Origin of the sequence: Agromyces sp. NPDC058484, from assembly GCF_042720415.1 — a bacterium.
Classification (GTDB): Bacteria; Actinomycetota; Actinomycetes; order Actinomycetales; family Microbacteriaceae; genus Agromyces.
Map to the genome: position 1 here is coordinate 1 of NZ_JBHXMP010000007.1, position 56007 is coordinate 56007.

The window sequence follows — 56007 nt, forward strand, 5'->3', positions numbered from 1 at the left end:
CCGCCGGAAGTCGCGGGAAGCGAGCGGCCGAGGCGTCGAGGCGTGGGGGGGCCCGGGGCGGCGGCCCCCCCCCCCGCCCAACCCGCCACCGAGGTGCGCGACGCGTCGACGGGTGAACTCGTCACCCGCGTCTCGACCGAGGGGCTCGACCTCGGCGCAGCGCTCGAGTACGCCCGCACGGTCGGGCAGGCGAGTCTCGGCGAGCTCACCTTCCACCAGCGCGCCGTGCTGCTCAAGCAGCTCGCGCTCGCGCTCACCGAGCGCAAGGCCGAGCTGTACGAGCTCTCGGCGCGCACCGGCGCGACGAAGCAGGACTCGTGGGTCGACATCGACGGCGGCATCGGCGTGCTCTTCACGTACTCGTCGAAGGGCCGCCGCGAGATGCCGAACGCGAAGGTGTTCGTCGACGGCGCGGTCGAGAACCTCTCGAAGGACGGTTCATTCCTCGGGCGGCATATCTACACCCGCCTGCCCGGCGTGGCCGTGCAGATCAACGCGTTCAACTTCCCGGTGTGGGGTTCGCTCGAGAAGTTCGCGCCGGCCTTCCTCGCGGGCGTGCCTACGCTTGTGAAGCCCGCGACGCCGACCGGCTACCTGGCCGAGGCGATGGTGCGCATCCTCGTCGAGTCGGGGCTGCTGCCCGAGGGGTCGCTGCAGCTCGTGTCGGGCAGCGTGCCGGACCTCTTCGACCACCTCCGCCTCGGCGACCTCGTCGCGTTCACCGGCTCGGCGTCCACCGCCGAGCGGCTGCGGCAGCACGAGTCGGTGCAGACGGGCGGCGTGCGGTTCACCGTCGAGACCGACTCGATCAACGCGTCGGTGCTCGGCACCGACGCGGTCGCCGGCACCCCCGAGTTCGACGCGTACGTGAAGCAGCTCGTGGTCGAGATGACGACGAAGGCGGGGCAGAAATGCACGGCGATCCGCCGGGCGATCGTGCCCGCGGCATCCGTCGACGCTGTCATCGACGCCGTTCGTGCCCGCATCGACGAGCGCGTGGTGCTCGGCGACCCGCGCGCCGAGGGCGTCACGATGGGTCCGCTCGCATCGATCGCGCAGCGCGACGAGGTGCTGCGCCAGGTGGGCAGGCTCGAGGCCGCGGGCGGCGAGCTCGTCATCGGATCGACGGATGCCCCGGACGTCGTCCACGCCGAGGGAGCGACCGGTGCGGCATCCGACGGCGCATTCGTCGCCCCGATGCTGCTGAAGTTCCCGGATGCCACAGCCGAAGCGGTGCACGACGTGGAGGCGTTCGGGCCGGTCGCGTCGATCCTCGGCTACGACTCGCTCGACGAGGCCGTGAAGCTCGTGGCACGCGGCGGCGGCTCGCTCGTGACGAGCGTGGCGACGCACGACCCGTCGGTCGCCGTGGCGCTCGCATCGGGGATCGCCGCCTACAACGGGCGGGTGCTGTTCCTCGACCGCGACGATGCACGCTCCTCGACGGGCCACGGCTCGCCGCTGCCGGGCCTCGTGCACGGCGGACCCGGTCGCGCCGGCGGCGGCGAGGAGCTGGGCGGCATCCGTGCGGTGCTGCACCACATGCAGCGCACCGCGGTGCAGGGCTCGCCCGAGATGCTCACGGCGCTCACGGGGGTGTGGCACGCGGGCGCGGCGTCGCAGCCGGGCGGCACGCACCCGTTCCGCAAGTCGCTGGCCGAGCTGAAGATCGGCGACCAGGTCGTGTCGGCGTCACGCACCGTGACGCTCGAGGACATCGAGACGTTCGCGGCGTTCACGGGCGACACGTTCTACGCGCACATGGACGAGGCCGCGGCATCCGCGAACCCGTTCTTCCCAGGTCGCGTGGCACACGGCTACCTGCTCGTGTCGTGGGCGGCCGGTCTCTTCGTGGATGCCGCGCCCGGGCCGGTGCTCGCGAACTCGGGTCTCGAGAACCTCAGGTTCGTGACCCCGGTGTCGCCGGGCGATTCGATCCGCGTGGAACTCACGGCGAAGCAGATCACGCCGCGCGAGACCGACGAGTACGGCGAGGTGCGCTGGGACGCGGTGCTCCGCAACCAGGACGACGAGCTCGTGGCGTCGTACGACGTACTGACGCTCGTGGCGAAGAAGCAGGCGACCCGAACCGGCTGATCGAGCCGCGATTCCGTCAGGCGGGCGAGACGGTGACGAGCCCGAGCCCATCGGCGGCGTCGAGCAGGCGCCGGTCGTACGCCCAGACCTCGTCGGCCTCGAGGAGGGTTGCGGTGGCGAGGTGGATCGCGTCGAGCGAGCGGAGCGTCGGCGGACCGATGCGTCGGGCCACCGCGGCCACGTCGGGCGTGATCGGCGCTTCCTGCACGCCCGAGAGGGCGCTGTCGCCGAGCCGTGCGATGAGTCGGGGGTCGGTGGTGTCGAGACGGCTCCGCAGGGCGCGCGAGACCTCGATCCAGGCGAGCGTCGACGAGGCGATCGTGGTGCCGGCCTGGACGGCGGCGTGAGTGGCAGCGTCGACGGCGGTCGACTCCGCCTCGGCCAGAACGCGCTTGAGCAGCGCGCTGCTGTCGACGTAGATCAGCATCAGAACCGATCGTCGCGGTCGAGGAGCGTGTCCGAGGTGACGCCGTCGGGCAGGACGAGGAGCTCCTCGCTGCGCTGGAACGGCCTGCGCGGCGGGATCAGGCTTGCCCGATAGGTGGATGCGGGCTTGGCCTCGTTTTCGAGGTACGCGTCGAGCGCACGGCGCAGGATCTCCTGCTGGCTCAGGCCTGTGCGGGCCGAGTACTCCTGCAATGCGATGGCGGCATCGTGACGGAGTCGTAGGTTCGTGGCCATGCACCATGGTACCAATCTGTACCGTAAGGGTCGAGGCGCTGTGCCATGGCTCTGGATCAGCCGCGGAGCGCCAGCACGAACGGCAGCACCTCGGCCGCGCCCGCGTCGCGGAGTGCGCGCGCGGCGACGGTGAGGGTCCAGCGGCTGTCGGCCTGGTCATCGACGAGGAGGATGCCGCCGGGCGGCACGTCGAGCCCGTCGGCGCTGAGCCTGTTCCAGAGGCCGGCCAGCCGGAACGCGCTGTTGCCGCCCGGCCGCCCCGTGGGGCCACCGTCGGCGTGGCCGAGCACGCCGAGGTACGGCAGTCGCCCCACCTCGGCGAGGCCGCGGGCGAGCGAGTCGATGAGGAGCGGACGCGAGCGGGAGGGCATCGACACGACGGCGACCGGTCGCTCGGTCCAGCCCCACTCGGCGAGCACGCGCACGCAGGCCGCGAGCACCTCCGGCGACACCGCAGCGTCCGGCGCGCCGGGTGCGAAGAGCTCGCGCAGCGTGCCGCCCCACCCGAGGTCGGTGAGCCGAGCAAGCGCCCGCCCCTCGCCCGCCCGCTCGCCGGGGGAAATGCGGCCCTTGACGGGAACTCCGAGGCGGTCGGCGCCGGTCGGCCACATGGCACGCGGTTCGACCGGCACGCCGACTCGATCAAGAGCTGCGCTCGCGGCATCCGCGGCGCCTTCGGCAAGGCCGCCCGGGTACCAGACGCCGGCACAGTTGTCGCACCGGCCGCACGGCGTCGCCGAGCCGTCGTCGAGCGATCGCTGCAGGAACTCCATGCGGCATCCGGAGGTCTCTTCGTAGTCGACCATGTGCTGCTGCTCGGCGGTGCGCTCGGCGGCGATGCGCTCGTAGCGCTCGGCGACGTAGACCCATGGCTCGCCCGTGGCGACCCACCCGCCCTGCACGCGGCGTACCGCACCGTCGACGTCGAGCACTTTCAGCAGCAGCTCGAGCTGAGTCCGACGGATGTCGACCATCGCCTCGAGTGCGGGTGTCGAGAGCGGCACGTCGGAGAGCGCAGCGAGGATGCGCTCGGCACGATCCTGGTCGGGCATCGAGGCCGTGGCGAAGTAGTGCCAGATGTCGGGGTCCTCCCGGCCGGGCAGGAGCAGCACCTCCGCACTGTCGGTCGCGCGCCCGGCGCGGCCGACCTGCTGGTAGTACGCGACCGGCGACGACGGCGCGCCGAGATGCAGCACGAAACCCAGGTCGGGCTTGTCGAAGCCCATGCCGAGCGCGCTGGTGGCCACGAGCGCCTTCACCTCATTGCGCTTCAGCATGCCCTCGGACTCGGCGCGCTCGTCGGGATCGGTCTGCCCGGTGTAGGCGCGCACGTCGTGGCCGCGCTCGCGAAGGAGCCGCGCCGTGTCGTTCGCCGCGGCGACGGTGAGCGTGTAGATGATGCCCGACCCGGCGAGGTCGTCGAGGTGGCTGAGCAGCCACGCCAGCCGGGTCGTCGAGTCGGGTAGGCGCAGCACGCCGAGCCGGAGCGACGTGCGGGCGAGCGGCCCGCGGATGGTGACGACGCCCGGCGCGGTGGCGGCACCGAGTGGTGCTTCCGGAGCCGCGGTGCCGAGCTGCTCGGCGATATCCGCCACCACTCGGCTGTTCGCCGTCGCCGTGGTGGCGAGCACGGGCACCTCGGCGGGCATCTGCGCGATGAGGTCGCGCAGCCGCCCGTAGTCGGGGCGGAAGTCGTGCCCCCAATCGCTGATGCAGTGCGCTTCGTCGACGACGAGCAGGCCGATGCGCCGCACGAGCGCGGGCAACTGCTGTTCCCTGAACGAGGGGTTGTTCAGTCGCTCGGGCGACACAAGCAGCACGTCGACCTCGTCGCGGTCGAGCCGTTGCAGCACCTCGCCCCACTCGTGGGGATTCGTCGAGTTGATCGCCACCGCCCGGACTCCCGCACGCTCGGCGGCGGCGATCTGATCGCGCATGAGGGCGAGGAGTGGCGACACGAGCACGGTCGGCCCAGCGCCCCGCCGGCGAAGCAGCGACGTCGCGACGAAGTAGACCGCCGACTTGCCCCAACCCGTGCGCTGCACGACGAGCGCGCGGCGGCGACCGTCGACGAGCGTCTCGATCGCCTCGAACTGGCCGTCGTGGAAGTCGGCATCGGGTCGTGCCACGAGCTCGCGGAGCGCGGCGAGCGCCGCGTCGCGCAGATCGGTGGACGGGGTGGCGAGCGTCATGCGACCACTCTTGCGGACGCCCCCGACAACCGGCTGAGCCGCCTGCGGCGGGTGCTACTCGACGACCGAGGCCGGCGTCGTGGGCGCCCACCCGATCGCGGGCGCGATGTGCTCGGCGATCGTCGCGAGCATCCGCGTGTTGTATTCGACGCCGAGCTGGTTCGGCACGGTCACGATGAGGGTGTCGGATGCCGCGACGGCCGCGTCCTCGGCCAGCTCGGCGGCGATCGCCTCGGGCTCGCCGATGTAGCTCTTGCCGAACCGGGCGAGGCCGCCGTCGAGGAAGCCGACCTGGTCGTGCGTGTCGCCCGCCATCCGCCCGCCGAAGAGCGCGCGGTCCTCGTCGGTCGTGATCGGCACGACGCTGCGCGACACGGAGACGCGCGGGGTGCGTTCCCACCCGGCATCCGCCCACGCATCGCGGAAGACCTGGATCTGCTCGGCCTGCAGCTCGTCGAAGGGCACGCCCGTGTCTTCGGTGAGCAGCGTCGAGCTCATGATGTTCATGCCCTGCTCGGCCGTCCACTTCGCGGTGGCGCGGGTGCCGCTGCCCCACCAGATGCGGTCGGCCAGGCCCGGCGATTGCGGCTGGATGGGCAGCAGCGCGCTCGAGCCCGTCATCTGCGGGTTCGCAGGGGCCACGCCGGCGCCCGAGATCGCCGCACGGAACAGCTCGGTCTTCGCCCGTGCGAGGTGGGCGTCGTCCTCGCCCTCGGACGGCACGTACCCGAAGGCATGGGCGCCGTTCAGCGCGGGCTCCGGCGACCCACGGCTGACGCCGAGCTGCAGGCGGCCCTCGCCGCCTGAGTGCGCGCTGATGAGGTCGGCCGCGGCCGCCTCCTCGGCCATGTAGAGCGGGTTCTCGTAGCGCATGTCGATGACGCCCGTGCCGATCTCGATGCGGCTCGTACGCGCGCCGATCGCGGCGAGCAACGGGAACGGGCTCGCCAGCTGCCGGGCGAAGTGGTGCACGCGGAAGAAGGCGCCGTCGATGCCGAGCTCCTCGGCCGCCACGGCGAGCTCGATCGACTGCACGAGGGCGTCGCCGCCGGTGTTCGTGCCCGATTGCGGTGACGGATGCCAGTGGCCGAACGAGAGGAACCCGATGCGCTTCTTCACACCCGTCTCAGCGCTCTGAGGCATCCGTGCATTCCCCTCTGCCGGCGGAACCGCACGAATACGGCATCCGTCGGATGCCGCGTGCCCGCCTCAGGGAGGAGCTTAGAGGAAGGGGAAGGCGAACGGATGCCGCCCCGACAGGCCGCGCGATCCGATGAGGTCGCCGCGAGCAACGTCCGGGGGCGGGCGAAAGGCGCGCGGCGTCGTTCACGAATCCGCCGTGTGAAGGATGCCTCACGTGAGGCGTACCTCACACGAGCATGAGCGAGACACCGTCAGCCGAGCAGCTCTTCGATGCGGTTCGACGCGGGCATCCGCAGGCCGTCGAGCACGACGGCGATCACGTCGTCGGCGAGCCGGCCGGCGTCTTCGCGACCGCCCGGGCGGTACCACTCGACGATCGAGTTGATCATGCCGAAGGCGAGCCGCGACACGACGCTCGCGTCGATGTCGCTGCGCAGCGACCCCTCGGCCTGCGCCTCCGAGACGAGCGCGGTGACCTTCTTGTCGAACGCGCGGCGCCTGGCGAGGGCACGGCGTTCGACCTCAGTGTTGCCGCGCACCCTGAGCAACAGCGTCACATAGGCGAGCTTGTCGACGAGCACGTGCACGGCGCCGCGGAGCACGTGGTCGAGCCGATCGGCCGCACGGCCGCGCGCGGCCCCTTCGACGGGCTCAGTGAGCGATGACTGCTCCAACACGCCCTCGAGTGCACCGAGCGCCTCGTCGAGGGCGCGCTCGAGAATCTCGTCCTTCGACGCGAAGTGGTGGTAGATCGCGGACTTCGACAGCCCGAGCCGATCGGCCAGCACGCCCATCGAGGTCGCGTCGTAACCGTACTGGTTGAAGGCGGCGACGGCGACATCGAGGATGCCGCGCTGGTCGTAGCCGGGGCGACCGCGCCGGGCAGATCCGTTCTCGCTCATCGCCCTCAGCCTCGCACCGGCGAACGGTCGGTTGAGAGCGAGCGGCCGCGGAACTCGGCCACGGCGTCGCCGTGCTCGTCGACGACCGACACGTCGTAGACCCCGGTGCGCCCGCTGCGGATGCGCCGCACCGCGGTCGCGGTGAGCGTCTGCCCGGCGACCGTCGACTTGAGGAAGGTGATGTCGGCACCGGCGGCCACGGTGACTCTCTCGTCTTCGTTGCAGGCGATCGCGAAGGCGGTGTCGGCGAGCGCGAACACGAGGCCTCCGTGCGTGATGTGGAAGCCGTTGGTCATGTCGTCGCGCACCCGCATGGAGACGACGGCGAGGCCGGGCTCGTCCTGCTCGACGACCATGCCGAGCGCAGCCGAGGCCCGGTCGCGGTCCATCATGGCGCGGTTCGACGCGGCCGTGTTCGGCGCGGCATCCGTCGTCGCGTCGGTCGCGGCATCCGTCGTCGCGTGGGGCGCGGCATCCGTCATCTGAAGCTCCTCGACGAGTTCATGCGCCGTTGCCGGGCGCCTGAGATGACTATATACTAACTGAACGATCGGTTAGTAATAACGGATGCCGCGAACAGACCAGGAGTCGACGATGACCGCACCCGCAGACCTCAGCGTGGCACGTGGCGAGGCGCATGACGAGGCCGCCCCCCTCGACGAGCTCGGGGAACGGCTGTTCGACGACCTCATCGCGAAGGACTCGCGCGTCGAGCCGCGCGACTGGATGCCCGACGCCTACCGCAAGACGCTCATCCGCCAGATCTCGCAGCACGCGCACTCCGAGATCATCGGCATGCAGCCCGAGTCCAACTGGATCACCCGGGCGCCGAGCCTGAAGCGCAAGGCCATTCTCATGGCCAAGGTGCAAGACGAGGCGGGCCACGGCCTCTACCTCTACTCGGCGGCGCAGACGCTCGGCATCACGCGGGAGGAGATGATGCAGCAGCTCATCGAGGGCCGCGCGCGCTACTCGTCGATCTTCAACTACCCGACGCCGACCTGGGCCGACATGGGCGCGATCGGATGGCTCGTCGACGGCGCCGCGATCTGCAACCAGGTGCCGCTCTGCCGCTGCTCGTACGGCCCGTACGGCCGCGCGATGGTGCGCATCTGCAAGGAGGAGTCGTTCCACCAGCGCCAGGGCTTCGAGATCCTGCTCGAGCTCATGCAGGGCACTCCCGCGCAGCAGACGATGGCGCAGGATGCCGTGAACCGCTGGTACTGGCCCTCGCTCATGATGTTCGGGCCGCCCGACGACGAGTCGCCGAACTCGGCGCAGTCGATGGCGTGGAACATCAAGCGATTCTCGAACGACGAGCTGCGCCAGCGCTTCGTCGGCATGCTCGTGCCGCAGGCGGAGGTGCTCGGCGTCACCCTGCCCGACCCCGAGCTGCGGTGGAACGAGGAACGCCAGGCCTACGACATGAGCGAGATCGACTGGGACGAGTTCCACGAGGTGCTCGCCGGCCGCGGTCCCGCCAACGCCGAGCGGCTGCGTCGCCGTCGCGATGCCCATGAGGAGGGGGCGTGGGTGCGCGAGGCTGCGGCCGAGTACGCCCGCAAGCGCTCCCTGAGCTCGTCGAAGGGAGCAGCGTGAGCACCCCGGGCGCTTCGACAGGCTCAGCGACCGAGGCCACCGAAGCCTGGCCCCTCTGGGAGGTCTTCGTACGGGCCAACCGCGGACTCTCGCACGTGCACGTCGGCTCGCTGCACGCGCCCGATCCCGAGATGGCCGTGCGCAACGCTCGCGACCTCTACACCCGTCGCAACGAGGGCGTGTCGATCTGGGTGGTGCCCGCCGACGCGATCACGACGAGCGACCCCGACGCGAAGGGCGCGTTCTTCGAGAGCCCGGCCGGCAAGAACTACCGCCACGCCGTCTACTACACGAAGAGCGAGGGGGTGAAGCACCTGTGAGCGACGATGTCCCGGTCCCTGAGCCTGCCGAAGGGCACGGCGACGTCTCGGTCGACCAGCACGGCGACGTCTCGGTCGACCAGCTCGCGCTCGCCGAGGAGCTCGCGGGTGCCGGTGCGGCGGCCGACGGCACGACGGCGATCGCATCGGCGGATGCCGCGGAGTACGCCCTGCGGCTCGGCGACGACGCCCTCGTGCTCGCCCAGCAGCTCGGCATGTGGATCGCGCGCGCGCCCGAGCTCGAGGAGGACGTCGCTCTCGGCAACATCGCGCTCGACCTGATCGGCCACGCCCGCTCGCTGCTGCACTACGCCGGCACCGCCTCCGGCCGTAGCGAAGACGACCTGGCCTACTGGCGCGACGAACCGGAGTGGCGCAATGCGTGGCTCTTCGAGCAGCCGAACGGCGACTTCGCACACACGATCGCACGGCAGCTCGTGGCATCCGCGTATCTCCACGAGCTGTACGGAGCGCTCATCGACTCGATCGACCCGACCCTCGCCGCGATCGCCGCGAAGTCGGTGAAGGAGGTCGACTACCACCGCGACCATGCCGTGCAGTGGACGCTGCGGCTCGCGGGCGGCACCGACGAGTCGCGCCGGCGCATGATCCTCGCGGTCGCCGACACGTGGCCGTACGTCGACGAGCTCTTCGAAGACGACGAGCTCGTCGAACGGCTCGCGGCCGACGGCGTCGCCGTGCTTCCGTCGTCGCTGCGGCCCGCGTTCGACGAGGTCGTCGACGCGGTGCTCGCCGAGGCCGAGCTCGAGCCGCCCACCGGGCGCACCGCGTTCATCGCGTCGGGCGGTGGCCGCCGGGGCTCGCACACCGAGCACCTGGGGCCGCTCCTGGCCGAGATGCAGGTGCTCGCCCGAGCGCACCCGGGGGCGTCATGGTGACCGCGACCTCCGCGGCGTCCGTCGCCCGTCCCGTGCCCGCCGACGCGGCGGCGCGACAGGCGTGGGAGGTCGTGGCGACGGTGACCGACCCCGAGATCCCGGTCCTCACCATCGAAGACCTCGGCGTGCTCCGCTCGGTCGAGGTCGCCGAAGACGGCGCCGTGCGAGTGCAGCTGACACCCACGTACAGCGGATGCCCCGCTCTCGACGCCATGCGCGACGACGTGCTGCTCGCGCTCACGCATGCCGGCTACGCCGACGCGCGGGTCGACCTCGTGCTCGCGCCCGCGTGGACCACCGACTGGATGAGCGAGGCGGGCAAGCAGAAGCTGCGCCGATACGGCATCCAGGCGCCGAGCGGGAAGGCGGCCGCCCGTCCGACCGGCCCGGTGCGCGTGCAGCTCGCGGTGAAGTGCCCGCGCTGCGACTCGCTGAACACGCGTGAGCTCGCCCGCTTCGGTTCGACGTCGTGCAAGGCGCTCTACGAGTGCCGCGACTGCCTCGAGCCGTTCGACTACTTCAAGGTGCTCTGATGGCGGCGCGCCCTTCGACAGGCTCAGGGACCGGGAGTTTCGAGACACGTGCTCCTCGACAGGCGGATGCCGCGATGGCCTCTGCGTTCCTCGCATCGACGGTCGGCGGCGAGCACCTCTCGAAGCGCCGACGCGCGCGGTTCCACGCGCTCGAGGTCGCCGAGGTGCGACCGCTCACAGCCGACGCGGTGGAGGTGACCTTCGCGGTCCCCGAGGAACTCGCCGACGAGTACACCTACCTGCCGGGCCAGTACGTGGCCCTGCGCGCCCGGCTCGAGGGCCACGAGCGCCGCCGCAGCTACTCCATCTGCCGGCCGCCCGAGCGGGGCAGCCTCTCGGTCGCGATCAAGCGCGATCTCGGCGGCATCTTCTCGACGTGGGCGAACGCGGAGCTGAAGGCGGGCGACACGCTCGACGTGATGAGCCCGCAGGGCACGTTCATCTCGGGACTCGAGGCGCTCGACGGAAAGCATGTCGTGGGCATCGCCGCCGGCAGTGGCATCACCCCGCTCATGGCGCTTGCGCACACGGTGCTCTCGCGTTCGGCGACCGCCGAGTTCGAACTCGTCTACACGAACCGCTCGACGCTCGACGTGATGTTCCTCGAGGAGCTCGCCGAGCTGAAAGACCGCTACCCGTCGCGGCTCGCAGTGCACCACGTGCTCTCGCGCGAGCAGCGCACCGCCCCGCTTCTCTCGGGTCGCATCGACGCCGAGAAGCTCGACACGATGCTCGACGTGCTGATCCGCCCCGCGACGGTCGACGAGTGGTTCCTCTGCGGACCGTTCGAGCTCGTGCAGCTCGCCCGGGACACCCTCGCCGCGAAGGGCGTGCCGGCCGACCGCGTCCGGTACGAGCTGTTCACGACCGACGCCGACCGCGTCGAGCCGCGGCACGGCCGCCCGGTCGTGGTGCAGCAGGGCGAGCAGACCGTCACGATCGAGTTCACGCTCGACGGGCAGTCGTCGATGGTCGAGAGCCCGGTGTCGGCGAACGAGTCGATCCTGAACGCGGCACTGCGCGTTCGGCCCGACGTGCCGTTCGCGTGCGCCGGAGGGGTGTGCGGCACATGCCGCGCACGGCTGCTCGAGGGCAGCGTCGCGATGACCGAGAACTACGCGCTCGAACCCGACGAGCTCGAGCGGGGCTACGTGCTCACCTGCCAGTCGCATCCGAAGACCGATCGCGTCGTGGTGGACTACGACGTGTAGTCGCGACCACCACGCTCCGTGTTCACGCACTCGGGGGGTGCTTTCCGGCCAGAATGATCGCGCGGGCTTCAGGCTGGTGGCCGGAAAGCTCCCCCGGAGAGCGGAGCAAACGGCAGAGAGCAGAAACGACAGGAGGATCGACGATGATCGAGATGAGCACCGCCGACGGCGTCGCCGAGATCGTGCTGAACGCGCCGGAGAAGCTCAACGCGCTCGATGCGGCGGCGATCGGCGAGTTGAACGCCGCCTACGCCGAAGCCGAGCGGATGTCGCAGGCCGGCGACGTGCGCGCGCTCGTGCTGCGCGGCGAGGGCCGCGCCTTCTGCGCCGGGCGCGACATCTCGGGCGTCGACCCCCGCGAGGACGACGTGCTCGGCTACCTCGGCGGCCTCGTGCAGCCGCTCCTCGAGCGCATGGCGGCGTTCCCGGCGCCCACGTTCGCGGTCGCGCACGGCGCCTGCCTCGGCGTCGGACTCGGGCTGCTCATCGCGACCGACATCGTCTACGTCGCCGACACCGCGAAGATCGGCTCGCCGTTCGCGAACCTCGGCGCCACCCTCGACTCGGGCGGGCACGCCCTCTTCGTCGAGCGACTCGGCGCGCACAAGACGATGGACCTCATCGTCACCGGCCGGCTCATGTCGGGTTCCGAGGCGGTCGCCTCGGGCCTGTTCTCGCAGGTGTTCCCGGCCGACGAGGTCACGGATGCCACCCGCCGGGCGGCTGGGGCCGCGGCATCCGGTGCCACCCAGGCGTTCGTCGCCTCGAAGGCGCTCGTGGCCGCGCTGCGCGACCAGCGCCTCGGCCTCTGGCAGTCGATGGACGAGGAGAACCGCGCCCAGGCCGCCCTCTGCGACACGGCCGACTACCGCGAGGGCTTCGCCGCATTCCAGGAGAAGCGCACGCCGGAGTTCACCGGCCGGGGTTGACGCCGCCCTGGTCGTGCTCGGCGATGTCACGGCCGAGTTCGTCCTCGATGAGGAGGTCCTGGCGCACGTGGTCGCTTCGGTACGCCGCCCGCCCGAGCATGTGCGCGGTCATGGGCTGCGTGAGCAGCTGGAACGTCATGATGAGCACGGCCGTCGTGAGCACCCCCCAGGTCGGCACCTGCAGCACGATCGCAACGAGCACGGTGGCGAGGCCCAGCACCTGCGGCTTCGTCGCCGCGTGCAGGCGGGTGAGCACGTCGGGGAAGCGCACGATGCCGATGCCTGCGGCCATGGAGAGGAATCCGCCCACGAGGATGAGCAGCCCCACGGCGATCTCGGCGGCGCTCACGAGGCATCCTGCTTCGACATGAAGCGGGCGATGGAGATCGAGCCGACGATCGCGAACATCGCGAGCACGAGCATCACGACGAGCGTGTCGGTGTGACGGTTGATCGCCATCTCGGCACCCAGCGCGCAGATCGCGATCGCGAGCAGCACGTCGGTCGCGAGCGCCCGGTCGAGGATCGTCGGTCCGCGGATGATGCGGGTGACCGCCGCGATCGCACCGATGCCGAACATGATGCCGGCGACGATGCCTGCGATGGCGAGGAAGGTCATCGCGGGTCCTCCTTCCGAGTGCGGATGTCGCGGTCCTGGTCTCGATACGCGGCTTCGCTGCTCCTCGACCGCCGGTCGCCCGCGCGACGTTCACGACGTGCTACGCGAACGGATGCCGCCTGCTCATGTGTGCCGATCGCCAGCACGATGCGCTCCTCCGTGCCGAGCACGTTCCGATGCGTGCGTGCGAGGTCTGCCTCGGTGCGGGTGCCCAGGGCATGCAGGTAGAGCAGCCCGCGCTCACGGTCGATGTCGACGACGACCGTGCCGGGCACCACCGAGATCGCCTCGGCCGTGAGCGTGGTCACGAGATCGGAACGGGTGAGCAGCTGCACCGCGATGATCGCGTTCATGGGCTTCCACCAGGGGTTCACCGCGAAGAAGGCGACCTGGAGCGAGGCGACGAGCACGTCGAACATCATCCGGAGCCCGAGCAGCAGCCCGCGCCACGGGTTGAACCTGCCGCTGAGGAGCACCGGTGGCAGGTACAGCAGCCGGGTCACGGCGACGGCGAGCAGCACGCCGGTGACGACGGTCAGCGCGTCGACGTGATCCCAGAGGAAGATCCACAGGGCGACGAGGGCGACGAGCAGCGGCAGCTGCCGCCACACCGACCGCCAGGGCGAGAGCTCGAGCGTCGCACGCGTCATCGGACACCTCCCGGGAACACGAGCGAGACGTACACGTCGGGATCCGTGAGCCCGTCGGCGGCCCGGCTCGCCAGCTCGAAGAGCGGACCGGCGAAGAGGGTGAGGCAGAGGGTCACCACCGCGAGCGCGGTCGTCGCGACGACCATGAGCACCGGAGTCGTGCGGGTCGCGGTGACCGTGTCGCCGCCGGGGGCTTCCAGCACGGAGCCGAGCAGCACCGACTCGTAGCCCTCGAGCTCCGAGCGCCTTCGCCAGAACGCCATGTTCCAGAATCGCGTGAGCGCGTAGAGCGTGATGAGCGAGGTGATCGCCCCCGCCGCGATGACGATCCAGATGAGCCACGCGTGGCCCGCGGCATCCGCGGCATCCGCGTTCCCGGCGCCGGCGAGGAACAGGCCGGTCTTGCCGAGGAACCCCGAGAACGGCGGGATGCCGCCGAGGTTCAGGGCGGGCACGAAGAACAGCACGGCGAGCAGCGGTGACGCCTTCAGCAGCCCCGCGAGCCGGGTGATCGAGGTCGAGCCGCCGAAGCGCTCGATGAGCCCGGTCGTGAGGAACAGGGTCGTCTGCACCGTGATGTGGTGGATCACGTAGTAGATCGTGGCCGCCATGCCGAGCTGGGTGCCGAGCGCGATGCCGAAGATCATGTAGCCGATGTGGCTGACGAGCGTGAACGACAGGAGCCGCTTGATGTCGGCCTGCGTGAGGGCGCCGAGGATGCCGATGAGCATCGTCAGGCCGCCGATCACCATGAGCAGCACCGTCACGTCGCTCTCGGCGAAGATCACCGTCTCGGTGCGGATGATCGCGTACACGCCGACCTTCGTGAGCAGGCCGGCGAACACCGCGGTGACCGGGGCGGGCGCCGTCGGGTACGAGTCGGGCAGCCAGAACGAGAGCGGGAACACCGCCGCCTTGATGCCGAAGCCGAGGAGCAGCAGCAGGTGGAGGATGAGTTGCACGCTGCCGGGCAGCTCGGGAAGGCGCACCGAGAGCTGTGCGATGTTGGCGGTTCCGGTCGCGCCGTAGATGAGCGCGATGGCGCTGAGGAAGAACAGCGACGAGACGAGGCTCACGATGATGTACGTGACGCCCGCACGGATGCGCTCGCCCGTGCCGCCGAGGGTGAGCAGCACGTAGCTCGCCGACAGCAGGATCTCGAAGCCGACGTAGAGGTTGAACAGGTCGCCGGCGATGAACGCGTTGAAGACGCCCGCCGACAGGATCAGGTAGCTCGGGTGGAAGATGGAGACCGGCGTCTCGCGGTGCCGGTCGGCGACGCCCTGCCCGACCGCGTACACGAGCACGACGAGCAGCACGATCGCCGAGATCAGGAGCATGATCGCCGAGAGCCGGTCGACGACGAGCACGATGCCGAACGGCGCCTCCCATCCGCCGACGCTGACGGCGACGGGCTCGCCCGCATCGACGACGCCGAGGAGGACCGCGGCGATCGCCGCGACCGCCGCGAGCACGCCGATGCCGATCGCGATCTGCGCGCGGCGATACCGGCCGAGGATCAGCGACGCCGCCGCCCCGACCAGGGGCAGCAGCACCACGAGGGGCACGAGCGCGGCGGTCATCGGACGTCGGCCTCCTCGTCGCTCGCGTCGATGAGCTCCTGGATGGCCGCATCGTCGGCGGCGGAGCTGCGGATGAGGTCGGCCGCCTCCTCGGCGTCTTCGGCCTCCTCGGCCTCGTCGTCGACGAGGTCGCCCTTCTCGCCCAGCTGCGCGAGCCACCACGAGCGGTAGATGAGGGCGAGCATGAACGCCGTGATCCCGAGGTTGATGACGATCGCGGTGAGCACGAACACCTGCGGCAGGGGGTCGGAGATCTCGTCGGCGTCGACGCCCTCGGCGAGGATCGGGGCGAGCCCGGGGGCGCCGCTCATGAGGTAGATCAGGAGGTTCACGGCGTTGCCGACGAGCAGGAACCCGATGAGCACCCGGGTGAGGCTGCGTTCGAGCATGATCGAGATGCCCGCGCCGAAGAGCACGGCCATGAGCACGACGAGCGTGAGCGAGGCGGTCACGCGCGCACCTCCTCGGGCACATCGGCACCCTCTTCGGACTCCTCTTGGTGCCGGTCGACCTCGCCGCCGAGGGCGCGCAGGATGTCGAGCACGAGGCCGACGACCACCAGGTAGACGCCGATGTCGAACAGCGTCGAGGTGCCGATCGAGATCGTGCCGAGCACGGGCACCTCGGCCTCGAACCACGCCGACTCGAGCGGGGCGCCGCCGAAGAGGAGGGATGCCGCGGCGGTGCCCGCGGCGAGCAGCAGCCCGGTGCCGAGCAGGCGCCCCGCGTCGATGGGCGCGGCCTCGCCGAGCTCGTACCGGCCGCCGGCGAGGTAGCGCGCGACGAGCGCGAGACCGGCGAGGAGGCCTCCCGCGAAGCCGCCGCCGGGCGCGTTGTGCCCGACGAAGAGCAGGTAGACCGAGACGACGATCGCGGGATGGAAGAGCAACCGCACCAATACCTCGATGAGGATCGAGCGGTTGCGCGGCGAGAGGGTGCGGCCGGCGAGGATCCACGTCTGGCGGGTCTCGGCGGCCTCGGCCGCGGCATCCGTCTCGCCCTCGGTGGCGGCGAGGCTCGTGCGCGGCGCGCGGATGCTCCACGCCGGCTCGGGCACCGGACGGAGCCGTTCACGCCGGTCGACGGGCGCGACATCGTCGCCGAGGTCTTCGAGCCGTGGCGCGCCGCCGGTGCGTCCCGACACGAAGATGAGGCTCGCGACGCCGGTCGCGACGGCCACCAGTACCGAGATCTCGCCGAGGGTGTCCCAGGCGCGGATGTCGACGAGCATGACGTTCACGATGTTCTCGCCGTGCGCCTCGATGGCGAGGGCCGGGAGCCCCTCGGCGATCGTCGGGTGGATGCGCGCGCCGAGCGCGACGAGTCCGATGACGCCCATGACGAGCCCAGCGAGGGCGCCGATGATGCCCCGGGCGAGCTTGTGCACGGGCGGGTTGCGCTGCGCGATCTGCTTCGGAAGCCGGCGCAGCACCAGCACGAACACCACGAGCACGATCGTCTCGACGAGCGCCTGGGTGAGCGCCAGGTCGGGTGCGCCCGACATGCCGAACAGCAGCACGAGCCCGTAGCCGGTGACGCTGACCAGCAGCACGGCGGTCACGCGCTGTCGCACGGTGGCCGCGGCGACCCCCGCGATGCCCATGACGAGCGCGAGGAACGGCTGGGCCGGATAGTCCCAGAGCCGGACGCCGTCGGGCCACGCGGTGTTCACGACGGATGCCGCGCCGAGCCCGCCGATGAACACCGCGACGATGATCGCGAGGTAGCCGGGCAGCCCGCGGTGCTGGATCGCGGTGGTGACGGATGCCGCGAGCCGATCGACCACGGACACGATGCCGAGGTACCCGCGAGCCGCGTCGAGCACCGGCGAGACCCCCGCCTGCAGCCGTGCGACCAACCGGCGGCGCCAGATCAGCAGCGCCCCGAGCGCGAACACCGCCGCCGACATGGCGAGCGCCGGTTCGAGGCCGTGCCACAGGGCGAGGTGGTAGTCGTGCGGCCCGGGCAGTTCGTCGGCATACGCGGCGAGCAGCGGCTCGATGAGGGGCACGGCGACCGCGAACGCCAGGCTCGCCGCTGCGAGGACGCCCGGCGTTGCTCCCATCGCCCGGCTTCCTGCGTGCAACGGGGTGGGCGCGGCATCCGCCTTCGTGAAGAATGCGCCCCAGATGAAGCGCACCGTGTAGGCGACCGTGAGCACCGAGCCGGCGAACGCGCCGATGAGCGCGATCCATGCCCACGGCTCGCCCGCGCCCGCGGCGTCGAGGAGGGCGGTGAACACGGCCTCCTTCGCGACGAAGCCGAGGAGCGGCGGCACACCCGCCATCGATGCCGCGGCGACGAACGCGATCGTCGCGATGACCGGCATCCGTCTGCCGAGCCCCGAGAGCCTGCGCCAGTCACGGGTGCCCGCGGCGTGGTCGACGATGCCGACCACGAGGAAGAGCGCCGCCTTGAACAGGGCGTGTGCGACGAGGAGCGCGACCCCCGCGAGCGCCGCATCCCGCGTGCCGAAGCCCGTGACCAGCACGAGGAAGCCGAGCTGGCTGACCGTGCCGTAGGCGAGCAGGAGCTTGAGGTCGTACTGGCGCAGCGCCCGCCACCCGCCCACGAGCATGGTGAGCACGCCGAGGACGACGACGATCGGATGCCACACCGCGAGCCCCTCGTAGCCGGGCGCGAGCCGGGCGACGAGGTACACGCCGGCCTTCACCATCGCGGCCGCGTGCAGGTAGGCCGACACGGGGGTGGGCGCCGCCATCGCGGCCGGGAGCCAGAAGTGGAACGGCACGAGCGCGCTCTTCGAGATCGCGCCGACGAGCACGAGCGCGATGCCCCACTCGCCCGCCGCGCCGGTCACCGGGTTCGCGATGAGCTCGGCGAGCGACGACGTGCCTCCTGCGGCGACGAGCACCACGAGGCCGACGAGCATCGCCAGCCCGCCGAACGTCGTCACGGTGAGCGCCTGCAGGGCCGCGCCGCGGCTCTCCTTCTTGCCGGTGTAGTGGCCGATGAGGAGGTACGAGAGCACGCTCGTGGCCTCCCAGAACGTGAACAGCAGAAAGACGTCGTCGGCGGTGACGAGGCCGAGCATGACGCCCGCAAAGGCGAGCAGGAGCGCGGCGAACCGGCCGAGCGCGGGCTCATCGTCGGCGAAGTAGTGCGTGCAGTACAGGAGCGCGAGCGCACCGATGCCGGTGACGATGAGGGCGAGGAGCAGTGCGAGGGCGTCGAGCCGGAAGCTCAGGGCGATGTCGAGCTGCGGGATCCACGGCACGACCTCGACCACGGCGTCGCCCGCGAGCACTCCCGGCAGCCAGGTGAGCAGCAGCACGAAGGCCGCGGCCGGAACGAGCGCGATGACCGGGAACACGCGACGGCCGAGCAGCCTCGTGAGCCAGGGCGTGAGGAGCGCGACGACGGCGAAGGCAGCGAGGCTGGCGATCAAGTTCACCCTCCTCGCGCTCGCACCGTCCGTCCATTGTATCCGGCGCCTGCGCAGCTTTAGTCAACTTTAGAACAGATGGATAAAACTGACTAAGACTCCTAAACTCACAACCATGGACAGCATCAGCAATCCGTACACCCCGAACGCGGGTGCGGCTCCTGAGGTCGTCGTCGGCAGGGACGATCATCTCGAGGCCTTCACGGTGCTGCTCCGGCGCCTCGAGCGACACCGCACCGAACAGTCCATGATCATCACCGGTCTGCGGGGCGTCGGGAAGACGGTGCTGCTCGGCCAGTTCGGCGAGATCGCGCGGAAGGCGGCGTGGGAGGTGGTCGAGGTCGAAGCCGGCAGGCTCGACGACCCACGATTCCGCCAGGCGATGTTCTCGCACCTGAAGTCCGCATTGCTGCGCCTCTCGCCCCGCGCCCGCTGGACGGAGCGCGGCAGGCGGGCGGCGGAGGTGCTGAGCGCGTTCGCGGTCTCCGTCGACAAGCAGGGCACCTTCAGTGTGTCGTGGGATGTCCCGCCCGCGGAAGGCGAGGGCGACAACGGTGACCTCGCGATGGATCTCACCGATGTCTTCGTCGCGCTGGGCGAGGCCGCGGAGGAGCAGGGCCGGGGGGTGGCACTGCTCATCGACGAGGTGCAGTTCCTCGGTCGATCCCAGCTCGAGGCGCTGATCCAGGCCGTGCACAAGACCGTCCAGCGCAAGCTGCCGATCACCTTCGTCGGAGCAGGTCTTCCGCAGATCGCCGAACTTGCGGGGGACGCCAAATCCTATGCGGAGCGGCTCTTCAGGTTCCCGGTCGTCGGTTCGCTCACCGGCGAGGATGCCAGGAGGGCGTTGACCGAGCCGGCCCTGGTCGAAGGCGTCTCCTACGATCCCGACGCGGTCGACCTCGCCATGGAGATCACGCAGGGCTATCCGTTCTTCATCCAGGAGCTCGGTTCCCAGGTCTGGAGCGTCGCGAACGGCGATCGGGTGCAACGCTCGGACGTGGAGATCGCGAAGGACGCGTACGAGGCGAAACTCGACGGCTCCTTCTTCCGCGTCCGGCTCGATCGAGCAACGCCTCTGCAGACGGCCTACCTGCGCGCGATGGCCGAGCTCGGCCCTGATCCGCAGAAGGCGGCAGACGTCGCGCGGGTGATGGGCCGTGAATCGACCCAGGTCGGCCCGACGCGTGCCGAACTCATCGACATGGGTCTGCTCTATACGCCGGAGCACGGGTATGCGGCATTCACCGTGCCCGACTTCGACACGTTCATGCTGCGCGCCGTTCCCGAACTGCATGTCCCCGAGGTCCAGAAACGCAAGCGCCGGGAGGACGATCGCGTCGTGCCGTAGGCGGGAGGATGGAGGCATGCCGATCCTGATCCAGCCCGACGTCCTCGCCGCGCGCATCACCGTGGGGGAGCGCACCGTGATCCTCGACGTGCGCTGGACCCTCGCCGATCCCGACGGCACCGATGCGTACCTCAGCGGGCATCTCCCGGGCGCGGTGTATGTCGATCTCGACGGCGAGCTCGCCGACCATTCCGTCGCCCGGGCGGGCCGCCACCCGTTGCCTGCAGAGGAGCGGTTCACGGCGGCGATGCGCCGTTGGGGCATCCGGTCGGGCGACACCGTCGTCGTGTACGACGACGTCGGCAACCAGTCCTCGGCGCGGGCATGGTGGCTGCTTCGGCACGCACGCGTGGCCGACGTGCGGATGCTCGACGGCGCGCTCGCCGGATGGCGCGCGGCGGGACATCCGCTCGAGACCGGCGATGTCCTCCCCGAGGCGGGCGACCGCCCGGTTCGGTGGCATGCCGACGCTCGACATCGATGCAGCAGCCGAGCTGCCCAAGTCGCGCGTGCTGCTCGACGCACGGGCGGCCGAGCGCTACCGCGGCGAGACCGAGCCGATCGACCCGCGCGCCGGGCACGTCCCGGGCGCGCGATCGGCGCCGAGCGCCGGCAACCTCGACGCAAACGGACGATTCCTCCCTGCCGCGGAGCTGCGGAGCCGATTCGTGGAACTCGGCGCCGTGCCGGGTGCCGCGGTGGGCGCCTACTGCGGATCCGGGGTGACGTCGGCGCACGAGGTCGCGGCGCTCGCGATCGCCGGCATCGAGGCGGCCCTGTACCCGGGATCGTGGAGCCAGTGGTCGAACGAACCCGGCCGGCCCATCGCGACGGGCGCGAGCCCGGGCTGACCGCCGGCGCCTCGGCCGCGCCGACTCCAGCGCGAAATCGGGTAGCGTCATCGAGTCACCCATCTGCCCCTTCTCGCCCTGACCGGGCGGAGATCGCATGCTCAGGCAATCACGAGGAGCGGCGGGCAGACTGAGATCCTGCGTTCCCGATCGAAACGAGACCTCCCCCCATGAACCGTGCCCTGCGCCGTGCCACGCCCGTTGCGCTCGCAACCGCCGCCGCCCTCCTCCTCGCCGGATGCGCCGCCGGCGGCGGGCCCGAGGGCGGAACTTCCGACGCGGACTGCCTCGACGTCTCCTCGGGCCCGCTCAGCGACGGCGTGAAGGTCGAGGGCGAATTCGGCGCCTCGCCCACCGCCACGTTCTCCGCCCCGCTCGAGGCCGACGAGCTCGAGCGCACCGTCGTCATCGAGGGCGACGGCGACGTGACCGAAGACGGCGACAAGGTGAACGTCATCGTGAGCGCGTACTCGGGCGCAACCGGCAAGGAGGCGTTCTCGCAACCGGCCACCATCCCCGTCGGCGAGGAAGAGGTATTCGAGGCCTTCCGTTCAGGGGTCGAGTGCCTTCCCGTCGGAACACGCTCGGTCACGGTGGCGCCCGCGTCGGCGCTCTATGACGGAGCAGGCAACGAAACAGTGGGAATAGCCCCGGGTGAGTCCGTGGTCATCGTCATCGATGTCGTCGAGGTGCAGGAGACCCCGAAGCCCGCCGAGTGGACGAAGGACGTGCCCGAGGTGAAGTTCGGCGCCGACGGCGCTGCGCCCACCGTGACCCTCCCTGCCACCCCGCCGCCTGCCGAGTTCCAGCTGAAGGTGCTCGAGGAGGGCGACGGCGACGAGGTGCAGGCGGGCGACAACGTCACCCTGCACTACCAGGGCACGAGCTGGGACACCGGCGAGGTCTTCGACCAGAGCTACGGCGGCGAGCCCGCGCAGTTCACGACCGACGCCGTGATCCAGGGCTTCGGCGCGGCGCTCGTCGGACAGAAGGTCGGCACGAAGCTGATCGTGACCATCCCGCCGCAGTACGCCTACGGCACGGAGAAGAGCGAGCAGAACCCGCTGGCCGGGCAGACGCTCGTCTTCCTCATCGAGATCGAGGACACCGCGCCCGCCGCGGGCTAACCGGCGACGGAGAGGCCCCACCAGAAGATCGCGGCGGACGCGACCCAGAACAGCACCACGAAGACGGTGTCGCGCGCCCGCCAGCGGCTGATGACGCGTTCGGTGCGCGTGGCGTGCGCGCCGAACGCGCGGGCGTCCATCGCGAGGGCGACCCGTTCGGCATGGCGGATCGCGCTCGCCAGCAGCGGCACGGCGTACGACACGATGCGCCGCGCGGCCGCGACCGGTCCTCGTCCGGCGTCGATGCCGCGCACACGGTGGGCGGCACGGATCACCTCGAGCTCGTGCCGGAACCTCGGCACGAACCGCAGCGCGGCCAGCGCGGTGTACCCGAGCCGATACGGCACGCGGAGGTTCTGCACGAGCGCCCGCACGAGCTCGGGCCCGGTGGTCGTGAGCCCCGCAATGAGCGACAGCATGATGATCGCCGCGATGCGCAGCGCCGTGGCGAAGCCCACCAGGTAGGCGCCGAGCGTAAACCGCCAGTCGCCGATCTCGATGAGCACGACGGATGCCGCGGCCCCCTGTGCGTCGATGCGCGTCGGGTCGACCCACACTCCGAAGCTGACGGCGAGGAGCGCGACGGCGACGGGCGTGCCGATGAGGAGGAGCGCGAGGGCGCGACCGGACAGCCGCGCCCCGACGAGGAGCAGCCCCATCGCGAGCACGCCGAACGCGAGCGGGATCGCGACGTCGCGCGTGAAAAGGAGTGCGATCATCACCGGCAGCGGTGCCAGCAGCTTCGCGAGGGGGTTCAGCGCGTGCAGGAACCGGGCGGGGTGCGCCGGTGCCTGCTCGGCGAAGGGGTTCCGAGCGACCGTCGCGGTGGCGGTCGAAGTGGTCGACGCCGTCGTGCTCATGCGGCTGCCCTCCCCGGGCGAGGGAGCTGCGACATCCGCGTCACCTGCTGCCATTCCGGATGCCGCGCGAGGCTCCGGGTGGCGCGCGCGAGCGGCGGGTGGCGGAGGCCCGCCGCTTCGATGAGGGGGCCGGCGAGCACGTCGGCGGTGGGGCCGACGCCGAGCACGCGGCCGCCCTGCATGACGGCGACGCGGTTCGCGTAGTCGGCGACGAGCTGCAGGTCGTGGGTGACGACGAGCACGGTCGTGCCCTCGGCGTTCAGGTCGCCGAGGATGCCGAGGAGCTCCGAGGCGCGTGCCCTGTCTTGCCCGAAGGTCGGTTCGTCGAGCGCGAGCACGGGCGCTCCGGCGACGAGGGCCGTGCCCACCGACAGCCGGCGCTTCTGCCCGCCCGACAGCAGGAACGGATGCCGGTCGCGGTGCGCGTCGAGGCCGAAGCGGCGAAGCATCCGCTCGATCTCGGCGCGCCGCTCGGACTCGGGAACCCCCTGCACGCGCAGGCCGAGTTCGAGCTCCTCGGCGACGGTGTGCGCGACGAACTGGTGCTCGGGGTTCTGGAAGACGAACCCGATCCGGCGGGCGCGTGCGCGGGCATCGGCGCGCGAGGGATCCATGCCGAGCACGTCGATCGTGCCGGGCGGCGCGGGAATGACGCCGGCGATCGCCTGCAGCAGGGTCGTCTTGCCGGCGCCGTTCGTGCCGACGATCGCGACGAAGTCGCCGGATGCCACGTCGAGGTCGACCCCGTCGACGACGACCGGTCCGCGCCGGCCGCCGCGCCGGATCGAACAGCCGCGCACCGTGATCGCGGCGGCGGGGGCGGGCGCCGCGGCATCCGTCGCCCGTGTCGTCGTCGCCGTGTACTCGGGTACTGGGGCGGGGAGCACCTCGATCGACTCGAGCGCCGCCGCGAGCTCCGACGGGGTGAGCGGGAGGGGCTCGATCGCGACGCCGGCGTCTTCGAGCCGCATCGCCGCGAGCGTCGAGACGGGGAGCCACACGCCGAGCTCGACGAGTTCGCGGGCGCGGCCGGCGAGCACGTCGCGCACGGGGCCGTCGACGACGAGCCGGCCGTTCGCATCGAGCACGACGACCCGATCGACGATGTCGACCGCCGCGTCGAGGTTGTGCTCGACGAGCACGATCGCGTGGTCGTGATCGTTCGCGAGCTCGCGGAGCACGGCGTAGACCTCGTCGATGCCCGCGGGGTCGAGGTTGGCCGTGGGTTCGTCGAGCACGAGCACCGGTGAGGCCATGGCGAGGGCGCAGGCGATCGCGAGACGCTGGCGGCCCCCGCCCGAGAGCACGTCGGGGTTGTCGGCGCGACGGTCCCAGAGACCGACGAGCTTGAGTGCGCGCTCGGCGCGGGCGAGCACCTCTGCGGCGGGGAGGAGCCGGTTCTCGGGGCCGAACGCGACCTCGTCGAGGAGGGTGCCCGTGACGATCTGCGCGTCGGGGTCCTGGAAGACCATCGCGACGTGCTCGCTGAGCTCGGCGACCGAATGGTCGCGCGTGTCGAGCCCCGCGACCCGGACGCGGCCGTCGAGCTCGGCGGCGATCGCGTGCGGCACGAGCCCGTCGAGCGCGAGCGTGAGCGTGGACTTGCCGCAGCCCGACGGGCCGAGGAGGAGCACGACCTCGCCCGCGCGGACCTCGAGGGACACCCCGTCGGGTGTCGGATGCGCCGCGCCGTCGTACCGGATGCGCACGGCATCGAGCTCGAGCAGCGGGGCGGCGGTCATGTGGGTCCCGGATCGGGCCGGCGGGCGTCGGCGGCGGATGTCGCGCCGGAGGTTCCGGCTGGGCCGGAGATCCCGGCTTAGGACAGCCTAACCTCCGAGCTCAGCCCACCGCCGACTCGATCCGCAATGACGCTCTGATGGACGCCGCCTCGAGCTCGGCCTCGATGTCGCCGAACGTGTCGTACTCCCGGATGCGCTCGGCGAGCGTGCGGGCCCGGTCGCGGTAGCCGCGGTCGGCGAGCACGCGGTCGACGGCGCGGCCGATCGCCTCGGCCGACGGCGTGCCGGTCTTCAGGTTCACGCCGACGCCAGACCACTCGGCGCGCATCGACACCTCGGGCTTGTCCTCGGTGTCGCCCGCGGCGACCAGCGGCACGCCGTGGCTCAGCGCGTACTGCGCCCCGCCGAAGCCCGCATTCGTGACGAACACGTCGGTCTTCGGGAACAGCAGGTCGTAAGGGAGGAATTCGGCGGCGCGGGCATTGGCCGGCAGTGGGCCGAGCTCCTCCATGGGGCGTCCGCCGGTCGAGACGACCACGAGCACATCGCGGTCGGCGAGCGCGTCGACCGTCGGACGGACGAGGCGGTCGAGGTCCTTGTTGTCGATCGTGCCCTGGGTGACATGCACGACGGCGCGCTCGCCGTCGAGCTCCGACCACCACTCGGGAAGTTCGTCGACGACCGGCGCGGGCGGCAGCACGGTGCCCACGAAGCGCAGGTTCGACGAGAGGTCGGTGCGCGGATACTCGAACTCTGCGGGTGAAAGCTGCAGGAACCGGTCGAAGAGACGGGACATGTCGAGCACGAAGCTGTCGAGCCGTGGGCGTCCGAGCGCCGCCATCGTCTCGTTCGCGAGCCTCTGGGTCTGCCGGAACACGACCTTCTGCACGAGCACGTTGAGCACGCGGTTGCGCAGCCGGCCGAGCGCGCCCGGCATCGGCGCGAGCCCCAGGCCGTAGGGTGCGACATCCGTGCTCGACTGGCTGAGCGGGATCACTCCTGCGGCGAGGATCGCCGGACGAGAGGCCGGGTCGTCGAGGAGAAGCGGGATGATGCCCGCGAACGCGGCGTCGACGAGGATGGCGTCGGGTGCGAGGTCGGCGATCGCGGCCTCGACGGCGCCCGTCTGGTCGGGCACGGTCTTGATGAAGATGGTCTGGATGTCGTACTGGAGCTTGCCGATGCCCCGGTGCTGGTCGCGGTCGGGCAGGTGGTCCTGGATGACGCGGTCGTCGAAGTCGGCGATGCCGCCGAGCGCACGGTGGTCGGCGCCGGTCGCCACCACGGTGTCGCGGAATCGCGACCCGGTGAGCACGGTGACGTCGTGGCCGCGTGCGACGAGGTCGCGGGCGATGGCGATGATCGGGGCGACGTGGCCCTGGATGGGGCTCGCGCAGAGCAGGTAGTTCGACATGGAGGTGAGGTCTTCCCGGTGGGTTCCGGCCGGCGCGGGATGCCGCGGGGCCATGCCGGCCGAAACCGTGCACGAACAGCGAAGCTACCGAGCCCGAGGATGCCTCGACAAGCGATTCGGGCCGCTTTCGGTGCTGACCTGAACGGGTTTCAGGGCAGGCACCGAGCTCGGCGGCGGGGCGTCCAAGGGGATTTCCAGCGCGCTCCCAGTCTGATCCCAGCATCCGGGAATGCCCCGGTCAGCGTGGATGTTGTACCTATGTCCGGGCGTGGAGCCGCCGCGCCGGAAGGAGGAGAAGGTGGGCATCAGCTACGTCGAGTTCGAAGACGAAGCCGGAGTCCTGCGTCGCTATCGCAAGCACGTGAACGGCCGGGGCCTCGTCGCCACGACCGCGAAAGTCGACCCGACCGCGTTCGTCGACTCGACCGCCTACGTCGACCCCGGTGCCGAGGTGCAGCGCGGGGTGCAGATCGGCCCGGGCGGGTGGATCGACCGCGACGCCATCGTGGCCGAGCGCGCCGTGATCGGCGTGAACGCGCACGTCGGCCGTGGCGCTGTCGTCGGACGCAACGCGGTGGTCGGCCCCTACGCGACCGTCGGCAACGGCGCGCGCGTGCAGAATGGCGCCCGCGTTCCGCGAGAGACCACGATCGCCGATGGCGACGAGTACCGCGCCTCGATCGACGACCTGCGCCGGCTCGGCCTCGCCGCCTGAGTCCGGATCCACTTTCGCTCACCGGGGCTCGATCCAGTTCGCTCACCGCGGCTCGATCCAGCGGAGCTCCCCGCGACCGACATACGTCGCCCAGATCGGCGACGGCCCGCCTGGCCGTCTCAATGCGTCTGCGTCTGCCAATTCCCCCTCATCGATGAGGCGGAACTTGCAGACGAGTATGCGCTTTGTGGGGTCGAACGGGATGGTGCCGGCCTCGCATTCACCCGACGGATGCCCCGGGCATCCCGCGGTCTACGGTGCGGATCGCCGTCAGTCGTCGGAGTCCTCGGTCTCCTCGGGCTCGCCGGTACCGTCGTCATCGCCCTCGATCTGGAGCACGGCGAAGTTCGCGTCGAGCTCCACCTCGACCGTCTCACCGCTGTCCAGGCGCACCTCGACCTCATAGGCGCTGGTGCCGTCGTCGCCGACCTCCGCCTCGACCACGGTACCCGGGCCTGCCGCCGCGAGGGCCGCCGCGCTCGCTGCCTCGAGGTCGGGGCCCGTGAGGTGCGCCGCGTCATCCGAGGATCCGGGCGAATCGTCGTGCCCGGTGAAGCCGTCGGTTCCGGCGAACGCGATGGCCGTCCCGCCGAGCACGAGCGCGGCGCCGACCGCGGCGGAGCTGATCCAGATCGTCCGCTTCTGCATGGTGACATCTCCCTGTTCGTTCGTTCGGGACAAGGATGCGCCGGTGCCGCTGAACCCAGCCTGAAGCGCCTCGGAGGCCGGAGTCTCCGACGCTCAGGCGTGTACGGGCCTGGCCGGCAGGGTGACGCGGAGCCGTGCGCCACCGAGGGTGGACTCCTCGACTCGCACCGACCCACCGTGCGCTCGTGCGATCTCGCGCACGATCGCGAGACCCAGCCCGCTGCCGCCGGTGTCGCGCGCGCGGGCGTCGTCGAGACGCACGAAGCGGTCGAAGACCCGATCGCGTTCGGCGGGCGGGATTCCGTCGCCGTCGTCGCCGACGATGAGGACGACGGATGCCCCGTCGGCATTCGGCCCGACCGAGAGCACCATCCCGGAGTGGGCGTGTCGCACGGCGTTGTCGACGAGGTTCCGCACGAGTTGGCGGAGGAGCCCGAGATCGCCGGTCACTCGAGCCGCGGCGATGCCGCTCGTCTCGACCGACAGCGCCCCGGCGCCGCGGACGCGCCGTGCCTCGTCGAGGAGCAGGTCGTCGAGGTCGACATCGGTCGGCTCGAGGCGCAGGGCGCCCTCGTCGGCGCGGGCGAGCACGAGCATGCCCTGCACGAGCCGCTCGAGACGCCCGCCCTCCTCGAGCACGGCGTCACCGAGCTCCTGCCGGCTGATGCCCTCGGGGTGGTCGCGGGCGACCTCGGCGTACTGTCGCAGGGCGGCGAGCGGCGATTTGAGCTCATGGGAGGCATCCGAGATGAACCGTCGCTGCGTCGCCTGCGACGCGTCGAGGCGATCGAGCATGCCGTTCAGGGTGCGCGCGAGGCGGCCGATCTCGTCGTCGGTTCCGGTCTCGTCGAGGCGTTGCGCGAGCGTCGCCGAGGTGACCGCGTCGACCTGGCGGCGCATCCGCTCGACCGGCGAGAGGGCGCGGCCGACGACGAGCCACGTGGTGACGGCCACGAGCACGATGAGGAGCGGCACCGCGACGACGAGGAGGCCGACGACCGTGGCGAGGGTCTCGTCGGTCGGCTCCATGCTGCGGCCGGCGATCACGATGAAGCCGCCGTCGGCGTCGTCGACCGCCGTCACGAAGGCCTCGTCGTCGACGCGGACCGTGCCCGGGTCGTCGTCCTCCCGCGTCGCCAGCGGCGATGCCGGTGCGTCCTCACTCGCCGCGACGACCGTGCCCGAGTCGTCGACGACCTGCACGAAGCGGTCGTCGTCGAGCTCGCCGAGCGACGCGGGTCCGCCCTCCTCGAGTTGCGAGGCGATCACCGCGGCATCCTGCTCCGCCGAGGCGGCCAGGCCGTCGAGCAGCGAGAGCCTGAGCGTCGCCCAGAACACGATCGCTCCGACCAGAAGCGCGACCGCGACGACGGCCGTCGCGCCGAGGGTGATGCGGGTGCGCACGCCCGCACGCCGCGCGCCCGCACTGCGCACGCCCGCACGCCGCGCGCCCGCACGCCGGGGGCGCGCACCGCCGCGGCCCGCGTCAGCCACCGTCAGCCGCCAGCCGGTAGCCGGCACCGCGCAGCGTCTGGATGCTCTCGCGGGCGAACGGGCGATCGACCTTGTTGCGCAGGTGCCGGATGTACACCTCGACGATATTCGGGTCGCCGTCGAAGTCGAAGTCCCACACCCCCTTGAGGATCTCGGTCTTCGAGACCACCTGGCCCGCCCGCCGGATCAGGAATTCGAGCACGGCGAACTCGCGCGTGGTGAGGTCGACTGCGACATCCGCTCGGCGCACCTCGCGGGTCGCGGGGTCGAGGCTGAGGTCGCCCGCCTCGAGCACGGCGGGTCGCGGCGTGCTGCCGCGGCGGATGAGCGCGCGAACGCGGGCGACGAGCACGGCGAACGAGAACGGCTTGGTCAGGTAGTCGTCGGCCCCGGTGTCGAGCGCCTCGACCTGGTCCCACTCGCCGTTCTTCGCGGTGAGCATGAGCACGGGAGTCCAATCGCGCGCCTCGCGAAGCGCCCGGCAGACGAGGTAGCCGTTCAGGCCGGGCAGCATGATGTCGAGGAGGATGACGGCGTAACGGTTCTCCCGGGCGAGCCAGAGCCCGTCGGTGCCGTTCGCGGCCACGTCGACGGCGAACCCCTCGGCCTCGAGGCCGCGCTTCAGGCCCTCGGCGAGTCGCAGCTCGTCCTCGACGACCAGCAGGCGCATCGGCGGCCTCCCTCTGCGTCCATCTTGACGGATGCCGCTGAAGCGCGCCTGAAGCGGCGGTCGTCGACTAGCGCCGCGTGAAGCCGACGGGTATCGAGACGCACCGGAGGAAACTGGCGCAGGCGATGAGCATGGCGGTCGCACACTCGCCTGTCGCGTTCAGCCCTCCTTCACCGGGCCGCTTCTCGAGCGGGTCTTACGGGAATCGAGCGCCCAGAAGCCTCGTGGATCGTTTCGCCGCGGGGGCTCGCCAGTTCTGGTGCTCCGGTAACCGACCGATACGGCAGATGATCAGACCGGTCTGAGGTCGTTAACCGAGTTGATGGCCCGTGTTCGTCCGGCCGCTGGCAGGATCGGACTTCTGCCGTCAGATTGCACGGCGAGAATCTGGTGGTACGGGAGTTCCGACTCATCTCAGGGCGGTAGTGTGATTCCGGCCGAGTTGGCCGGCGGCGTGGCTGCACTCGACGTTGATGTGTACGCGACGGTCTACCTCGACGATTCATCTCACGAGGAGTAGGGGTCGTGCGCGTTCCGGGGCCCCACTCGTGCCGTTGGGGGTCCGTCAGCGGACGTCCGCGAGCGGATCCACTGACGGGCATAGACGGGTAGCCTCGGCTGTGGGCGGCATCCCGCAGGAGAAGTGAAACCGGCACGTTCCGGCCCGTCAGGCTAGTACGGGGGCGTAAGCCCGTCGAACATCGGGAAGTGCTTGACGTTGCGCGTCAGCAGATCAGCTTCGAGTGCGATCGCGGTGGCAGCGATGGCGAGGTCGGGACCGTCGATGCCACGATTCCCGGGTAGCCAGCGACGACCGAGTTCGCCAGCAATCTCCGCAATTTCACCGTCAACCGGATGCCACGTGAAGATCTCGAGTAGGCCGCGAGTCATCCGCTCCTCGTGCGCGCGCATGCCCGCAAGGATCTCCAGCCTTGAGATCTCGCTCGCGTGCAGTGGCCCCGCGGATCGCGCGACTCGAAGCACGCCGACGGCCGAGTCGTTGCCCCGGAGCACGTCGATGATCACGGACGAGTCGACGACGACGGTCACCGGGCGGATGCTTCGTCGAGGCGACGCCCGGAACGGAGCCGCTCAACATAGGCCGCTCCGTCCTCGTCGCGGCCCTGCCAAGCGCCCACCGCTCCGTCGATCGCGCGAAGGTCTGCTTCAACGTCTCGGCCGGAACCGTAGACCTTCGTGACGGCGTCTCGGATGAGGGAGGACATCGACCGGCCGGTCCGACGAACCTCATCGTCGAGGATGCGACGCTCGTCGTCGGTGAGCGAGATCTGAGTCCGGAGCATGATGTAAGACTACATCATGGCGGAGGGAACCAACCCTCGAGCTGGACACAGTGACCGCTCCACTGGGGGACCGGCTTTCGGGCTTGCTTGGGTGACTGCCTGAAGCGATGAATAGGGTTTAGGGATGAGTGCCCCCATCCCGCCTGAACCCGAGACCATTTCCATCGATGGGAAGGTCTTTGCTGGTGTAGAGAATTCCGCGAGCGGCCAGGTCGGTGCCGCAACGCAGTTTCGCTATCACCAGGACGACGATGTCATCTGGGCGGAGTACTCGGGCGGCGCGATAGTCCGAGGCTACCTCGTGGGGATCCGCACCGGAGGCAAGCTCGATTTCCGCTACTCGCATCTCAACACGGACAGGCAGACGGCGAACGGCGTGTGCGAGACACGCATTGAAGTCCTCGAGGACGGCCGGGTGCGATTCCATGAGGCCTGGGCTTGAGAGTCACGCCCGGAGACGGGCAACAGCATCGTGGAGGAAATTGCCCCGGCGCCGCGGTGAGCTATCGGCCTGCGGGCGGGTGAGTGAGGGTTTGCGATATCCGACAAGATGATATCGTTGGATTGATATCGGAGGTGAGTGTCATGGAACAGATCCTGATCCGCAGCCTGCCTGCGGGGACCAAGGCCGCGCTGCGCGCCCGAGCCGAGTCTCACCACCGATCCGTCGAGGCAGAGGCGCGCGAGATTCTCGCCGACGCCCTCAAGCGCGACCCGGTCACGATCGTCGACCTGCTGAGCACGGACGAGGGAGCCGATATCGAGCTCGAGCCCCAGCGGCTCGGCCTGACCGCCCGCACCCCCAACCTGTGAGGTACGTACTGGACACCAACGTGGTGTCCGCACTGCGGGTCCGCGGACGCAGTCCGTCGGTCGAGGCTTGGGCGGCGTCGATCCCGGCATCTGACCTCTTCGTCACGGCTACGACGATCGCAGAGATCGAGCGCGGTGTCGTCGCCAAGGAGCGAGCCGACGCGGCACAAGGCGAGGTCCTGCGCCGATGGTTCGAGGAGCGCGTCTTGCCGGCGTTCGCCGACCGCGTGCTGCCGTTCGACCTCTCGGCCGCGCGAGTCCTTGCCACCTTCCGGGTTCCCGAGCACGCACCGCTGGACGACGCCCTCATCGCCGCCGTCGCACAGTCCTGCGAAATGACCGTTGCAACGCGAAACACCAAACACTTCGAACCCCTCGGCGTCCGCTGCCACGACCCATGGGCCCAGACCCCGTAGACGAGGTTGTTGCATCGGGCGACGGCCAAGACTTTGTGACGGGCCCCCTCATCAGAGTCCCCGCGGGCCTTCCTTGGCATCGTGGCGTGATGCCACCCGCTGGCTCGCTCTCCAATGTTCCGTAACGGGATCCACTATCGGGCAACCCGGCACGGCCTGTCAGTCGAGCGCCAGCACGGCTTGCAGCGCGGTGTCGACGGCATGCATCTCGGTGGGGCTGAGTCGGCCGGCGAACTCTCCGAGCCGCGACTGGGGATCGATCACGGTGAGCTGTTCGATCATCACGCGGGTCTTCGTGCCGTTGATCTCGATCTCGGGCCGGAACGATGCCGCCCGTCGGCCGGTCGAGGTCGGCGCGATGATCCAGGCGGACAGCGGCAGATCATCGGACTGCACGACAACGGCATAGCGCGCACCGGCCTGCTCGTGACCGCGTGCATCCTTCGGCGCCTTGAGCCGGTAGAGGTCACCACGCACGGATCGCGTCCATCTCCGCGGCCAGCTCCCGTGAGGCGGCGACATCCTCGGCGTCATTGCGGAGGCTCTCTGCCTCAGCCCGCAGCCGCGCGCGGCGGTGTGCCCGTTCGGCTTCCAGGATCGCGTTCCGGACCGCCTCTGAACGCGACTGCCCCTCGTTCGTGAGCGACTCCAAGGCCCGTTCGACTTCGGGGTCGGTACGAATCGTAAGCGTACTCATAATACAGATTGTACTACGCAACGTACGGCGTGCCCGGCGTATGGTGGGGCGGGATGAGTCGTCCGGCCGGCTACGAATCGAGCGGGCTCGTATGTGCTGCGAGCCACGTCGCCGTCTCGGGGACGTCGGTCTGGCCCGCGGCGATCCCTCGCACGAACACGTCGATGTCGGACTGCGGGTCGACGGCCAGGTCGTATCCGTTCAGCTCGTAGAACGCTGCCGTCACGAGCCACGACAGCCGTTTGTTGCCGTCCAGCAGCGGGTGATTACGGTTGATCGCGATCAGCAGCACCGCGGCCTTCTCATGCAGGTCTGGGTAGACCTCCTCGTCGAAGACCGGCAGCGGCGCGGCCAGTGCTGACAGCAGCAACGCGCGGTCACGGACGTGCAGCCCGCGCCGGCTGACCCATGCTTCGACGTCGACCGGGTCGAGGTACTCCCTCACTGTGACAGCAGATCGAGGGCTTCGGCGTCGCGTTGCTCGATGCGTTCGAACGCAGCACGTGTGCGCTCGCTCTTCGCCAGGCGTTCGGCCCGCTCGCGAATCGCGAGGATCACGACCTCGTTCATCGAGCGGTGCTCCTTCTCGGCCAGTGCTCGCAGCAGCGCGCCGTCGGCCTCGTCGAGGCGCAGGTTCATGGCCATGGTGGTCGTCTCCCGTGAGTAGTACCAATTCGATACTACTCTCGTCGGGCCTACAGACCCACGGGCAAGAGTTCGCCCGCCAGGAGCCGAAGCGTCTGCTCGCGGCCGGGCGCGGCATCCGTGGGCTCGAACTCGTGGGAGCCCGCGATCGGCGACACCATGATCTCGTCGATGCCGTGCCGCTCGGCCAGCTTGCGCACTTCGGATGCCGCGCCCGCGGCATCCGCGATGATCCAACGTCGCTCCATGCCCGCGATGAGCTCGTCGGCGATCGAGTCGGCGGGCGCGTCCTGCGCCTCCTCGATCGTCTCGAGCGGCCGCATCGGGCGGTTCGTGCGCAGCCGCGCCATCGACCGCAGCTGCGGGAGGGCACGGGCGCGGGCCTCCTCGACGGTCGGCGCGACCGACGCGTTCACGGTGAGGAACGTCTCGGGCGACGGATGCCGCTCGCTCGGGCGGTACCCGGTGCGATACAGCTCGAGCGCCCGCTCGAGGCCGTCGCCCGAGAAGTGGTTCGCGAACACGTACGGCAGCCCGAGCTCGGCGGCGAGCTTCGCCGAGTAGTCGCTCGATCCGAGCAGCCAGAGCGTCGGGGCATCCGTCGCCGCCGGCGTCGCGGTGATCGCGTACTCGCGGCCGCTCGTGAGGCGCAGCGACGCGCCGTCGGGCGAGAGCAGGCTCAGGATGTCGGCGACATGGTCGGGGAACCGGTCGACGTCGGCCGTCGGACCGCTCACGCGGAGGAGCTGCGTGATGACGGGGTCGCTTCCGGGAGCCCGCCCGATGCCGAGGTCGATGCGGCCCGGCGCGAGCGCCTCGAGCGCGGCGAACTGCTCGGCCACGACGAGCGGCGCGTGATTCGGCAGCATGACGCCGCCCGATCCGACCCTGATGCGCTCGGTGCGCGCCGCGATCGACGCGATGAGCACGGGCGGGGTCGTCGACGCGACCGCCGGCATGTTGTGGTGCTCGGCGAACCAGTAGCGCGTGAAGCCCAGCCCGTCGGCGAGCTGCGCGAGACCGACGGATGCCGCGACCGCGCCCGCGCTGGTCTGGCCGCTCCGCACGGGAACGAGGTCGAGCACGGACAGGCGCAGCGAGGGAGTCATCCCTCTCGGCAACCGGCGGGCGGCGCCGGGTATTCCGGGACCTGCGGAGCGGGATAGCCCTGAGGCATCCGGAGGGGCGCCACTGACGCGCCAGAGCGCGGCACGTCGTGAGATGGACATCGCGTTCGTGCGTGCCGCGGGGATCCCGCGGCCGTCCGCCTCCGATGTGAGGGCCCGGGCCCGCGAGTGCGACATCCTGAGAGGAACGATTCGTGAACACCCCTGTGTCCGGCGCCGCTGCGAATGAGGCCCGCGCCAACCAGACCGCATTCCGCGACGCCGACCTTGCGAGCGTCACCGACATCGCAGAGGCCCGCGTCCACCACGACACCACGGCGCGCTCGCTGCGCGAGTCGCTCGCTCTCCTCGGCGACCGGCTCGCGGGCCGCATGCACGTCCCGGGCGACTCGGGCTGGGACGACGCGCGCGCCGCCTGGAACCTCGCCGTCGACCAGCGGCCCGTCGCGGTCGTCGTCGCCGCCGGCGTGAACGACATCGTGCAGACCGTGCTGGCGGCGAAGAGTCTCGGCCTCGCGGTCGCCCCGCAGGCGACCGGCCACAACGCCGGCCCGCTCGCCGCCGCGAACGGCCTCGCTGACGCGTTGCTGCTCCGCACGTCGGAGATGCGCGGCGTGCAGGTCGATCCCGAACTGCGGGTCGCCCGCGTCGAAGCCGGCGCGCTCTGGGGCGACGTCGTCGCCGCGGTCGCCCCGCACGGCCTCGCCGCGCTCGCCGGATCGTCGCACGACGTCGGCGTCGTCGGGTACACGCTCGGCGGTGGCGTCAGCTGGCTCGCCCGCTCGCACGGACTCGCCGCGAACCACGTGAGCGCCATCGAACTCGTCACCGCCGACGGCCGGCGCCGTCGCGTGGACGCGTCGCACGAGCCCGAGCTGTTCTGGGCGCTGCGCGGCGGCGGCGGCGACTTCGGTGTCGTCACGGCCATCGAGTTCCGGCTCTTCCCCGTCGCCGAGATCGTGGCGGGCACGCTGTTCTTCCCGATCGAGCGTGCCGAGGAGGTCATGCAGGCGTGGGCCGCGTGGACGGCGACCGTTCCCGACACCGTCACCTCGGTCGGCCGCCTGCTGCGGTTCCCGCCGATGCCCGAACTGCCGCCGTTCCTCTCCGGCCGGTCCTTCGTCGTCGTCGAGGCGGCGATCCACGAGTCGCCCGAACGTGCCGTCGAGTTGCTCGCTCCGCTGCGCGGCCTCGCCCCCGGCATGGACTCGGTGCATCCGCAGTCCGTCGCCGAGCTGCTGCGACTGCACATGGACCCGCCGGGCCCGACGCCCGGCTACGGTGACGGCATGCTCCTCGCCGACCTGTCGCCCGCGACGGTGCGAGCCTTCATCGACGCCGTGGGTCCGGATGCCGACACCGCCCTGCTCACCGTCGAGATCCGCCACCTCGGGGGCGCCCTCAGGCCCGAGGTGGCACGGAGCTCCGCGGCCGAGCGCGGTGCGCCCGAACCGGGCGTCGTCGCCGGCTTCGACGCGGAGTACCTCGTGTTCGGTGCGGGCATCGCGATCCCCGGCGCAGAGGAGGCGCTCGCGGCATCCCTCGGCCGGCTGCTGTCCCGCGTCGAGCCGTGGCGAGCCGGCGTGGACTACCTCAACTTCGCCGAGCACGAGCGGTCCGCCGAGCGCCTCTTCGGCGACCGGGTCGCTCGGCTGCGCGCGGTGAAGAACGCGGTCGACCCGACGGGTGTCATCCGGTCGAACCATCCCGTGGGTCGCTGACTGGGGGTGTCGCTCGCGGCGTGGCCTTCATAGGCTGGAAGCGAGCGACATCGCTGTCGCGTGATCCCCCGGGAGGTACCGATGACGGTCCACTACGAGCTGCCCACGACCGCGGATTTCGCAGCGTTGGCTGGTCCGCATCACCCGGCCATCTCGATCTACGTGTCGACGTCTCCGGTCGTCAGCGAGCGCGAACGCGCCGAGGTCTCGGCGAAGAGCTCCTTCGACGAGGCGATCGAGCAAGTGAAGGCGTCGGGCGCCTCGAGCGCCGAGCTCGACGCGCTGCGCGCGGCACGCCACGGGGTCCTCGGCGACCTGCGGCTCTGGGCGAACCTCGCCAGATCGCTGGCGGTCTTCGTCGCGCCGGGGTTCAGCGAGGTGTTCGTGCTGCCGAACCGGCTCGACGACGCCGTGCACGTCGGTTCGCACTTCACGCTCGGGCAGCTCCTTCGGGCACCCAGCCAAGACCAGGAGGCGTACGCCGTCGCCGTCTCGGCGAACGAGTGGACGCTCTGGCACGCCACTCCCACCGACCGTGCCGCGCAGATGCCGGTCGACCCCGCCCTGCCGAAGAACGCCGACGAGGCCTCGAACCGAGAGCCCGGCGATGCCGGCAACCGACGGGTCGGCGGTCACGGCGACCGTGGCATGAGCGAGGACGACCGCAGGTCCGCCGGGCTCGACATCTACGCGAAACGCGTCGCCGACGCCGTGCGGCAGCAGCTGCAGGTGCACGACCCCGACGAGCGGGTGCCGCTCTTCGTCTTGGCGGCCGAGCCCATGCTCAGCCAGTTCATCGAGCGAGCGCGCAACCACCGGCGCATCGTCCCGGTACCTGGCGCACCCGACCGGCTCGGAGCCGCAGAGATCGACGAGGCGCTGCGGCTCGAGCTCGCGAGGCTCAACGTCAGCGAAGCCGCGAACGCGTTGCACGGCCTCGCCGAGGGGAGCGCCGGCCGCGTCGAGCGCGACCTCGCCGCGATCGGGCGCCTCGCCGCCGACGGCGCGGTCGACACGCTGTGGTTCGACTTCACGACGTCGGTGAACGGCACCCTCGACCAGGAGTCGGGTGCCATCGAGTTCGCGACGGGCAACGGCACCGGCGAGAACCTCGACGACGGCACGCTCGCGGGCGACCTGCTGCCGCAGCTCGCGCTGCTCGTGATCTCGAAGGGCGGCAAGGTCGTCACGGTGCGCAGCGACGACCTCGACGGCGAGGTGTGGTCGAGCCCGGCCATGGCCGAGCTCAGGTACGCGCTGGCGTAGGCCGGGGGTGGGACGGCTCAGACGGCGGATGCCGCGACGCGACCGGATGCGGTCACTCGCGCGGATGCGGCATCCGCTCGCTCACGACGTCCGCGCCGAACGGCACGACCGGATGCGGCATCCGCTCGCGCACGACCTCCGCGCCCGGCGGCACGCGGCCGGGTGGGCGTGCGCACGGGGATGACGAAGCCCCCGCGCCACCCGAACAGGATCTCGATGCGCTCGGCCCGGGTGTCCTCGATGACCGCATCGACCGATGTCGTGGCCGGCGCGTGCGTCGCGTGCAGCGGCGGCCGCTCGCGCAGTTCGAGTCGGAGGATCTCGGGATGCGGCACGACGCCCGGGTTCGCGGCGACGAGCCGCAGCTCCCAGCCGCCGGTCGGGCAGAGCCCCGAGCCGTTGACGTGAACGAGCCGGCCGTCGGAGGTCTCGATGGCGGTCGCGCTGAAGTCGCGCGGCGAGAAGTCGCAGTGGTCGGTTGGCTCCATTCGACCGACGCTACGCAATCGCGGCGACGCCGTCGTCAGTGCTGGCGCTGAGATCGCTCCTAGGCTGGAACCCATGCGATTCGGGATGTTCGTTCCCCAGGGCTGGCGCCATGACCTCGTCGGCATCGAACCGGCCGAGCACTGGCAGGCGATGCGCGGCCTTGCCGAGTACGCCGACGCCGCCGACTCGGGCTGGGAGTCGATCTGGGTGTACGACCACCTGCACACGGTGCCGGTGCCGAGTGAGACCGAGGCGACGCACGAGGCGTGGTCGCTGACGGCGGCCTACGCCGCGTCGACGTCGCGCATCCGCATCGGCCAGATGTGCACGTGCATGGGCTACCGCAACCCCGCCCACCTCGCGAAGGTGGCCGCGACGGTCGACGTCATCTCGGGCGGACGCGTCGAGATGGGCATCGGCGGCGGCTGGTACGAGCACGAGTGGCGCGCGTACGGCTACGGGTTCCCGCCGGTGCCCGAGCGTCTCGCGATGCTCCGCGAGGGCATCGAGATCATGCGCCAGGCGTGGACCACCGGCACTGCGACCCTCGACGGAGCGCACTACCGCGTCGACGGCGCGATCGTGCGACCGCTGCCGCTGCAGCATGGCGGCATCCCCCTCTGGGTCGCCGGCGGGGGCGAGAAGGTCACGCTCAAGATCGCGGCGAAGTACGCCTCGTACACGAACTTCAACGGAACGCCCGCAGTGTTCGCGCACAAGAGCGACGTGCTGCGCGGGCACTGCGCTGCGGCCGGCCGCGACTTCGACGCGATCACGCGCACCTCGGACTTCAACACCGTGATCGGTTCGGACCGAGCGGATGTCGCGCGTCGCCTCGCGGCGATCGAGGCGCGCGTCGCGCCCTTCCTCGGCCCCGAGAAGACGGCGCGCTACCTGGCGGAGTACCGGGCGGATGCGCCGACAGCGCTCGTCGGCACGCCGTCGCAGGTCGCGGCGAAGCTCGCGGAACGCACCGAGCTCGGGCTCGGCTACTCGATCCACTACTTCCCCGAGGCGGCCTACGACCGCACGGGTCTCGAGCTGTTCGCCGCGGAGGTCATGCCTGCGCTGCGGTAGCGGCCGACCGGCCCTGCCCTTTCAGCGCCCCTTCAGCGCGGTTTGCATGACTTCGGCCGACTTACATGACAGGGGCTCGTCCGGGCGTCATGCGAACCGGACGATGTCATGCAAACTATGCGGCGAGTTCCTCGTCGAGCTTCGCGCCGAGCTCGGCGTCGGTGGGCTCGGTGAAGTGCGTGCCGTCGGGGAAGACGACGACGGGGATCTGGGTGCGGCCGCTGATGGCCTTCGCGCGATCGGCGCCGTCGGCGACGGTCTCGAGGTCGACGTAGTCGTAGTCGACGCCGCGGCGGTCGAGGAACGCCTTGGAGCGTCGGCAGTCGCCGCACCATTCGGCGCCGTACATCGTGATGCGGGCAGGGCTCAGGTCAGTCGCGGGGGAAGTCACATCCATAACGTACGCATGGATCCTGAGCGGTCTTCCCAGCTTCGCGCGGCCGTGGCCACCGGGGCGCAACGAGAACGGGTGCCGCGAGACGGGGATGACCCCGGCGCCGCGGTTCACCTACCCGGCGCGCGCCACGCCGCTATGCGCGAACGACGGCAGGTACGTGCGCGCCCACGAGCCGGATGAACGCGCTGAGCTGTGCCACCCCCTCGGGCGTGCGGGGCAGCGTGTCGAGCAGTCCCGGCGAGTACACGAGGTAGGCGGCCCACTTCGCGCGTGAGATCGCGACGTTGAGCCGGTTCTTCAGCAGCAGGAACTCCACTCCGCGCGGGGCAGCGGCGGCGGATGACGCGGCGAGCGACACGATGGCCACGGCCGCCTCCTGCCCCTGGAACTTGTCGACCGTTCCGACCGGCACCTCCGTGTAGCCGGCGGCGTCGAGCGCGGCGCGCACGAGCGTGAGCTGCGCGTTGTAGGGGGTGACCACGATGAGGTCGCGCTGCGCGAGCGGGCGGGACGCCGCTGCGGCATCCGTCGGGTCGACCCACTCGCGCCCGAGCAGGTCGCCGACGAGGCCGACGATCTCGAGGGCCTCCTCGGGTGACGCCGTGGCGTTGCCGGTGTGCGGCACCGGGATCGGGGTGAGCCCCGGCGCGATGCCGTCGAGCGAGCGCTCCGACGCGCACGGATGCGAGTGCAGCTCGCCCTCGTACGAGAGCCGTGAGACGGGCGCCGCGACGGCCGGGTGCATGCGCCTGCTCTCGGCGAGGAAGTAGCCGTACTCGGCCGGCAGCACATCGTGCCCGTCGGCCACCCAGCCGAGCGCCGAGGCGTCGACCGGCTCGGGATGGTTGCCCTGGCTGACCTGCGGCAGCTGCTGCGGATCGCCGAGGAGCAGCAGGTTGCGGGCGGCGACCGACGACGCGATCGTCGCCGCGAGCGAGAACTGGCCGGCCTCGTCGATGACGAGGAGGTCGAGCGAACCGCGCGGCACGCGGTCGGCGTTCGCGAAGTCCCACGCGGTGCCGCCGATCACGAATCCGGATGCCGCGTGCTCGGCCGCATACTCGGCGACTCCGTTCTTGGCGATGATCGTGTACCCGTGGTCGCCGGGCTCGCGGGCGTCTTTGGGCGCCTTGGCGACGAGATCGGGAGCGAGCCCGGCGCGGATGACGGCGTCGAGCACGTTCTCGACGACGGCGTGCGACTGGGCCACGACGCCGATCCTCCACCCGCGCTTCGACACGAGCTCGGTGATGACGTGGGAGGCGACGTAGGTCTTGCCCGTGCCGGGCGGGCCCTGCACGGCGAGGTACGAGTCCTCGAGGTCGACGAGTGAGGAGACGACCGCGCCGACGTAGTCGTGCTCGGCCGAGAGCGGGGCGAGGCCGGCGCGCGTGCGCGGCGGAGTGCGACGCAGCACGTCGACCGCCGGGTTCTTCGGCCAGGTGAGCGGAGCGGCGGTCGAGAGCTGCTGCGCCCACTCGAGGATGGCCTCACGCTGACGGCCGGCCGGCGGCGGCGTGCCCGGCACGACCGCCATCGGCAGTTCCGACCAGGTGACCCCGGCGACCGATCGCTCCTCGACGACGAGGCCGTCGTCGAGCACCTCGAGCACGCGTACCGAGGTGTGGGCACGCGAGCCCGGGCGAAGTGCGATGCGTGGGAACGGCGCGGGCGGCTCGTAGAGCACGAAGAGTTCGGCGCCCACGCTGAACTTCGACCCAGGTGCGACCCGTCCTCGCAGCAGCAGGTTGCGCCGATCGACCTGCTGCCGGTCCTCGCGATACCAGCGCTGCACCACGGCGGATGCCCCGGGGTCGACCACGAGCACGTCGCGGTGATCCTCCCACGCCTCGAGCGGTTGCTCGACGCGGAAGAAGTGCGACCACCAGAAGCTCTTCGCCTCGCGATCGTGGTAGTCGATCGCGGCGGCCGCCAGGGCGAGGGCCGTGTGGTCGGCGTCTCGCTCGGGATCGTCGGGCGGCCCGGCGAGCCGCTGCAGGCCGACGGCGAGCGGAGACGCCTCGTAGACTTTGCCGGCCGCATTGGCGGCCTCGGCGAGGAGCGATTCGGGCACGGGCTCGATGCCGGCATCGCGCGCGATCCCGAGCAGCCAGTCGCGCAGCCGCAAGGTCGACACGCAGTCGTACCGGTTGTAGTCGGCGAGGTCGTCGAGCACGTGCTGCGCGGCGGCGGCGCCGACGAGGCCGGTTGCGGCATCCGTCTGGCCGGTGGCGAGCAGCTCCCGGGCGCGCACGTACTCGAGGATCGAGTCGCCGCCCGACTTCACCTCGGCCTCGCGCAGTTCGGTGCCCATGTACAGCGGCTCGAGCTTCTTGATCGAGTACGACCGGCTGCCCACCCGAACGGCACGCTTCACGATGGGGTAGAGGTCGACGAGCACACCGTCGGCGAGCAGCTGGTCGACGGCCGCCTCGCCCACGCCGTGCCGCGCGGCGATCGTGAGCAGGTGCGTGCGCTCGTAGCTCGCGTAGTGGTAGATGTGCATGTTCGGATGCGCCGCCCGCCGCGCCGCGACGAGCGCGAGGAACCGCTCGAGCGCCACGCGCTCCTCGGCGAAGCTGTGCGCCCAGAGCGGCGTGAACCGTTCGGCGGTGTCGACCATGCCGAAGAGGTAGTCGAGTCCCCAGTCGGTCGCCGCGCCCTCGGTGTAGAGCGGGTCGCCCTCGAAGTCGAAGAAGAGGTCGCCGTCATCCGGCTCGGGAATCGCCGCGAGGGATGCCGCGTCGCGCACCTCGACCGGCGGCGGGAGCGGCGGGTCGTCGGGGGAGCGGAGGCCCGAAGCATCCGCTGCGACAGCCGCAGCCTCGGCCTCGAGCTGCAACCGCGCCTGGATGCGCAGGTTCTCGATGGTCGCGTCGAGAATGCCGGGCACGTGCCCCCCGGATGCCGCGAGCGCATCGATCGTCGTGATGCCCGCGTCGTGGAGGGCCGCTCGCTGGGTGACCCGGAGTCCCGCGACGAGCAGCACGTCGCGGTGCGCCTGCACCTCGAGGTCGCAGGTGGGGCAGCGCCCGTCGAGGTCGTAGCGCGGGTCGCCCCACGCGACCGGGACGCCGTCGGCCTGGCGCTCGGCGACGATCTGCTCCAGTCGCGCTCGCCGGAGCCGGTAGACGGGTGCGATGTCGTCGAGCCGGTGCACGCTCGTCGACCCGTCGCCGAGCAGCAGCTCGACGGTGTCGGCGCACGCCACGCCCGTGCGCTCGAGCTGCTCGGCGTAGGCCGCGAGCTGCAGCAGCGCCGTGACGCGTGCTCGCCGGGCGAGCTTGGAGTCCTGCACGACGTAGCGCCCATCGGGCTGACGCACGATGAAGTCGGCGAACCCGATGAAGCCTTCGTCGGCGAAAGTGGCCTGGAACACCACGGGAGCGCCCGCCGCGAACGCCGCCTGCGTCGCCTCGACCGCCGCGGCGACGGCGGCCGCGTCGCGTACATCGGGTCGTTCGATCTCGACGACGCCCGCGCCGAGCCGCGCCCGGTAGACCTCGAGCACCCGGTGCTCGTGCGCGTCGCCCATGCGGCCCGAGCGCTCGAGCATCGCGTCCTCGGGATCGGGCACGGGCTCGATGCGGCCGAGCTTCGCGTCGAGCGCGCGCAGGAACGCGAACTCGCACTCCGAGGCCTTCTTCAGGTCACTCGCGCTCGTGACGACGGTGCCATCGACCAGGTACATCGCGCCCCTCTCTTCGGGTGCCTTCACCGTAGCGGGGGCCGCCGACATCAGGCGGCGACCGCCGCTGCAGCCCTGCGAGCGGATGCCGCGTGGCCTCCCCGGCCGTCGATCATGCCGAGGATCCGCCACGCCGCGGATGCGGCATACGATCGAGAGCGGATGGAGCCCCCGACCGCGAGGGTCGCCGCAACCCGGAGGTGCCCGAATGGCCTGGCGCATGCCCGCAGAGACCGCGCCGCACGAGCGCACGTGGATGGCGTTCCCGCGCCCCGGCCTCACGCTCGGCGACGACGCCGCGTCCGCCGAGGAGGCGTACGCCGCGTGGACCGCGGTCGCGCACGCCGTCGCCGAGTTCGAGCCCGTGACGATGGTCGTCGACCCGGTCGAGCGCGTCCGTGCAGCGCGCATGCTGAGCGCCGGCATCGAGCGGCTCGAGGCGCCGCTCGACGACTACTGGATGCGCGACATGGGCCCGTCGTTCGTCGTCGACGACGAGCGCCCCGGCGTGCTCGGCGGCGTCGACTGGATCTTCAACGGCTGGGGCGCCCCCGCGTGGTCGACCTGGGAGAAGGACCGCGAGATCGGCCGCTTCGTGACGGATGCCGCGGGCGCCGAGCTCGTGTCGTCGATGCTCGTGAACGAGGGCGGCGCGATCCACGTCGACGGCGAGGGCACCGTGCTCGTCACCGAGACCGTGCAGCTCGATCCGGGACGCAACCCCTACGCCGACAAGACCCGCGTCGAGGCCGAGCTCGCCCGCGCGATCGGCGCGACGCACGTGGTGTGGCTGCCGCGCGGCCTGACCCGCGACTACGAGGAGCTCGGCACGCGCGGCCACGTCGACATGGTCGCGACGATCCCGACGCCCGGCGTCCTGCTGCTGCACGGACAGCCGAACGCCGAGCATCCCGATCATGAGGTGATGCGCGGCATCCGCTCGTTCCTTTCGGAGGCTACGGATGCCGCGGGCCGCCGTTTCGAGATCATCGACCTGCCCGCCCCGTCGCAGCTGCGCGACGACGACGGCTTCGTCGACTGGAACTACGTGAACCACCTCGTCGTGAACGGCGGCGTGATCGCGTGCGGATACGGCGATGAGCGAGCGGATGCCGCGGCGCGCGAGCTGCTCGCCGCCGCCTACCCGGGGCGACGCGTCGTGACCGTCGACGCGCGGCCGATCCTCGCCCGTGGCGGTGGCATCCACTGCATCACGCAGCAGCAGCCGGCGGTGGCGTGATGGGCGGTTTCGACGTCGTCGAGGCGTCGATCGCCGACCTCCGCCGAGCGCTCGAGTCGGGCGCCGCGACATCCGTCGACCTCGTCGAGGCGTACCTCGCGCGCATCGAGGCGTACGACCGGCCGGGCCCTTCGACCCTTCGACAGGCTCAGGGGAGTCCGGGCTCAGGGACCGGACCCGCCCTTAACGCGCTCGTCGTGATGAATCCCGACGCGCTCGCCGACGCCCGTGCCTCCGACGAGCGGCGCTCGCGTGGCGAGACACTCGGCCCGCTCGACGGCATCCCGTACACCGCCAAAGACAGTTACCTCGCCCGCGGCCTCACCGCGGCGGCCGGCAGCCCCGCGTTCGAGCACCTCGTCGCGCAACGCGACGCGTTCACGATCGAGCGGCTGCGAGCCGCCGGCGCGGTGCTGATCGGACTCACCAACATGCCGCCGATGGCGAACGGAGGCATGCAGCGCGGCGTCTACGGACGCGCCGAGAGCCCGTACAACGCCGACTACCTGACCGCCGCCTTCGGCTCGGGCTCGTCGAACGGCTCGGGCACGGCGACGGCGGCGAGCTTCGCGGCGTTCGGACTCGGCGAGGAGACCTGGTCGTCGGGCCGTGCACCCGCCTCGAACAACGCCCTCTGCTCGTACACCCCCTCGAGGGGTGTCATATCGGTGCGGGGCAACTGGCCGCTCGTGCCCACGATGGACGTCGTCGTGCCGCACACCCGCACCACGGCCGACCTGCTCGAGGTGCTCGAGGTGATCGTCGCCGACGACGCCGAGACCCGCGGCGACTTCTGGCGCGTGCAGCCGTGGGTGCAGATCCCCGCGGCATCCGCCGTGCGCCCTGATTCGTACCCCGAGATCGAGGTTCCGGATGCCGCGGCAGCGCACCGCGTGCTCGCGGGCAAACGCCTCGGCGTGCCGCGCATGTACGTCAACGCCGACCCCGACGCCGGCGCCGCCGAGCCCGGACGCACCCCCGGCATCGGCGGGCCCACCGGGCAGCGCATCGAGACCCGGGCATCCGTCATCGAGCTCTGGGAGGCCGCCCGCCGCGACCTCGAGGCCGCGGGCGCCGAGGTGGTGGAGGTCGACTTCCCCGTCGTGTCGAACTACGAGGGCGACCGCCCCGGCGCGTCCACGATCGCCACCCGTGGACTCGTCTCACCCGAATACCTGCACCGCGAGATCGTCGATCTCTCGGCGTGGGCGTGGAACGACTTCCTCGACGCGAACGGCGACCCCGCGCTGCACGCGCTCGCCGACGTCGACGGCGCGCGCATCTTCCCGCCCCCCGAGGGCGCGCTGCCCGACCGCTACACGGGCTTCGACGACGACATCGCCGAGTATCCGGCGCACGTGCGCGAGCACCCCGTGGCATCCGTCACCGACATCCCGCACCTGGCAGAGGGACTCCGCGGCCTCGAGGAGACCCGCCGCATCGACCTCGAGCAGTGGATGGACTCGCTCGGCCTCACCGCGGTCGTGTTCCCGGCGGTCGCCGACGTGGGGCCCGCCGACATGGACGTGGACGAGGCATCCGCCGACCTCGGCTGGCGCAACGGCGTCTGGGTCGCGAACGGCAACCTCGTGCCCCGGCACCTCGGCATCCCGACGGTCACCGTGCCCATGGGCACGATGAGCGACATCCGGATGCCGGTGGGCCTCACCTTCGCCGGACGCGCCTACGACGACACGGCCCTGTTGCGACTCGCCGCCGCGTTCGAAGCGACCGGTTCGCGCCGCACGCCGCCGCCGCGCACGCCGCCGCTCTGACCCGAGCGTCGGCCGCGCGCGTCCGCCCCGTGCACGTCGGCCGTGCACCATTCGATCGTCCCGCCTCGCTCGTGTGAGATCTGCCTCATGTGCGGCACATCTGACACGAGTGGATCGGACGACATCCCGCGCCGTGCGGGTCGTCCCGATGGGCGGTGCGGTGGTCGGCGCGTGGAGCGGCACACGTCCAGCCGCCGTGGAGGCCGTGTCGGCTCAGGCAACCGAAACCGTGCGCTCGTGCAGGCCCGTCGCGCCGTCGGGCAGGACACCCCGGCGCTCGGCGGTCTGCACTTCGCCGTCGGCGTCGATCGCGCGCACCCGCAGCGTGTGCGTGCCCGACGTGGCATCCCACTCGAACCGCCACTGCACCCAGGTGTCGATCGAGATCGCCTCGGCGAGCGTCGCCTCCTGCCACGGCCCGTCGTCGACCTGCACCTCGACCTCGGCGATGCCGACGTGCTGGTGCCACGCGACGCCGGCGACCGTGATCGGGCCGGCCGTGAGCGACTGGCCGATGCGCGGCACGTCGATGCGCGACTGCAGCTTGATCGGCCCGCGCGCGCTCCAGCCGCGATCGGTCCAGTATGCGGATGCCGCGTCGAACCGGGTCACCTCGAGGTCGGCCACCCACTTCGTCGCCGACACGTAACCGTACAAGCCGGGCACGACCATGCGCACGGGGAATCCGTGCTCGGGTGGGAGCGGCTCGCCGTTCATGCCGATGGCGAGGATAGCGTTGCGGTCGTCCTCCAGCACGGCGAGCGGGGTCGACGCGGTGAATCCGTCGACGCTGCGTGAGAGCACCATGTCGGCGTCGGCGGCCGGCCCGGCACGCGCGAGCAGTTCGCGGATCGGATAGCCGAGCCACACGGCGTTGCCGATGAGGGTGCCGCCGACCTCGTTCGAGACGCAGGCGAGCGTCGTCACGGACTCCTCGAGGGGGAGGGCGAGGAGCTCGTCCCACGTGATGGCGACCTCGCGTTCGACCATGCCGTGGATGCGGAGGCGCCAGGTCGACGGATCGACCGCGGGCACGGCGAGGGCCGTGTCGATGCGGTAGAACTGCGTGTTCGGCGTGATGACGGGGGCGAGTCCGCGGATGCCGAGTTCGGCGCCCGATGGCACGGTCGCACGCGCCGCGGCCTGGGGCAGGGAGATCGCGTCGCGGATCGCGGTCACGGCGCGGGTTCCGGCCTGCAGGGCGTAACCACCCAAGGCGGCGAGCGCGCCGAGCGCGGCAGCACCGCCCGCCCAGCCGAGGAACCGCCGCCGGTCTACCGATGCCGGACCAGCTTCCTCCGCCGGTCGAGCAGGGCCCGGCGAAGCCCGACCCGTATCGAGACCCGCCCGCCCCGCGGCATCCTGCGCCGGAAGCCGCCGCACCAGCAGCTGGAGCGCGAGCACCGACGCGATCGCCGCGAGTGCCGGGGGCGCGAACGCGAGCATCGTGGCGTTCGCGCGGGTCACCGCCGCGGCGACGCCGACGACGCCAAGCGCGCCGATCACCAACCGTCCGAACGGCGGCCGACGCACCTCGAGCACGCCGGCGGCACCTGCGACCGCGAGCAGCACGAGGCCGATGCCCACCAGCAGCGCGGCCTTGTCGGCGGTGCCGAACAGCGCGATCGCGGCATCCTTCGCCCACGGCGGCGCGAGGTCGATGAGCAGCGACCCGACGACGACGAACGGGCTCGACGCGGGCGCGAGCACGGCGGCGGCGAGCTCGCCGACCCCGGTGCCGAGGGCGACGGATGCCACGCCCGCCGCCGCGGGGAGCAGCCACCCGCGCCGGCCTGCCGGTCGTCCCATGTGCTCAGGCTACGCGCGGCGTCGGGCGAAGACGTCCCGGCGGGTGAGAAGTTCCTCGGCTCGTAAGGGTTGCGTCTGCGGCATCCGGATGCCCCTGCCGCATGTCGGCGGTGCATGCCAGACTCGTTTCTCATGACCCCGCCAGAGCACATCGCCACTGTGCCCACCGCCACAGAGCACATCGCCACAGAGCACATCGCCACGGTGCCCATCTCCACGGTGCCCATCTCCACAGTGCTGCCCCTCGCCGACGGGCACGACCTCATCGAGGTTCGCGGTGCGCGGGAGAACAACCTGAAAGACGTCTCGCTCGACATCCCGAAGCGACGCCTCACGGTGTTCACGGGAGTGTCGGGCTCAGGCAAGTCGAGCCTCGTGTTCGGCACGATCGCGGCCGAGTCGCAGCGGCTCATCAACGAGACCTATTCGGCGTTCCTGCAGTCGTTCATGGCCTCGCCGTCGCGACCCGAGGTCGACAGCCTGCGCAACGTGTCAGCGGCGATCATCGTCGACCAGGAGCGCATGGGCGCGAATTCCCGCTCGACCGTCGGCACCGCGACCGACGCCCACGCGATGCTCCGCATCATCTTCTCGCGCCTCGGCCAGCCCCACGTAGGACCGAGCTTCCACTTCAGCTTCAACGTGCCGCAGGGCATGTGCCCCCGCTGCGAGGGCATGGGCGAGGTCAACGACATCGACGTCGACGAACTCGTCGAACGCGACAAGTCGCTCGCCGAGGGCGCCATCACGATCCCCGGCTACACGGCCGACGGCTGGATGGTGCGCATCTACTCCGAGGGCGGGTTCCTCGACCCCGACAAGAAGATCCGAGACTACTCCGACCAGGAGCTCCATGACTTCCTCTACCGGGAACCGACCAAGGTCAAGGTGCAGGGCATCAACATGAGCTACGAGGGGCTCGTCTCCAAGGTGCAGAAGAGCATGCTCTCCAAAGACCGCGACGCGATGCAGCCGCACATCCGCGCGTTCGTCGACCGCGCCGTCACGTTCACAGCCTGCCCCGAGTGCGGCGGCTCGCGCCTGAACCAGGCCGCGCTCTCGTCGAAGATCAAGGGCATCAACATCGCGGATGCCGCGGCGATGCAGATCTCCGACCTCGCCGTCTGGCTCGACGACCTCGACGACCCGGCCATCGGCCCGCTCGTCGAGAACCTCAGGCAGACGATCGACTCGTTCGTCGAGATCGGGCTCGGCTACCTCAGCCTCGACCGCACGTCGGGCACGCTCTCGGGCGGCGAGGCGCAGCGCGTGAAGATGATCCGGCACCTCGGCTCGGCGCTCACCGACATCACCTACGTGTTCGACGAGCCCACGGTGGGCCTGCATCCGCACGACATCCAGCGCATGAACGAGCTGCTCATCCGCCTGCGCGACAAGGGCAACACCGTGCTGGTGGTCGAGCACAAGCCCGAGGTCATCGAGATGGCCGATCACGTCGTCGACCTCGGTCCGGGCGCGGGCGCGGCGGGCGGCAGGATCTGCTTCGAGGGGGATGTCGCGGGCCTCCGCGCGGGCGACACCCTCACGGGCCGGCACCTCGACCACCGGGCCCGGCTTCGCGAGGCCGTGCGCGAGGCATCCGCTCGGCTCTCGATCCGCGATGCGCGCCAGCACAACCTGCAGTCCGTCGACGTCGACGTGCCGCTCGGCGTGCTCACGGTGGTGACGGGCGTGGCCGGGTCGGGCAAGTCGTCGCTCATCCACGGCAACGTGCCGAACCACGAGAACGTCGTGGTCGTCGACCAGTCGCCGATCCGCGGCTCGCGCCGCTCGAACCCCGCGACCTACACGGGGTTGCTCGACACCATCCGTACCGCGTTCGCGAAGGCCAACGGCGTCAAGCCCGCGCTGTTCAGCGCCAACTCCGCCGGTGCCTGCCCGAACTGCAAGGGCATCGGACTCGTCTACACCGACCTCGCGATGATGGCCGGTGTCGCGTCGGTCTGCGAGGAGTGCGGCGGCAAGCGGTTCACCGCCGAGGTCCTCGAGTACACGCTGCGCGGCAAGAACATCAGCGAGGTGCTCGACCTCTCGGTCGATGCGGCCCTCGAGTTCTTCGAAGAGAAGCAGGCCCGGGCGATCCTGGCCCGGCTCTCCGACGTCGGCCTCGGCTACCTCGGCCTCGGCCAGGCGCTGAACACGCTCTCGGGCGGCGAGCGCCAGCGCCTGAAGCTCGCGATCAGCATGGCGAAGGCCGGCTCGATCTACGTGCTCGACGAGCCGACGTCGGGCCTGCACCTCGCCGACGTCGACAAGCTCCTCGCCCTGCTCGACCGGCTCGTCGACGACGGCAACTCGGTCATCGTCATCGAGCACCACCAGGCCGTGATGGCGCACGCCGACTGGATCATCGACCTCGGCCCTGGCGCCGGCCACGACGGCGGCCGCATCGTGTTCGAGGGAACGCCGCGTGCGCTCGTGGAGTCGGCGTCGACGGATGCCGCGACGCTCACCGCCCGGCATCTCGCCGCGTACGTCGGCGCCGGCGCGCCGGTTCGCTGAGAGGAGCGCCGCGACGCGCGGTGCGAGCGAGGCGCCGGGCGCTTCGGAGCGTCTCGGCGTGTTCGAGCGCTTCGAGCGCTTCGAGCGCCTCGAGTGCCTCGAGCGCCGCTGGTTCTGGTCGGCCTGGCCCGGCCGACCCCGTGACATCCGGTCACCTGGCGGGCTCCGCTTCTCGGGTGTTCGCAGGACCAGAGCTCGAACACCCCTTCCCAGAGCCGTGAAGCGGCTCTCATCCTGCGGAACGCGTGTCGAGGGCAGTCGCAAGAGCCCAGCCGGCCCCGCCGCGGGCTCGATATGCGTCATGCGTCGAGCCTTGCCCCCGGCGCTACTGGACCAGCGAGGGTCGCACTGCGGCGCGGCGCTACTCGACCGGGCCGCGGGCGCGCAGGAACGCGGCGACGCGCGGCGCGAGCGAGGCGCCGATCTCGGCTGCCGGGCGCTTCGCGCCCGGGCGCCGATCTCGGCTGCCGGGCGCTTCGCGCCCTTCACCTCGAACGAGTGGTTCGCGTTCTCGATCCACTCGAGCGTCGCGGTCGGCCCGATGCGCGTGACGAGCTCGTCGAGCTGCTCGTTCGGGATCGCGAACGAGTCGTTCCTTCCCTGCAGGAACAGCATCGGCACGGTGATGCCGGGCAGGTGCTCGTCGCGCGCCTTCTCGGGCCTGCCGGGCGGATGCAACGGGTAGCCGAGGTACACGAGGCCCGCCGCGGGCATCCCGTCGGCGACGGCCATCGACGCCATGCGTCCGCCGAACGACTTGCCCGACGCCCAGATCGGCTCGCCCGGCCCGCCCGGCTCGCCCGGCCCGCCCGGCCCGCCCGGCCCGACCGACTCGCCTGCTCGCTCAGCCGCGGCATCCGCCACCGCGCGCCAGGTCGCGATCGCGACCGGCGGCCGATCGGGGAACCGCCGGCCCGCCTCCCGGTACGGGAAGTTGAAACGCAGCGTCGCGACACCGACGTCGTTCATCGCTCGCGTGAAGCCCGAGATGAACGGATGCTCCATGCCCGCCCCCGCTCCGTGCGCCACGACGATCGTGGCCGAGGCATCCGCCGGCCGTGCGTACACCGCGGAGACCGGAGTGCCGTCGACATCGACGGCGATCGATTCCTCGCTCGTCATGCGCTGAAGATCTCGAAGACCCCTCCGACGCCGTCGAGCACGACTCCGCCGGCATCGAACAGATCGCCGACGGCGGCGGTGAGCTCGAGCGCGCTGCCGGCGGCCTCGAGTGCGAGGGCGATGTCGGAGGTGACGTCGATCGCGGCGCCCAGCGTGTCGAGGCTGTTCCGGTCGAGCGCGGCGTGCTCCAGCCGGAGCCTTGCGATCCACTCGCGCTCGAGACCGAAGAGCACCGCATAGGGGAGCAGCCGTTCGTGCAGGTGGAACCTCGCGAGCGGTTCGGAATCCGTTGCGACGAGGTCGGCGCCGGTCGGCGACTGCAGCACCCGCAGCCGGTCGGCCTCGGCGAGCGCGAGGTATTGGCGAAGCCCCTCGAGGTGCTCGCGTCGGGAACGCGCCGGCGGCAGGAAGCGCCGCCACGACGACGGGGTCACGACGATCGTCGCGATGGTGGCCGCGAGGGCGATGATCGTCGCGGCGAGTGCCGGCCAGTCGGTCGCGAAGAGCGCGAACACGATGAACAGCGCCTCGACGAGCATGCCGAGGTAGGCGAGCACGGTGAGGGTCATGCCCGGCCAGGCGACGCGACGCTCGGCCACGAGGCCGTCGCGTGCGAGCGCGTGCTCGGTGTGCTGCACGACGGTGCGCAGGCGGGCGGCGAGTGCACGGCGGTCCGTCGAGAACCGCCGCACCCGCCCGTGCGTGTGCTCGGGCCCGAACAGCGCCTCGAGCAGGGCGATCTCGTCGGCGGTGAGCACGACGTTCGGCATCATCAGGACGCCGATGGGCTCCCGCTTCGAGCCGCCGGCGAGCAGGCGCACCTTGCGCTTCACGGCGAGGTCGATGAGCGCAGCGGATGCCGCCCGCCGGTCGGCGTCCACCAGCAGCGCGTCGCGCAGCACCGTGCTCCCCCGTTCGGGTGAATACTGCACGACGGGCGGGGTCACCCGCTGCGCGGCCACGGCGCGCGCGACGATCCCGAGCCCGAGGATCAGGAACGCCGGGAGGATCGCGACGAGGATGACGGCGGTGAGCACGCGCCCATTCTAGGGATGCGGTTGTCGCCGCCGGAGGAAGTCGGAGCACATGGCCTTCTGCGCGAACCGGGTGCCTCCCGCGCCGCGGGTTGCTACTCGGCGACGAGTTCCTCGCGGATGCGGCGCAGATCCTCCATGAGCGAGCCGACGAGGATCCAGTGCCCCGACCTCGGCGGCGAGACGACCAGTGCCGACGTGAGCGCCGGCGTCGCCGCCGTGGGGGCTTCGGGCTCGGGTTCGGCGACGCGCGCGGCGAGGCGCACATCGTGGGCGACCCGGCGCAGCTGCTCGGCGATCGCCCGCACCGTCGGCTCCTCGTGCAACGCGTCGTCGTAGTGGTCGGCGAATGCGCGCGTCATCCCGATCACCTGCGTCACGATGGGACCCAGCCGCCCGAGCAGGTCGCGCAGCCGCACGAGCTCCTCGCGGTGCGCCGAGCGGCGCGGGTTCAGGGTGAGCGACTCCTCGCCGTCGTCGATCGCGACATCCGCCGCATCCCGCATCGGTCGCAGCAGCCGCACCTCGATCATGAGCGCGCCGAGCTCTGCCGCTGACCTCCGGTGCTCGAGGGCGTCGGCGAGGCGGTCGACGGATGCCGCGAGCTCGCCGCCGAGGCGCGCGAGCTGCTCCCTCGCCGGCGCCACCGCGACGGGCGGCACGATGAGCGCGTTGACGACGATGCCGATCGCGGCGCCGATGAGCGTCTCGAGCACTCGGTCGACCGCGTACTCGGGCGAGGACGCACCGAGCGCGAGCACGAGCATCGCGCTGATCGCGACCTGGTTGGCGGTTGCGGGCGTCATCTTCAGCGCCCAGGCGATGAGCATCGCGACGACGATCGCGAGCAGGATGATCCACATGCTCAGCCCGAGCGCGAGCGAGATGGCCGTCGCGACGAGCACGCCCAGGATCACGCCGATCGAGCGCTCGACCGCCTTGCCCAGCGACTGGTTCACGCTCGGCTGCACCACGAGCAGCGCCGCGATGGCGGCGAACACGGGCAGCGGGCCGGGGATCAGCCACCCCGCGACGAGCCACGCGGCGATCGTCGCGACCGCCGACTTCAGCACCTGCAGGATCGGCACGCGCTTCGTCGCGCGGAACGTGGACGTGATGCCCATGCGCCAAGGCTAGCGGCGACCTCCGGCGGTCGAGCCGCGTCCGCCGTTCGGCAAGCTCAGGGACCGGTCGCCAACTGCGCGAGCGCCGCGTCGATCGGGTCGTCTCCCGCGACGAGCTCGAACTGGGTGCGGGATGCCGCGCCGGTCTCGAGCACGGCAGCGATCGTCGCCGCGACATCCGCCCGGGGGATCGAACCGCCGCCCGGGATCGTGCGAGCGGCACGGATGCGCCCGGCGGCGGGGTCGTTCGTGAGCGAGCCGGGGCGCACGACCGTCCAGTCGAGGTCGCGGCCGCGCACCGAGGCATCCGCTTCGCTCTTCGCTCGCAGGTAGAGCTGGAAGATCTCGTCCGACTCGGGGTCGAAGCGGTCGGTGTTGATCGCCGACACGACGACCAACCGCGGCACACCGGCGGCCTCGACGGCGTCGGCCAGCAGGATGGCGGCGTCGCGGTCGACGGTGAACTTGCGTTCGGCGGTGCTGCCCGGGACGGCACCCGCGGCGAACACCGCGGCATCCGCGTTCTCGAGCACCTGTCCGACCTCGTCGACGGATGCCTCCTCGAGGTCGAGCACGACCGCGGCCGCGCCGGTCGCCTCGACGTCGCCTCGATGGTCGGGGTTGCGGATGATCGCAACCGGTTCGTGACCGGCTTCGGCGAGCAGGCGTTCGAGGATGAGGGCGATCTTGCCGTGGCCTCCGGCGATGACGACGCGCATCGCCCCAGTCAACGCGGGCGAGCGGCAGTGCGCAAGGGCGCCTCGCTGTTCCAGGCACCGCGGGCGTCATCGGCGGGCGGGTCTAGCGTGGCGGTATGGCCTCACTCGCTACCGACCTCGAACAGCTGGCGGCGGAGTTCTGGGAATGGCGGGATGCCACGTCGTTCCGCACCTCCGACGACATCCCACGCGTCGAACGCCCGGCCGGCTGGCAGCCGCGGTTCGACGCGGGCGCGATCGACGAGTTCCGGCTCGCGCTCGGCGGGTTCGCCGATCGCTGGCGCGCGATCGACGCCGACCGCCTCGGTGCGGTGCCGGTCGCCGCGCAGGTCGACCATCGCCTCCTGGGCGCGGCCCTCGCGCGAGTGCACTGGGAGCTCGTGGTGCTGCGCAACTGGGAGCGCGACGCCGCGTTCCTCACCTCGCAGCTCCTCGGGCCGTGGTTCGACCTGCTGCTCCCGCCGCCGCCGTTCGACGCAGCGCGACAGTCCGACCTCGTGCGCGTGCTCGAGGCGATTCCGGCCGCGGTCGACCAGGCCATCGCGAACCTCGAGCGGGGCGGGGTCGCGACGCTCGCGCGGGTCGCCGCGGCCGAGCTCGGCGGCATCGGCGGCCGGCTCGCACGGTCGGTCACCGAGCTCGTTCCGTTCACGGATGCCGCGACCGCCGCCGCGTTCGCCGAGGCCCAACCCGCGGCGAGCGAGGCGCTCGAGCGCTACCGCGGCTGGCTCGAGGCATCCGCCGACCGCCTGGGGCCCGACGTGATCGTGGGACGCGACGCCTTCGTCTGGTACCTGCGGCACGTCGCGCTCGTGGCCGCCGAGCCGGAAGAGCTCGTGCGCGCCGCCATGCAGGACTACCGGCGCAGCGTCGTCGCCGAGACGGTCACCCGCAACGGGTACCGCGACCTGCCCGAGCCGCCGATCGCGGTCGACGCGGCCGCCGAGGTCGCCGACGAGGCCGCGCGCGAGACGGAGGTGCGGGCGTTCTACGAGGAGGCGGGGCTGCTGAGCCAGCCGTCGTCGCTGCGGCATTACCGCTTCGCTCCGACGCCGCCGTACCTCGAACCGATCGCGTTCCTGGGCGTGAACGACGACCTCACGAGCATCCGCCGTCGCGGCGACGACGCCACGTCGTACGTGCCCGCCCCGGCAGAAGGCCTGCCGTACTTCGACGCCGCGAACGCACGCGACCCGCGGCTCGGGATCATCCACGAGGGCGCGCACAGCCAGCAGCTCGCGCTCTCGTGGGCACAGCCGAACCCGGCTCGCCGGCATTTCGTGGACTCCGTGGCGAACGAGGGCATCGCGCACTACAACGAGGAGCTCATGCTCACGGCCGGGCTCTTCGCCGACGCCCCGCACTCGCAGATCATCGTGCACAACT

General features: G+C 71.2%; 52 protein-coding genes and 2 pseudogenes (1 of these 54 only partly in view). 21 read left to right on the forward strand and 33 right to left on the reverse strand.

The window, feature by feature from the left end:
- The first annotated feature begins 42 nt into the window (after positions 1 to 42).
- Positions 43 to 2097: a phenylacetic acid degradation bifunctional protein PaaZ gene (gene paaZ, locus ACFWN7_RS07370; RefSeq protein ID WP_376938119.1), complete on the forward strand. Its 2055-nt coding sequence runs from the start codon at positions 43 to 45 to the stop codon at positions 2095 to 2097.
- Positions 2098 to 2113: 16 nt separating this feature from the next.
- On the opposite strand, the gene ACFWN7_RS07375 is transcribed toward paaZ, so the two are convergent.
- The 6 genes from ACFWN7_RS07375 to paaI all read right to left on the reverse strand — a co-directional run bounded on the left by ACFWN7_RS07375 (position 2114) and on the right by paaI (position 7407).
- Positions 2114 to 2524 carry a type II toxin-antitoxin system VapC family toxin gene (locus ACFWN7_RS07375; RefSeq protein WP_376938120.1) on the reverse strand — a complete coding sequence of 137 codons (411 nt, stop codon included), beginning with the start codon at positions 2522 to 2524 and terminating at the stop codon, positions 2114 to 2116.
- Positions 2524 to 2778, reverse strand: a complete 255-nt coding sequence (locus ACFWN7_RS07380) for a ribbon-helix-helix protein, CopG family (protein ID WP_376938121.1) — start codon at positions 2776 to 2778, stop codon at positions 2524 to 2526. Before ACFWN7_RS07380 ends, ACFWN7_RS07375 begins: the two co-directional genes overlap by 1 nt.
- 56 nt (positions 2779 to 2834) lie before the next feature.
- The gene (locus ACFWN7_RS07385) at positions 2835 to 4970 is read right to left on the reverse strand and encodes a RecQ family ATP-dependent DNA helicase (protein ID WP_376938122.1); all 2136 of its coding nucleotides are present in this window, start codon (positions 4968 to 4970) and stop codon (positions 2835 to 2837) included.
- A gap of 54 nt (positions 4971 to 5024) precedes the next feature.
- A complete protein-coding gene (locus ACFWN7_RS07390; RefSeq protein WP_376938123.1) occupies positions 5025 to 6113 on the reverse strand; it encodes an LLM class flavin-dependent oxidoreductase in 1089 nt (362 codons plus the stop codon).
- A 251-nt stretch (positions 6114 to 6364) separates the two neighbouring features.
- On the reverse strand, positions 6365 to 7015 hold the full coding sequence (locus ACFWN7_RS07395) for a TetR/AcrR family transcriptional regulator (protein ID WP_376938124.1): 651 nt from the start codon (positions 7013 to 7015) through the stop codon (positions 6365 to 6367).
- A gap of 5 nt (positions 7016 to 7020) precedes the next feature.
- Complete coding sequence (paaI, locus tag ACFWN7_RS07400; RefSeq protein ID WP_376938267.1) at positions 7021 to 7407, reverse strand: hydroxyphenylacetyl-CoA thioesterase PaaI; 387 nt, start codon at positions 7405 to 7407, stop codon at positions 7021 to 7023.
- A gap of 202 nt (positions 7408 to 7609) precedes the next feature.
- Between paaI and paaA the strand changes: the two genes are divergently transcribed.
- The 6 genes from paaA to ACFWN7_RS07430 all read left to right on the forward strand — a co-directional run bounded on the left by paaA (position 7610) and on the right by ACFWN7_RS07430 (position 12506).
- Positions 7610 to 8614 carry a 1,2-phenylacetyl-CoA epoxidase subunit PaaA gene (gene paaA / locus ACFWN7_RS07405; protein ID WP_376938125.1) on the forward strand — a complete coding sequence of 335 codons (1005 nt, stop codon included), beginning with the start codon at positions 7610 to 7612 and terminating at the stop codon, positions 8612 to 8614.
- On the forward strand, positions 8611 to 8934 hold the full coding sequence (gene paaB / locus ACFWN7_RS07410; protein WP_376938126.1) for a 1,2-phenylacetyl-CoA epoxidase subunit PaaB: 324 nt from the start codon (positions 8611 to 8613) through the stop codon (positions 8932 to 8934). The genes paaA and paaB overlap by 4 nt, the downstream gene beginning before the upstream one ends.
- Complete coding sequence (paaC, locus tag ACFWN7_RS07415; RefSeq protein ID WP_376938127.1) at positions 8931 to 9833, forward strand: 1,2-phenylacetyl-CoA epoxidase subunit PaaC; 903 nt, start codon at positions 8931 to 8933, stop codon at positions 9831 to 9833. The genes paaB and paaC overlap by 4 nt, the downstream gene beginning before the upstream one ends.
- A complete protein-coding gene (gene paaD / locus ACFWN7_RS07420; RefSeq protein WP_376938128.1) occupies positions 9827 to 10366 on the forward strand; it encodes a 1,2-phenylacetyl-CoA epoxidase subunit PaaD in 540 nt (179 codons plus the stop codon). Before paaC ends, paaD begins: the two co-directional genes overlap by 7 nt.
- A gap of 74 nt (positions 10367 to 10440) precedes the next feature.
- The gene (gene paaE, locus ACFWN7_RS07425) at positions 10441 to 11577 is read left to right on the forward strand and encodes a 1,2-phenylacetyl-CoA epoxidase subunit PaaE (RefSeq protein ID WP_376938129.1); all 1137 of its coding nucleotides are present in this window, start codon (positions 10441 to 10443) and stop codon (positions 11575 to 11577) included.
- 143 nt (positions 11578 to 11720) lie between these two features.
- Entirely contained in the window at positions 11721 to 12506 is a 786-nt protein-coding gene (locus tag ACFWN7_RS07430) for an enoyl-CoA hydratase/isomerase family protein (protein ID WP_376938130.1), read from the forward strand.
- Here the strand turns inward: ACFWN7_RS07430 and mnhG are convergent.
- From mnhG to ACFWN7_RS07460, 6 genes are read right to left on the reverse strand one after another with little or no spacing between them, the layout of a single operon-like run.
- Entirely contained in the window at positions 12490 to 12855 is a 366-nt protein-coding gene (mnhG, locus tag ACFWN7_RS07435) for a monovalent cation/H(+) antiporter subunit G (protein ID WP_376938131.1), read from the reverse strand. The two genes, ACFWN7_RS07430 and mnhG, sit on opposite strands and share 17 nt — an antisense overlap.
- Positions 12852 to 13124, reverse strand: coding sequence for a monovalent cation/H+ antiporter complex subunit F (locus ACFWN7_RS07440; RefSeq protein WP_376938132.1), 273 nt, complete (start codon positions 13122 to 13124; stop codon positions 12852 to 12854). The genes mnhG and ACFWN7_RS07440 overlap by 4 nt, the downstream gene beginning before the upstream one ends.
- The gene (locus ACFWN7_RS07445; protein WP_376938134.1) at positions 13121 to 13774 is read right to left on the reverse strand and encodes a Na+/H+ antiporter subunit E; all 654 of its coding nucleotides are present in this window, start codon (positions 13772 to 13774) and stop codon (positions 13121 to 13123) included. The genes ACFWN7_RS07440 and ACFWN7_RS07445 overlap by 4 nt, the downstream gene beginning before the upstream one ends.
- Positions 13771 to 15357 carry a Na+/H+ antiporter subunit D gene (locus ACFWN7_RS07450; RefSeq protein WP_376938136.1) on the reverse strand — a complete coding sequence of 529 codons (1587 nt, stop codon included), beginning with the start codon at positions 15355 to 15357 and terminating at the stop codon, positions 13771 to 13773. Before ACFWN7_RS07450 ends, ACFWN7_RS07445 begins: the two co-directional genes overlap by 4 nt.
- Entirely contained in the window at positions 15354 to 15809 is a 456-nt protein-coding gene (locus ACFWN7_RS07455; protein WP_376938137.1) for an NADH-quinone oxidoreductase subunit K, read from the reverse strand. Before ACFWN7_RS07455 ends, ACFWN7_RS07450 begins: the two co-directional genes overlap by 4 nt.
- Positions 15806 to 18766 (reverse strand): Na+/H+ antiporter subunit A, encoded by a 2961-nt coding sequence (locus ACFWN7_RS07460; protein ID WP_376938138.1) that lies wholly within the window; start codon positions 18764 to 18766, stop codon positions 15806 to 15808. Before ACFWN7_RS07460 ends, ACFWN7_RS07455 begins: the two co-directional genes overlap by 4 nt.
- A gap of 112 nt (positions 18767 to 18878) precedes the next feature.
- Between ACFWN7_RS07460 and ACFWN7_RS07465 the strand changes: the two genes are divergently transcribed.
- From ACFWN7_RS07465 to ACFWN7_RS07475, 3 genes and pseudogenes are all read left to right on the forward strand, one after another.
- The gene (locus tag ACFWN7_RS07465) at positions 18879 to 20114 is read left to right on the forward strand and encodes an AAA family ATPase (RefSeq protein ID WP_376938139.1); all 1236 of its coding nucleotides are present in this window, start codon (positions 18879 to 18881) and stop codon (positions 20112 to 20114) included.
- A gap of 16 nt (positions 20115 to 20130) precedes the next feature.
- Positions 20131 to 20965: pseudogene (locus tag ACFWN7_RS07470) on the forward strand (sulfurtransferase).
- Between the two features lie 170 nt (positions 20966 to 21135).
- Complete coding sequence (locus ACFWN7_RS07475; RefSeq protein WP_376938140.1) at positions 21136 to 22092, forward strand: FKBP-type peptidyl-prolyl cis-trans isomerase; 957 nt, start codon at positions 21136 to 21138, stop codon at positions 22090 to 22092.
- Here ACFWN7_RS07475 and ACFWN7_RS07480 read toward each other — a convergent pair.
- From ACFWN7_RS07480 to ACFWN7_RS07490, 3 genes are all read right to left on the reverse strand, one after another.
- Complete coding sequence (locus ACFWN7_RS07480; protein ID WP_376938141.1) at positions 22089 to 22952, reverse strand: energy-coupling factor transporter transmembrane component T; 864 nt, start codon at positions 22950 to 22952, stop codon at positions 22089 to 22091. The genes ACFWN7_RS07475 and ACFWN7_RS07480 overlap by 4 nt on opposite strands.
- Entirely contained in the window at positions 22949 to 24694 is a 1746-nt protein-coding gene (locus tag ACFWN7_RS07485; RefSeq protein WP_376938142.1) for an ABC transporter ATP-binding protein, read from the reverse strand. Before ACFWN7_RS07485 ends, ACFWN7_RS07480 begins: the two co-directional genes overlap by 4 nt.
- Before the next feature lie 100 nt (positions 24695 to 24794).
- Positions 24795 to 26108: a glycosyltransferase gene (locus ACFWN7_RS07490; protein WP_376938144.1), complete on the reverse strand. Its 1314-nt coding sequence runs from the start codon at positions 26106 to 26108 to the stop codon at positions 24795 to 24797.
- A 229-nt stretch (positions 26109 to 26337) separates the two neighbouring features.
- Between ACFWN7_RS07490 and ACFWN7_RS07495 the strand changes: the two genes are divergently transcribed.
- Complete coding sequence (locus ACFWN7_RS07495; RefSeq protein ID WP_376938146.1) at positions 26338 to 26823, forward strand: transferase; 486 nt, start codon at positions 26338 to 26340, stop codon at positions 26821 to 26823.
- Between the two features lie 270 nt (positions 26824 to 27093).
- On the opposite strand, the gene ACFWN7_RS07500 is transcribed toward ACFWN7_RS07495, so the two are convergent.
- The 5 genes from ACFWN7_RS07500 to ACFWN7_RS07520 all read right to left on the reverse strand — a co-directional run bounded on the left by ACFWN7_RS07500 (position 27094) and on the right by ACFWN7_RS07520 (position 30939).
- Entirely contained in the window at positions 27094 to 27471 is a 378-nt protein-coding gene (locus ACFWN7_RS07500; protein WP_376938147.1) for a PepSY domain-containing protein, read from the reverse strand.
- Between the two features lie 93 nt (positions 27472 to 27564).
- Positions 27565 to 28965 (reverse strand): sensor histidine kinase, encoded by a 1401-nt coding sequence (locus ACFWN7_RS07505; protein WP_376938148.1) that lies wholly within the window; start codon positions 28963 to 28965, stop codon positions 27565 to 27567.
- Positions 28958 to 29635, reverse strand: a complete 678-nt coding sequence (locus ACFWN7_RS07510) for a response regulator transcription factor (RefSeq protein WP_376938149.1) — start codon at positions 29633 to 29635, stop codon at positions 28958 to 28960. Before ACFWN7_RS07510 ends, ACFWN7_RS07505 begins: the two co-directional genes overlap by 8 nt.
- 672 nt (positions 29636 to 30307) lie before the next feature.
- A complete protein-coding gene (locus ACFWN7_RS07515) occupies positions 30308 to 30685 on the reverse strand; it encodes a PIN domain-containing protein (protein WP_376938150.1) in 378 nt (125 codons plus the stop codon).
- Positions 30682 to 30939: a ribbon-helix-helix protein, CopG family gene (locus tag ACFWN7_RS07520; protein ID WP_376938151.1), complete on the reverse strand. Its 258-nt coding sequence runs from the start codon at positions 30937 to 30939 to the stop codon at positions 30682 to 30684. Before ACFWN7_RS07520 ends, ACFWN7_RS07515 begins: the two co-directional genes overlap by 4 nt.
- A 124-nt stretch (positions 30940 to 31063) precedes the next feature.
- Here ACFWN7_RS07520 and ACFWN7_RS07525 point away from each other — a divergent pair, with 124 nt between their 5' ends.
- The 3 genes from ACFWN7_RS07525 to ACFWN7_RS07535 all read left to right on the forward strand — a co-directional run bounded on the left by ACFWN7_RS07525 (position 31064) and on the right by ACFWN7_RS07535 (position 32168).
- A complete protein-coding gene (locus ACFWN7_RS07525) occupies positions 31064 to 31381 on the forward strand; it encodes a hypothetical protein (RefSeq protein WP_376938152.1) in 318 nt (105 codons plus the stop codon).
- Between the two features lie 143 nt (positions 31382 to 31524).
- Positions 31525 to 31752 carry an Arc family DNA-binding protein gene (locus ACFWN7_RS07530; RefSeq protein WP_376938153.1) on the forward strand — a complete coding sequence of 76 codons (228 nt, stop codon included), beginning with the start codon at positions 31525 to 31527 and terminating at the stop codon, positions 31750 to 31752.
- Positions 31749 to 32168: a type II toxin-antitoxin system VapC family toxin gene (locus ACFWN7_RS07535; protein ID WP_376938155.1), complete on the forward strand. Its 420-nt coding sequence runs from the start codon at positions 31749 to 31751 to the stop codon at positions 32166 to 32168. The genes ACFWN7_RS07530 and ACFWN7_RS07535 overlap by 4 nt, the downstream gene beginning before the upstream one ends.
- A 159-nt stretch (positions 32169 to 32327) precedes the next feature.
- Here ACFWN7_RS07535 and ACFWN7_RS07540 read toward each other — a convergent pair whose 3' ends face one another.
- The 5 genes from ACFWN7_RS07540 to ACFWN7_RS07560 form a co-directional block, all read right to left on the reverse strand.
- Positions 32328 to 32645 carry a type II toxin-antitoxin system PemK/MazF family toxin gene (locus tag ACFWN7_RS07540; protein WP_376938156.1) on the reverse strand — a complete coding sequence of 106 codons (318 nt, stop codon included), beginning with the start codon at positions 32643 to 32645 and terminating at the stop codon, positions 32328 to 32330.
- Entirely contained in the window at positions 32635 to 32865 is a 231-nt protein-coding gene (locus tag ACFWN7_RS07545; RefSeq protein WP_376938157.1) for a hypothetical protein, read from the reverse strand. The genes ACFWN7_RS07540 and ACFWN7_RS07545 overlap by 11 nt, the downstream gene beginning before the upstream one ends.
- A 70-nt stretch (positions 32866 to 32935) precedes the next feature.
- Positions 32936 to 33310, reverse strand: coding sequence for a type II toxin-antitoxin system death-on-curing family toxin (locus ACFWN7_RS07550; RefSeq protein ID WP_376938158.1), 375 nt, complete (start codon positions 33308 to 33310; stop codon positions 32936 to 32938).
- The gene (locus ACFWN7_RS07555) at positions 33307 to 33510 is read right to left on the reverse strand and encodes a hypothetical protein (protein ID WP_376938159.1); all 204 of its coding nucleotides are present in this window, start codon (positions 33508 to 33510) and stop codon (positions 33307 to 33309) included. Before ACFWN7_RS07555 ends, ACFWN7_RS07550 begins: the two co-directional genes overlap by 4 nt.
- A gap of 50 nt (positions 33511 to 33560) precedes the next feature.
- The gene (locus ACFWN7_RS07560) at positions 33561 to 34619 is read right to left on the reverse strand and encodes an LLM class flavin-dependent oxidoreductase (protein WP_376938160.1); all 1059 of its coding nucleotides are present in this window, start codon (positions 34617 to 34619) and stop codon (positions 33561 to 33563) included.
- A 212-nt stretch (positions 34620 to 34831) separates the two neighbouring features.
- Here ACFWN7_RS07560 and ACFWN7_RS07565 point away from each other — a divergent pair, with 212 nt between their 5' ends.
- Both ACFWN7_RS07565 and ACFWN7_RS07570 read left to right on the forward strand, forming a co-directional pair.
- Entirely contained in the window at positions 34832 to 36358 is a 1527-nt protein-coding gene (locus ACFWN7_RS07565; RefSeq protein WP_376938161.1) for an FAD-binding oxidoreductase, read from the forward strand.
- An 81-nt stretch (positions 36359 to 36439) separates the two neighbouring features.
- Positions 36440 to 37624, forward strand: coding sequence for a hypothetical protein (locus tag ACFWN7_RS07570; protein ID WP_376938162.1), 1185 nt, complete (start codon positions 36440 to 36442; stop codon positions 37622 to 37624).
- Between the two features lie 17 nt (positions 37625 to 37641).
- On the opposite strand, the gene ACFWN7_RS07575 is transcribed toward ACFWN7_RS07570, so the two are convergent.
- On the reverse strand, positions 37642 to 38112 hold the full coding sequence (locus ACFWN7_RS07575; RefSeq protein WP_376938163.1) for a hypothetical protein: 471 nt from the start codon (positions 38110 to 38112) through the stop codon (positions 37642 to 37644).
- Positions 38113 to 38185: 73 nt separating this feature from the next.
- Here ACFWN7_RS07575 and ACFWN7_RS07580 point away from each other — a divergent pair, with 73 nt between their 5' ends.
- On the forward strand, positions 38186 to 39190 hold the full coding sequence (locus tag ACFWN7_RS07580; protein WP_376938164.1) for an LLM class F420-dependent oxidoreductase: 1005 nt from the start codon (positions 38186 to 38188) through the stop codon (positions 39188 to 39190).
- Positions 39191 to 39305: 115 nt separating this feature from the next.
- On the opposite strand, the gene ACFWN7_RS07585 is transcribed toward ACFWN7_RS07580, so the two are convergent.
- Positions 39306 to 39587: a glutaredoxin family protein gene (locus ACFWN7_RS07585; protein WP_376938165.1), complete on the reverse strand. Its 282-nt coding sequence runs from the start codon at positions 39585 to 39587 to the stop codon at positions 39306 to 39308.
- Between the two features lie 133 nt (positions 39588 to 39720).
- Positions 39721 to 43278: a TM0106 family RecB-like putative nuclease gene (locus tag ACFWN7_RS07590; RefSeq protein WP_376938166.1), complete on the reverse strand. Its 3558-nt coding sequence runs from the start codon at positions 43276 to 43278 to the stop codon at positions 39721 to 39723.
- Between the two features lie 205 nt (positions 43279 to 43483).
- On the opposite strand from ACFWN7_RS07590, the gene ACFWN7_RS07595 reads away from it, so the two are divergent.
- Complete coding sequence (locus tag ACFWN7_RS07595) at positions 43484 to 44515, forward strand: agmatine/peptidylarginine deiminase (RefSeq protein WP_376938167.1); 1032 nt, start codon at positions 43484 to 43486, stop codon at positions 44513 to 44515.
- On the forward strand, positions 44515 to 46290 hold the full coding sequence (locus ACFWN7_RS07600; RefSeq protein ID WP_376938168.1) for an amidase: 1776 nt from the start codon (positions 44515 to 44517) through the stop codon (positions 46288 to 46290). Before ACFWN7_RS07595 ends, ACFWN7_RS07600 begins: the two co-directional genes overlap by 1 nt.
- A gap of 213 nt (positions 46291 to 46503) precedes the next feature.
- Here the strand turns inward: ACFWN7_RS07600 and ACFWN7_RS07605 are convergent, their stop codons facing one another.
- Positions 46504 to 48099, reverse strand: a complete 1596-nt coding sequence (locus ACFWN7_RS07605) for a molybdopterin-dependent oxidoreductase (RefSeq protein WP_376938169.1) — start codon at positions 48097 to 48099, stop codon at positions 46504 to 46506.
- A 234-nt stretch (positions 48100 to 48333) separates the two neighbouring features.
- On the opposite strand from ACFWN7_RS07605, the gene ACFWN7_RS07610 reads away from it, so the two are divergent.
- Entirely contained in the window at positions 48334 to 50622 is a 2289-nt protein-coding gene (locus ACFWN7_RS07610) for an ATP-binding cassette domain-containing protein (protein WP_376938268.1), read from the forward strand.
- Between the two features lie 361 nt (positions 50623 to 50983).
- Here the strand turns inward: ACFWN7_RS07610 and ACFWN7_RS07615 are convergent.
- From ACFWN7_RS07615 to ACFWN7_RS07630, 4 genes and pseudogenes are all read right to left on the reverse strand, one after another.
- Positions 50984 to 51744: pseudogene (locus ACFWN7_RS07615) on the reverse strand (alpha/beta family hydrolase).
- On the reverse strand, positions 51741 to 52781 hold the full coding sequence (locus ACFWN7_RS07620) for a DUF2207 family protein (RefSeq protein ID WP_376938170.1): 1041 nt from the start codon (positions 52779 to 52781) through the stop codon (positions 51741 to 51743). Before ACFWN7_RS07620 ends, ACFWN7_RS07615 begins: the two are co-directional and overlap by 4 nt.
- A gap of 92 nt (positions 52782 to 52873) precedes the next feature.
- Entirely contained in the window at positions 52874 to 53902 is a 1029-nt protein-coding gene (locus tag ACFWN7_RS07625; RefSeq protein ID WP_376938171.1) for an aromatic acid exporter family protein, read from the reverse strand.
- Between the two features lie 56 nt (positions 53903 to 53958).
- Positions 53959 to 54621 carry an NAD(P)H-binding protein gene (locus ACFWN7_RS07630; RefSeq protein WP_376938172.1) on the reverse strand — a complete coding sequence of 221 codons (663 nt, stop codon included), beginning with the start codon at positions 54619 to 54621 and terminating at the stop codon, positions 53959 to 53961.
- 95 nt (positions 54622 to 54716) lie between these two features.
- Between ACFWN7_RS07630 and ACFWN7_RS07635 the strand changes: the two genes are divergently transcribed.
- On the forward strand, positions 54717 to 56007 hold the 5' portion of the coding sequence (locus ACFWN7_RS07635; protein ID WP_376938173.1) for a DUF885 family protein. The gene runs 395 nt beyond the window's last position; only the first 1291 of its 1686 coding nucleotides appear in the window; it begins with the start codon at positions 54717 to 54719; its stop codon lies beyond the right edge, outside the window.

Bases quoted from the DNA above. Each gene is read 5' to 3' on its own strand.
- ACFWN7_RS07560 (WP_376938160.1), bottom strand. From the start codon at position 34,619: ATGACTCCCTCGCTGCGCCTGTCCGTGCTCGACCTCGTTCCCGTGCGG.
- ACFWN7_RS07390 (WP_376938123.1), bottom strand. From the start codon at position 6,113: ATGCCTCAGAGCGCTGAGACGGGTGTGAAGAAGCGCATCGGGTTCCTC.
- ACFWN7_RS07585 (WP_376938165.1), bottom strand. From the start codon at position 39,587: ATGGATGTGACTTCCCCCGCGACTGACCTGAGCCCTGCCCGCATCACG.
- ACFWN7_RS07545 (WP_376938157.1), bottom strand. From the start codon at position 32,865: ATGAGTACGCTTACGATTCGTACCGACCCCGAAGTCGAACGGGCCTTG.
- paaD (WP_376938128.1), top strand. From the start codon at position 9,827: ATGGTGACCGCGACCTCCGCGGCGTCCGTCGCCCGTCCCGTGCCCGCC.
- ACFWN7_RS07605 (WP_376938169.1), bottom strand. From the start codon at position 48,099: ATGGGACGACCGGCAGGCCGGCGCGGGTGGCTGCTCCCCGCGGCGGCG.
- ACFWN7_RS07570 (WP_376938162.1), top strand. From the start codon at position 36,440: ATGACGGTCCACTACGAGCTGCCCACGACCGCGGATTTCGCAGCGTTG.
- paaE (WP_376938129.1), top strand. From the start codon at position 10,441: ATGGCCTCTGCGTTCCTCGCATCGACGGTCGGCGGCGAGCACCTCTCG.
- ACFWN7_RS07580 (WP_376938164.1), top strand. From the start codon at position 38,186: ATGCGATTCGGGATGTTCGTTCCCCAGGGCTGGCGCCATGACCTCGTC.
- ACFWN7_RS07440 (WP_376938132.1), bottom strand. From the start codon at position 13,124: ATGACCTTCCTCGCCATCGCAGGCATCGTCGCCGGCATCATGTTCGGC.
- ACFWN7_RS07555 (WP_376938159.1), bottom strand. From the start codon at position 33,510: ATGGCCATGAACCTGCGCCTCGACGAGGCCGACGGCGCGCTGCTGCGA.
- ACFWN7_RS07575 (WP_376938163.1), bottom strand. From the start codon at position 38,112: ATGGAGCCAACCGACCACTGCGACTTCTCGCCGCGCGACTTCAGCGCG.
- ACFWN7_RS07475 (WP_376938140.1), top strand. From the start codon at position 21,136: ATGAACCGTGCCCTGCGCCGTGCCACGCCCGTTGCGCTCGCAACCGCC.
- ACFWN7_RS07375 (WP_376938120.1), bottom strand. From the start codon at position 2,524: ATGCTGATCTACGTCGACAGCAGCGCGCTGCTCAAGCGCGTTCTGGCC.
- ACFWN7_RS07385 (WP_376938122.1), bottom strand. From the start codon at position 4,970: ATGACGCTCGCCACCCCGTCCACCGATCTGCGCGACGCGGCGCTCGCC.
- ACFWN7_RS07590 (WP_376938166.1), bottom strand. From the start codon at position 43,278: ATGTACCTGGTCGATGGCACCGTCGTCACGAGCGCGAGTGACCTGAAG.
- ACFWN7_RS07465 (WP_376938139.1), top strand. From the start codon at position 18,879: ATGGACAGCATCAGCAATCCGTACACCCCGAACGCGGGTGCGGCTCCT.
- ACFWN7_RS07630 (WP_376938172.1), bottom strand. From the start codon at position 54,621: ATGCGCGTCGTCATCGCCGGAGGCCACGGCAAGATCGCCCTCATCCTC.
- paaA (WP_376938125.1), top strand. From the start codon at position 7,610: ATGACCGCACCCGCAGACCTCAGCGTGGCACGTGGCGAGGCGCATGAC.
- ACFWN7_RS07510 (WP_376938149.1), bottom strand. From the start codon at position 29,635: ATGCGCCTGCTGGTCGTCGAGGACGAGCTGCGACTCGCCGAGGGCCTG.
- ACFWN7_RS07480 (WP_376938141.1), bottom strand. From the start codon at position 22,952: ATGAGCACGACGGCGTCGACCACTTCGACCGCCACCGCGACGGTCGCT.
- ACFWN7_RS07450 (WP_376938136.1), bottom strand. From the start codon at position 15,357: ATGACCGCCGCGCTCGTGCCCCTCGTGGTGCTGCTGCCCCTGGTCGGG.
- ACFWN7_RS07430 (WP_376938130.1), top strand. From the start codon at position 11,721: ATGATCGAGATGAGCACCGCCGACGGCGTCGCCGAGATCGTGCTGAAC.
- ACFWN7_RS07490 (WP_376938144.1), bottom strand. From the start codon at position 26,108: ATGTCGAACTACCTGCTCTGCGCGAGCCCCATCCAGGGCCACGTCGCC.
- ACFWN7_RS07380 (WP_376938121.1), bottom strand. From the start codon at position 2,778: ATGGCCACGAACCTACGACTCCGTCACGATGCCGCCATCGCATTGCAG.
- ACFWN7_RS07445 (WP_376938134.1), bottom strand. From the start codon at position 13,774: ATGACGCGTGCGACGCTCGAGCTCTCGCCCTGGCGGTCGGTGTGGCGG.
- ACFWN7_RS07495 (WP_376938146.1), top strand. From the start codon at position 26,338: ATGCCCCGGTCAGCGTGGATGTTGTACCTATGTCCGGGCGTGGAGCCG.
- ACFWN7_RS07500 (WP_376938147.1), bottom strand. From the start codon at position 27,471: ATGCAGAAGCGGACGATCTGGATCAGCTCCGCCGCGGTCGGCGCCGCG.
- ACFWN7_RS07485 (WP_376938142.1), bottom strand. From the start codon at position 24,694: ATGACCGCCGCCCCGCTGCTCGAGCTCGATGCCGTGCGCATCCGGTAC.
- paaI (WP_376938267.1), bottom strand. From the start codon at position 7,407: ATGATGGACCGCGACCGGGCCTCGGCTGCGCTCGGCATGGTCGTCGAG.
- ACFWN7_RS07525 (WP_376938152.1), top strand. From the start codon at position 31,064: ATGAGTGCCCCCATCCCGCCTGAACCCGAGACCATTTCCATCGATGGG.
- ACFWN7_RS07600 (WP_376938168.1), top strand. From the start codon at position 44,515: ATGGGCGGTTTCGACGTCGTCGAGGCGTCGATCGCCGACCTCCGCCGA.
- ACFWN7_RS07520 (WP_376938151.1), bottom strand. From the start codon at position 30,939: ATGCTCCGGACTCAGATCTCGCTCACCGACGACGAGCGTCGCATCCTC.
- ACFWN7_RS07395 (WP_376938124.1), bottom strand. From the start codon at position 7,015: ATGAGCGAGAACGGATCTGCCCGGCGCGGTCGCCCCGGCTACGACCAG.
- ACFWN7_RS07625 (WP_376938171.1), bottom strand. From the start codon at position 53,902: ATGGGCATCACGTCCACGTTCCGCGCGACGAAGCGCGTGCCGATCCTG.
- ACFWN7_RS07595 (WP_376938167.1), top strand. From the start codon at position 43,484: ATGGCCTGGCGCATGCCCGCAGAGACCGCGCCGCACGAGCGCACGTGG.
- ACFWN7_RS07530 (WP_376938153.1), top strand. From the start codon at position 31,525: ATGGAACAGATCCTGATCCGCAGCCTGCCTGCGGGGACCAAGGCCGCG.